Source organism: Pseudomonas sp. MT3, from assembly GCF_054720805.1.
In genome coordinates this window covers 173,015-230,685 of record NZ_JBTVPY010000005.1, presented here as the reverse complement: position 1 = coordinate 230,685, position 57,671 = coordinate 173,015, and the positions used below count along the sequence as shown (strand labels likewise).

The 57,671-nt window shown below is 66.1% G+C and carries 43 protein-coding genes and 1 pseudogene (2 of these 44 running past the window's edge); 14 read left to right on the top strand and 30 right to left on the bottom strand.

All coding sequences use genetic code 11. The features are described from left to right. Both ACYCAX_RS07530 and ACYCAX_RS07525 read right to left on the bottom strand, forming a co-directional pair. Positions 1 to 277: the 5' portion of a sigma-54 dependent transcriptional regulator gene (locus ACYCAX_RS07530; protein WP_460247728.1), read on the bottom strand. The gene continues 1,058 nt to the left of window position 1, outside the view; only the first 277 of its 1,335 coding nucleotides appear in the window; it begins with the start codon at positions 275 to 277; its stop codon lies beyond the left edge, outside the window. 131 nt (positions 278 to 408) lie between these two features. Further along, entirely contained in the window at positions 409 to 1,899 is a 1,491-nt protein-coding gene (locus ACYCAX_RS07525) for a RimK family alpha-L-glutamate ligase (RefSeq protein WP_015477083.1), read from the bottom strand. Positions 1,900 to 2,050: 151 nt separating this feature from the next. Here ACYCAX_RS07525 and ACYCAX_RS07520 point away from each other — a divergent pair, with 151 nt between their 5' ends. Continuing rightward, complete coding sequence (locus ACYCAX_RS07520) at positions 2,051 to 3,145, top strand: GNAT family N-acetyltransferase/peptidase C39 family protein (RefSeq protein WP_015477082.1); 1,095 nt, start codon at positions 2,051 to 2,053, stop codon at positions 3,143 to 3,145. A 237-nt stretch (positions 3,146 to 3,382) separates the two neighbouring features. On the opposite strand, the gene ACYCAX_RS07515 is transcribed toward ACYCAX_RS07520, so the two are convergent. Together ACYCAX_RS07515 and ACYCAX_RS07510 are read right to left on the bottom strand one after the other, a co-directional pair. Next, positions 3,383 to 3,817, bottom strand: coding sequence for a carboxymuconolactone decarboxylase family protein (locus ACYCAX_RS07515; protein WP_015477081.1), 435 nt, complete (start codon positions 3,815 to 3,817; stop codon positions 3,383 to 3,385). Between the two features lie 128 nt (positions 3,818 to 3,945). Beyond that, the gene (locus tag ACYCAX_RS07510; RefSeq protein WP_041712568.1) at positions 3,946 to 4,374 is read right to left on the bottom strand and encodes an Lrp/AsnC family transcriptional regulator; all 429 of its coding nucleotides are present in this window, start codon (positions 4,372 to 4,374) and stop codon (positions 3,946 to 3,948) included. 225 nt (positions 4,375 to 4,599) lie between these two features. On the opposite strand from ACYCAX_RS07510, the gene ACYCAX_RS07505 reads away from it, so the two are divergent. Then, positions 4,600 to 6,282 carry a flavin monoamine oxidase family protein gene (locus ACYCAX_RS07505; RefSeq protein WP_460247727.1) on the top strand — a complete coding sequence of 561 codons (1,683 nt, stop codon included), beginning with the start codon at positions 4,600 to 4,602 and terminating at the stop codon, positions 6,280 to 6,282. A gap of 92 nt (positions 6,283 to 6,374) precedes the next feature. After that, positions 6,375 to 7,160: a carbon-nitrogen hydrolase family protein gene (locus ACYCAX_RS07500; protein ID WP_460247726.1), complete on the top strand. Its 786-nt coding sequence runs from the start codon at positions 6,375 to 6,377 to the stop codon at positions 7,158 to 7,160. A gap of 595 nt (positions 7,161 to 7,755) precedes the next feature. Here the strand turns inward: ACYCAX_RS07500 and fusA are convergent. Continuing rightward, positions 7,756 to 9,864, bottom strand: a complete 2,109-nt coding sequence (gene fusA, locus ACYCAX_RS07495) for an elongation factor G (protein WP_460247725.1) — start codon at positions 9,862 to 9,864, stop codon at positions 7,756 to 7,758. Between the two features lie 563 nt (positions 9,865 to 10,427). Between fusA and ACYCAX_RS07490 the strand changes: the two genes are divergently transcribed. Beyond that, entirely contained in the window at positions 10,428 to 11,087 is a 660-nt protein-coding gene (locus ACYCAX_RS07490; protein ID WP_015477076.1) for a DsbA family oxidoreductase, read from the top strand. Between the two features lie 103 nt (positions 11,088 to 11,190). On the opposite strand, the gene ACYCAX_RS07485 is transcribed toward ACYCAX_RS07490, so the two are convergent. Next, positions 11,191 to 11,526 carry a ribonuclease E inhibitor RraB gene (locus ACYCAX_RS07485; protein ID WP_015477075.1) on the bottom strand — a complete coding sequence of 112 codons (336 nt, stop codon included), beginning with the start codon at positions 11,524 to 11,526 and terminating at the stop codon, positions 11,191 to 11,193. 160 nt (positions 11,527 to 11,686) lie between these two features. Between ACYCAX_RS07485 and ptrC the strand changes: the two genes are divergently transcribed. Next, on the top strand, positions 11,687 to 11,923 hold the full coding sequence (gene ptrC, locus ACYCAX_RS07480; RefSeq protein WP_236620516.1) for a type III secretion system co-regulatory protein PtrC: 237 nt from the start codon (positions 11,687 to 11,689) through the stop codon (positions 11,921 to 11,923). Between the two features lie 33 nt (positions 11,924 to 11,956). On the opposite strand, the gene ACYCAX_RS07475 is transcribed toward ptrC, so the two are convergent. The 6 genes and pseudogenes from ACYCAX_RS07475 to ACYCAX_RS07450 form a co-directional block, all read right to left on the bottom strand. Then, positions 11,957 to 14,203: a xanthine dehydrogenase family protein molybdopterin-binding subunit gene (locus ACYCAX_RS07475; protein WP_460247724.1), complete on the bottom strand. Its 2,247-nt coding sequence runs from the start codon at positions 14,201 to 14,203 to the stop codon at positions 11,957 to 11,959. Positions 14,204 to 14,214: 11 nt separating this feature from the next. Next, positions 14,215 to 14,673: a (2Fe-2S)-binding protein gene (locus ACYCAX_RS07470; protein ID WP_015477072.1), complete on the bottom strand. Its 459-nt coding sequence runs from the start codon at positions 14,671 to 14,673 to the stop codon at positions 14,215 to 14,217. Positions 14,674 to 14,928: 255 nt separating this feature from the next. Beyond that, positions 14,929 to 17,640: pseudogene (mgtA, locus tag ACYCAX_RS07465) on the bottom strand (magnesium-translocating P-type ATPase); the annotation flags it as partial. 288 nt (positions 17,641 to 17,928) lie between these two features. After that, positions 17,929 to 21,594, bottom strand: a complete 3,666-nt coding sequence (locus tag ACYCAX_RS07460) for a translocation/assembly module TamB domain-containing protein (protein WP_460247723.1) — start codon at positions 21,592 to 21,594, stop codon at positions 17,929 to 17,931. A gap of 14 nt (positions 21,595 to 21,608) precedes the next feature. Continuing rightward, entirely contained in the window at positions 21,609 to 23,339 is a 1,731-nt protein-coding gene (locus ACYCAX_RS07455; RefSeq protein ID WP_294977573.1) for an autotransporter assembly complex protein TamA, read from the bottom strand. Between the two features lie 80 nt (positions 23,340 to 23,419). Beyond that, a complete protein-coding gene (locus ACYCAX_RS07450) occupies positions 23,420 to 24,067 on the bottom strand; it encodes a GNAT family N-acetyltransferase (protein WP_015477068.1) in 648 nt (215 codons plus the stop codon). Positions 24,068 to 24,196: 129 nt separating this feature from the next. Between ACYCAX_RS07450 and xthA the strand changes: the two genes are divergently transcribed. Next, positions 24,197 to 25,009, top strand: a complete 813-nt coding sequence (xthA, locus tag ACYCAX_RS07445) for an exodeoxyribonuclease III (RefSeq protein WP_015477067.1) — start codon at positions 24,197 to 24,199, stop codon at positions 25,007 to 25,009. A 274-nt stretch (positions 25,010 to 25,283) separates the two neighbouring features. Here the strand turns inward: xthA and ACYCAX_RS07440 are convergent, their stop codons facing one another. Next, positions 25,284 to 25,901, bottom strand: coding sequence for a response regulator (locus ACYCAX_RS07440; protein WP_294977569.1), 618 nt, complete (start codon positions 25,899 to 25,901; stop codon positions 25,284 to 25,286). A 190-nt stretch (positions 25,902 to 26,091) separates the two neighbouring features. Then, positions 26,092 to 26,286 (bottom strand): hypothetical protein, encoded by a 195-nt coding sequence (locus ACYCAX_RS07435; RefSeq protein ID WP_294977567.1) that lies wholly within the window; start codon positions 26,284 to 26,286, stop codon positions 26,092 to 26,094. A gap of 196 nt (positions 26,287 to 26,482) precedes the next feature. On the opposite strand from ACYCAX_RS07435, the gene ACYCAX_RS07430 reads away from it, so the two are divergent. From ACYCAX_RS07430 to ACYCAX_RS07420, 3 genes are all read left to right on the top strand, one after another. Continuing rightward, positions 26,483 to 27,865 (top strand): substrate-binding domain-containing protein, encoded by a 1,383-nt coding sequence (locus ACYCAX_RS07430; RefSeq protein ID WP_294977565.1) that lies wholly within the window; start codon positions 26,483 to 26,485, stop codon positions 27,863 to 27,865. A 289-nt stretch (positions 27,866 to 28,154) separates the two neighbouring features. Beyond that, positions 28,155 to 29,198, top strand: a complete 1,044-nt coding sequence (locus ACYCAX_RS07425) for a TerC family protein (protein ID WP_015477063.1) — start codon at positions 28,155 to 28,157, stop codon at positions 29,196 to 29,198. Then, entirely contained in the window at positions 29,164 to 29,361 is a 198-nt protein-coding gene (locus tag ACYCAX_RS07420) for a hypothetical protein (RefSeq protein ID WP_460247722.1), read from the top strand. The genes ACYCAX_RS07425 and ACYCAX_RS07420 overlap by 35 nt, the downstream gene beginning before the upstream one ends. 156 nt (positions 29,362 to 29,517) lie before the next feature. Here the strand turns inward: ACYCAX_RS07420 and ACYCAX_RS07415 are convergent, their stop codons facing one another. Next, the gene (locus ACYCAX_RS07415; protein WP_015477061.1) at positions 29,518 to 30,747 is read right to left on the bottom strand and encodes an acyl-CoA dehydrogenase; all 1,230 of its coding nucleotides are present in this window, start codon (positions 30,745 to 30,747) and stop codon (positions 29,518 to 29,520) included. Between the two features lie 169 nt (positions 30,748 to 30,916). Here ACYCAX_RS07415 and ACYCAX_RS07410 point away from each other — a divergent pair, with 169 nt between their 5' ends. Then, on the top strand, positions 30,917 to 31,849 hold the full coding sequence (locus tag ACYCAX_RS07410) for a LysR family transcriptional regulator (protein WP_015477060.1): 933 nt from the start codon (positions 30,917 to 30,919) through the stop codon (positions 31,847 to 31,849). 236 nt (positions 31,850 to 32,085) lie between these two features. Here the strand turns inward: ACYCAX_RS07410 and ACYCAX_RS07405 are convergent, their stop codons facing one another. The 6 genes from ACYCAX_RS07405 to ACYCAX_RS07380 all read right to left on the bottom strand — a co-directional run bounded on the left by ACYCAX_RS07405 (position 32,086) and on the right by ACYCAX_RS07380 (position 39,920). Beyond that, positions 32,086 to 33,213 carry an acyl-CoA dehydrogenase family protein gene (locus ACYCAX_RS07405; protein WP_015477059.1) on the bottom strand — a complete coding sequence of 376 codons (1,128 nt, stop codon included), beginning with the start codon at positions 33,211 to 33,213 and terminating at the stop codon, positions 32,086 to 32,088. A 10-nt stretch (positions 33,214 to 33,223) separates the two neighbouring features. Continuing rightward, complete coding sequence (locus tag ACYCAX_RS07400; protein ID WP_460247721.1) at positions 33,224 to 34,408, bottom strand: acetyl-CoA C-acyltransferase; 1,185 nt, start codon at positions 34,406 to 34,408, stop codon at positions 33,224 to 33,226. Between the two features lie 16 nt (positions 34,409 to 34,424). Further along, the gene (locus ACYCAX_RS07395) at positions 34,425 to 35,195 is read right to left on the bottom strand and encodes a 3-hydroxyacyl-CoA dehydrogenase (RefSeq protein ID WP_015477057.1); all 771 of its coding nucleotides are present in this window, start codon (positions 35,193 to 35,195) and stop codon (positions 34,425 to 34,427) included. 18 nt (positions 35,196 to 35,213) lie between these two features. Further along, entirely contained in the window at positions 35,214 to 36,878 is a 1,665-nt protein-coding gene (locus ACYCAX_RS07390; RefSeq protein ID WP_460247720.1) for an acyl-CoA synthetase, read from the bottom strand. A gap of 303 nt (positions 36,879 to 37,181) precedes the next feature. Beyond that, complete coding sequence (locus ACYCAX_RS07385) at positions 37,182 to 38,201, bottom strand: AraC family transcriptional regulator (RefSeq protein WP_460247719.1); 1,020 nt, start codon at positions 38,199 to 38,201, stop codon at positions 37,182 to 37,184. Between the two features lie 39 nt (positions 38,202 to 38,240). Continuing rightward, on the bottom strand, positions 38,241 to 39,920 hold the full coding sequence (locus ACYCAX_RS07380; RefSeq protein WP_460247718.1) for an AMP-binding protein: 1,680 nt from the start codon (positions 39,918 to 39,920) through the stop codon (positions 38,241 to 38,243). Between the two features lie 519 nt (positions 39,921 to 40,439). Here ACYCAX_RS07380 and pbpG point away from each other — a divergent pair. Continuing rightward, positions 40,440 to 41,372: a D-alanyl-D-alanine endopeptidase gene (gene pbpG / locus ACYCAX_RS07375; RefSeq protein ID WP_015477053.1), complete on the top strand. Its 933-nt coding sequence runs from the start codon at positions 40,440 to 40,442 to the stop codon at positions 41,370 to 41,372. A gap of 268 nt (positions 41,373 to 41,640) precedes the next feature. Here the strand turns inward: pbpG and ACYCAX_RS07370 are convergent, their stop codons facing one another. From ACYCAX_RS07370 to ACYCAX_RS07355, 4 genes are read right to left on the bottom strand one after another with little or no spacing between them, the layout of a single operon-like run. Next, positions 41,641 to 42,684, bottom strand: coding sequence for an efflux RND transporter periplasmic adaptor subunit (locus tag ACYCAX_RS07370; protein WP_460247717.1), 1,044 nt, complete (start codon positions 42,682 to 42,684; stop codon positions 41,641 to 41,643). A gap of 7 nt (positions 42,685 to 42,691) precedes the next feature. Next, entirely contained in the window at positions 42,692 to 44,770 is a 2,079-nt protein-coding gene (locus ACYCAX_RS07365) for a TolC family protein (protein WP_460247716.1), read from the bottom strand. Between the two features lie 4 nt (positions 44,771 to 44,774). Beyond that, the gene (locus tag ACYCAX_RS07360; protein ID WP_460247715.1) at positions 44,775 to 46,103 is read right to left on the bottom strand and encodes a glycosyltransferase family 2 protein; all 1,329 of its coding nucleotides are present in this window, start codon (positions 46,101 to 46,103) and stop codon (positions 44,775 to 44,777) included. A 3-nt stretch (positions 46,104 to 46,106) separates the two neighbouring features. Next, the gene (locus tag ACYCAX_RS07355; RefSeq protein WP_460247714.1) at positions 46,107 to 47,501 is read right to left on the bottom strand and encodes a TackOD1 domain-containing metal-binding protein; all 1,395 of its coding nucleotides are present in this window, start codon (positions 47,499 to 47,501) and stop codon (positions 46,107 to 46,109) included. Positions 47,502 to 47,868: 367 nt separating this feature from the next. On the opposite strand from ACYCAX_RS07355, the gene ACYCAX_RS07350 reads away from it, so the two are divergent. Next, positions 47,869 to 48,021 carry a PSPA7_2676 family Cys-rich small protein gene (locus ACYCAX_RS07350; protein WP_330217874.1) on the top strand — a complete coding sequence of 51 codons (153 nt, stop codon included), beginning with the start codon at positions 47,869 to 47,871 and terminating at the stop codon, positions 48,019 to 48,021. Between the two features lie 65 nt (positions 48,022 to 48,086). On the opposite strand, the gene peaD is transcribed toward ACYCAX_RS07350, so the two are convergent. The 5 genes from peaD to ccsA form a co-directional block, all read right to left on the bottom strand. After that, positions 48,087 to 49,208, bottom strand: coding sequence for a quinohemoprotein amine dehydrogenase subunit beta (gene peaD / locus ACYCAX_RS07345; protein ID WP_015477048.1), 1,122 nt, complete (start codon positions 49,206 to 49,208; stop codon positions 48,087 to 48,089). A 44-nt stretch (positions 49,209 to 49,252) separates the two neighbouring features. Then, entirely contained in the window at positions 49,253 to 49,576 is a 324-nt protein-coding gene (qhpC, locus tag ACYCAX_RS07340) for a quinohemoprotein amine dehydrogenase subunit gamma (RefSeq protein WP_015477047.1), read from the bottom strand. 1 nt (position 49,577) lies between these two features. Then, positions 49,578 to 51,008 (bottom strand): quinohemoprotein amine dehydrogenase maturation protein, encoded by a 1,431-nt coding sequence (peaB, locus tag ACYCAX_RS07335; protein ID WP_460247713.1) that lies wholly within the window; start codon positions 51,006 to 51,008, stop codon positions 49,578 to 49,580. A gap of 76 nt (positions 51,009 to 51,084) precedes the next feature. Beyond that, a complete protein-coding gene (gene peaA / locus ACYCAX_RS07330) occupies positions 51,085 to 52,653 on the bottom strand; it encodes a quinohemoprotein amine dehydrogenase subunit alpha (protein WP_460247712.1) in 1,569 nt (522 codons plus the stop codon). Positions 52,654 to 52,859: 206 nt separating this feature from the next. After that, positions 52,860 to 55,034, bottom strand: coding sequence for a cytochrome c biogenesis protein CcsA (ccsA, locus tag ACYCAX_RS07325; protein ID WP_460247711.1), 2,175 nt, complete (start codon positions 55,032 to 55,034; stop codon positions 52,860 to 52,862). Between the two features lie 491 nt (positions 55,035 to 55,525). Between ccsA and ACYCAX_RS07320 the strand changes: the two genes are divergently transcribed. Together ACYCAX_RS07320 and ACYCAX_RS07315 are read left to right on the top strand one after the other, a co-directional pair. Continuing rightward, positions 55,526 to 57,202, top strand: a complete 1,677-nt coding sequence (locus tag ACYCAX_RS07320; protein WP_015477043.1) for an MFS transporter — start codon at positions 55,526 to 55,528, stop codon at positions 57,200 to 57,202. Between the two features lie 444 nt (positions 57,203 to 57,646). Beyond that, positions 57,647 to 57,671, top strand: the 5' end (the start) of a protein-coding gene (locus ACYCAX_RS07315; protein WP_294978615.1) for an aldehyde dehydrogenase family protein. 1,469 nt of this gene lie beyond the right edge of the window; the window shows 25 of its 1,494 coding nt (coding positions 1-25); its start codon is at positions 57,647 to 57,649; the stop codon falls past the right edge of the window.

Here is a 57,671-nt window from a genome sequence, read left to right as displayed (position 1 = left end):
AGTCGCCGACCTCGTGGATCGGCAGGATGTCGGGGCTGAGCACCGCGATCCATTCGGTGCCGCTGCGACTGATGAGCTCCTTGACCGTTTCCGTACGAGCCAGGTGCTCGGGCTGCAGGCGCAGCAAGCCGACGTCGCAGCTGCGCTCGCTGGCCATATCCAGCTCGCAACTGTCCACGTCCCATCCTGCCGCCCGGAGCCCGGGCAATAGCCGCCGGCAGTCGTCGCAAGGATCGACCACCAGCAGGCGTCGAAGATTCGAGGCTGCCTCGAGCATGCTCCCTTCCTTGGCGCCATTTTTTTGAAAAACTTTTAAAAACAGTTGCTTGGCGCTCCAATTTGTAAAGCTAGCAATATCTTGACGCCAGCTATCGACCGTTTTCCTATAAGGTCAATGCCGAATCGTTCTCACCACCCACGCCCGCGCCGCTTGAGTTCCAGCCGCCGCACGAACTCCTCGAGCACCAGCTTGTAGAGGTCGTCGCCCAGGTACACGTCCTCCACGCCGCAGTCGATATTCGGGTTGTCGTTCACTTCGATCACCACCACGCGATCGCCGGACTGCTTGAGGTCCACCCCGTACAACCCGTCGCCGATCAGGTTGGCGGTCTTCACCGCCAGTTCCACCACCTTGCGCGGCGCCTCGTGGACCGCCATCGTGCGGAAATCGCCGCTCACTTCCTGGGCGTCCGGGCTGTGGTCATAGATCTGCCAGTGGCCCTTGGACATGAAGTACTGGCAGGCGAAGATCGGTTTCTGGTTCAGTACACCGATGCGCCAGTCGTATTCGGTATAGAAGAACTCCTGGGCCAGCAGCAAAACCGAGCGCTCGAACAGTTCGGCGCTGGCCTTGAGCAGCTCCTGCTGGTCGCTCACTTTGATCACCCCACGGGAGAAGCTGCCATCGGGAATCTTCAGCACCAGCGGGAAGCCCAGGCGTAAACCGACTTTCTCCAGTTCCTGCGGGTTGTCCTTGTAGAGGATCTCGGTGGCCGGCATGCCCAGCTTGTGGCTGCGCAGCAGGTCGGCCAGGTAGACCTTGTTGGTGCAGCGCAGGATCGACACCGGGTCGTCCATCACCACCATGCCCTCGCTCTCGGCCTTCTTGGCGAAGCGGTAGGTGTGGTCGCTGACGCTGGTGGTTTCGCGGATCAGCAGCGCGTCGTACTCGGCCAGGCGCGCGTAGTCCTTCTTTTCCATGAGCTCGACGTCGATGCCGAGGCTGCGGCCGACGCGGATGAAGTTCTTCAGCGCCTTGCGGTCCGACGGCGGGAAGGCTTCTTCCGGGTCGTGGAGGATCGCCAGGTCGTAGCGGTACTGCCTGCGCGAGCGCGGTTTGCGCCAGATCTGCCGGCTGAAGCTGTCCAGCGCGTTGGCGAACAGGTCTTCCTGATCCTCGCGCAGCTTGTGGATGTTGCCCGGCTTCACCCCTTCGATGTGCCAGCCGCGGGTCTTGCGGAACTCCACCAGCAGCAGCGGACAGGGCAAGGCCTCGAACAGTTGGCGCGCCAGGTCCTGCAGCGGCTCCAGGTCGGTACGGCCGAAGTACAGGGTCAGGGTGAAGCCATCGGTATTGCCGTAGGGGTGGTCGGCCAGTGCCTTGTCGAGGGTTTTCTCCAGGTCTTCCAGGGCCAGGCTGTAGAGGGATTTCTTCGCCAGTTCGCTGATGCTGCGCACCGACGGGATGACCTTGTGCCCGCGCGCCTCGGCCAGCAGCGAGCAGTAGTAGCCGTGGCCCAGGTACTTGTAGTTGCGGCACAGGTTGATCACCTGCACGCGCTTGCCGTTGTCGTCATCGATGGGCATCTCCAGGTACTCCTGGGCGCTGACCACATCTTCACTGGGGTAGTAGGACGCCCAGTCTTCCTTGCGTTCGACGATGATGAACAGCTTGCTCACGACACCTCCAGGACGCTCGGGATAGCGCTTGCCGCGCTTCGAGCCAGGGACAATACTCCGCTGAATGCTGCTTCGACCGCGTGGCTGGATGCCCGTTCGCGCCCGTCACGCAACCAACGTGCCCCTTTCAGGTTAACGAATCCTTACCGGTATGAACCTGCACCTTCGCGCCGCCACCAGCGACGACCTGAACGCCCTGGTCGAGCTGGAGAACCGCTGCTTCGACTACGACCGGCTGTCGCGGCGCAACTTCCAGTGGATGATCACCCGCGCCCATGCCTCACTGATCGTCGCCGAGGCCGACCGCATCCTGCTGGGCTACGTCCTGGTGCTGTTCCACCAGGGCACCTCCCTGGCACGCCTGTACTCCATCGCCCTGGAAGAGCGCGCCCGTGGCATCGGCCTGGGACAGAAACTGCTGGACCGCGCCGAGGCGGAGGCGATCGACAACGACTGTGCCTACATGCGCCTGGAGGTTCGCCCGGACAATCGCGGCGCCATCATCCTCTACCAGCGCAACGGCTACCGTCCCTTCGCCACGCTGCGCGACTACTACGAAGACCATAGCGAAGCGCTGCGCTTCGAGAAGCGCATCCGCCAGATCGGCGACCGCGCGCCACGGCACGTCCCCTTCTACCGCCAGACCACCGAATTTACCTGCGGCCCGTCCTGCCTGCTGATGGCAATGGGGGCGCTGGAGCCCGAACGAGCCCTGGAGCGCCGTGAAGAGCTGCGCCTGTGGCGCGAAGCCACCACCATCTACATGACCGCCGGCCACGGCGGCTGCAGCCCGCAGGGGCTGGCCCTGGCCGGCTGGCGCCGGGGCTTTCGCGTACAGCTGCAACTGTCGGAGGACGGCCCGCTGTTCCTCGACGGCGTACGCAGCGAAGAAAAGCGCGAGGTGATGCGTCTGGTGCACGACGACTTCGCCCGCGAACTGGCGCATAGCGACGTGGAGCAGTTGCTGGTCAACCAACTGGACATCGACAGCGCGCTGGAAGCCGGCGGGCAACCCCTGGTGCTGATCAGCAGCTACCGCCTGACCCGCTCCAAGGCGCCGCACTGGGTGGTGGTCACCGACTGCGACGAAGACTTCGTCTACCTGCACGATCCCGACGTCGACCACAGCCAGCACCGCGAGCCGCTGGACTGCCAGCACATCCCGGTGAACCACGGGGAATTCGAGCAGATGAGCCGCTTTGGCCGCAGCAAGCTGCGGGCGGCGGTGGTGCTCTACAGGCGCTGAGACGCTCGCGCTCTGCGGGAGCGGACTCCGCCCGCGATCAGCCCCGCAGCAAGGTTCGTTCGCGAGCAAGCTCGCTCCTACGAAGAGCGCGCCGCAGTCTCCCTTGTAGGAGCGAGCTTGCTCGCGAACCGCACTGCACTGCACTGCACTGCACTGCACAGAGTTTGATCACGGACAGAGCCCACTCCTACGACAGAAAAAAGGCGCCCGCAGGCGCCCTCTTCCATCAGCCCCGGCTCAGGGAACCAACGCCATCCCCACGCCAAAGCGGTTCCACGCATTGATGGTGGCAATCGCCAGGGTCAGACTGACGATCTCGACATCGCTGAAATGCTCGCGCAGAGCGTCGAACTGGTCCTGCGGGGCATGCTTCTCGGCCAGCAGGGTCAGGCTTTCCACCCAGGCCAGCGCGGCACGCTCGCGGTCGGTGAAGAAACGGGTTTCGCGCCAGGCGCCCAGGGTCTGCAGGCGGGCTTCGGTTTCGCCGGCCTTGCGCGCATCGTTGGCGTGCATGTTCATGCAATAGGCGCAGCCGTTGATCTGCGAAGCGCGCAGGCGTACCAGTTCCAGCAGCGAGTGTTCCAGGCCCGATTTCTCCAGCGCCTGCTCCAGGCCAAGCATGGCTTTGTAAGCGTCGGGGGACTGCTTGGCCCATTCGATACGTGCATTCATGGTCTTCTCCAGTGGGGCCGCGGGATTGCGGAAATGGCGATACGTTAGCGCCATCACCCGCAGGTTCGAATAGCCAATTTCCGGCAATAGCGGCAGACCAATGGAGCCAATCCTGCGAAATGCAGTCCTCAGCGATCGATACGCGTCGACAGGATGATCGACGACATCGTCCGCTCCACCCCATCCAGTGCGCCGATGCGGTCCAGCACCGCGTCCAGGTCTCGGATCGACAGCGCCTCGACGATCACGATCATGTCGAAGTTGCCGCTCACCGAATGCAGCGTCTTCACCTCGGCGATCTTCTCCAGCGCCTGCACCACCTGGTGCGACAGCTTGGGCAGTGCCGTCACCAGCACGTGGGCGCGCACCAGCGACTGCGCGTAGCTGTCCGACACCTTGATCGAGTAGCCGGTGATGACGCCCTGCTGTTCCAGCCTTTCGATACGGCTCTGCACCGTGGAACGCGACACCCCGAGCTTGCGCGCCAGCTCGGAGATCGACTCGCGGGCGTTGGCGCGCAGCAGGTTCAGCAAGGCCGCGTCGGCGTTTTTCGTCATATTGCTCATCGTATTGGTCAATCTGCCTGAAAGCTCTCGCCAATCTTGCAGATTGTCAGGTTCATTTCAACGACGGCCTTTGCAATAGTGGACGCCACGGCGAGCCCTCACAGCTCGCCATTTCTTTGCCCGCGCGCCATCCATCGACTGGCCCCGGCGGGTCGCAGAAAGCCTTGCCAAGCTGGTGCTACAAGCCGGCACGTCGAACAAGAAGGAAATACCCCAATGCACAAGAACCGCCACCCCCACACCCCCGGCAAGAAACCGGTGACCATCTTCGGCCCCGACTTCCCCTTCGCCTTCGACGACTGGATCGAGCACCCCGCCGGCCTGGGCAGCATCCCCGCCGAGAAGCACGGCCAGGAAGTGGCCATCGTCGGCGCCGGCATCTCTGGCCTGGTGGCGGCCTACGAGCTGATGAAGATGGGCTTGAAGCCGGTGGTCTACGAGGCCTCGAAAATGGGCGGCCGACTGCGTTCGGAGACCTTCGAAGGCGCCGACGGCATCATCGCCGAGTTGGGCGGCATGCGCTTCCCGGTCTCCAGCACCGCCTTCTACCACTACGTCGACAAGCTCGGCCTGGAAACCCGGCCCTTCCCCAACCCGCTGACCCCGGCCTCGGGCAGCACCGTGGTCGACCTGGAAGGCACCAGCCATTACGCCGAGAAGATGGCCGACCTGCCGGAAATCTTCCGCGAAGTCGCCCAGGCCTGGGCCGAAGCGCTGGAAGACGGCGCACGCTTCTCCGAGATTCAGGACGCCATCCGCGAGCGCGACACGGTCAAGCTCAAGGCCCTGTGGGACGAGCTGGTGCCCAAGTGGGACGACCGCACCTTCTATGACTTCGTCGCCACCTCCAAGGCCTTCTCCCGCCTGTCCTACCGTCACCGCGAAATCTTCGGCCAGGTCGGCTTCGGCACCGGCGGCTGGGACTCCGACTTCCCCAACTCCATGCTGGAAATCTTCCGCGTGGTGATGACCAACTGCGACGACCATCAGCACCTCGTCGTCGGCGGCGTCGAGCAAGTACCGCGCGGCATCTGGAGCCACGTGCCGGAAAACTGCGCGCACTGGCCGGCCGGCACATCCCTGGCCACCCTGCACAACGGCGCGCCGCGCCCGGGCGTGAAGAAGATCGCCCGCGCCACCGACGGCACCTTCGCCGTCACCGATTACTGGGGCGATACCCGCCACTACGCCGCCGTCCTGGCGACCTGCCAGACCTGGCTGCTGACCACCCAGATCGAGTGCGAGGAAGCGCTGTTCTCGCAGAAGATGTGGATGGCCCTGGACCGCACCCGCTACATGCAGTCCTCGAAGACCTTCGTGATGGTCGACCGGCCGTTCTGGAAGGACAAGGACCCGCAGACCGGCCGCGACGTGATGAGCATGACCCTCACCGACCGCCTCACCCGCGGCACCTACCTGTTCGACAACGGCGACGACAAGCCGGGCGTGATCTGCCTGTCCTATTCCTGGATGAGCGACGCCATGAAGATGCTGCCGCACCCGGTGGAGAAACGCGTACAGCTGGCCCTGGACGCGCTGAAGAAGGTCTACCCGAAGGTGGATATCGCCGGGCACATCATCGGCAACCCGATCACCGTGTCCTGGGAGGCCGACCCGCACTTCCTCGGCGCCTTCAAGGGTGCGCTGCCGGGCCACTACCGCTACAACCAGCGCATGTACGCGCACTTCATGCAGGACGGCATGCCCGCCGAGCAGCGCGGCATCTTCATCGCCGGCGACGACGTGTCCTGGACCCCGGCCTGGGTGGAGGGCGCGGTGCAGACCTCGCTGAACGCCGTGTGGGGCATCATGAAGCACTTCGGCGGCGCCACCCATCCGGAGAACCCCGGCCCGGGCGACTGCTTCGCCGAACTGGGCCCGATGGTCCTGCCGGACTGATACGCTCCACTCGTTGAACAGCGGCTCGCGCGGGGCCGGGATCGGGTGCACACTGCCTGATCCCGACCTTGCGCGTTTCGAAGGAGAACCCCATGTACCTCGCCCTCTACCAGTGCCCACCCGGCCCCGACGACGTCGCCGGCAACCTGCGTCGCCTGGAGCAGGCCGCGCAGCAGGCGGTGCAGAACGGTGCGGATCTGCTGGTGCTGCCGGAGATGTACCTGTCCGGCTACAACATCGGCGCGAAGCGTGTCGCGGAACTTGCGGAAAGCTGCGACGGCCCGTCCGCCCTGCGCATCGCCGAGATCGCCCGCGAGCACAAGCTCGGCATCCTCTACGGCTATCCCGAACGTGACGGCGACGCCATCTTCAACAGCGTGCAGCTGATCGACCGGCAAGGCGAACGCCGCGCCAACTACCGCAAGACCCACCTCTACGGCGACCTCGACCGCACCCAGTTCAGCGCCTCCGACACGCCGCCGGCGATATTCGAGCTGGACGGCTGGAAGATCGGCCTGCTGATCTGCTTCGACGTGGAATTCCCCGAGGCCGTGCGCACCCTGGCCCTGGCCGGCGCCGACCTGGTGCTGGTGCCCACCGCCAACATGCGTCCCTACGAGTTCGTCGCCCAGGTGCTGGTACCCACCCGCGCCTACGAGAACCAGGTATTCCTCGCCTACGCCAACTACGCGGGACACGAAGGCGAGCTGGAATACTGCGGCCTGAGCTGCATCGTCGCGCCGGACGGCCAGGTGATGGCCCAGGCCAGGCACGACGATGAACTGCTGATGGCCGAACTGGACCCGCAACGCATCGCCCTGGCGCGCGAGGGGTACAGCTACGTGCACCTGCGGCGGCCGGTGCTGTATCGCAGTTGAAGAAAAGCCCGGCGCAATGCCGGGCTTTTTTGTGCGTAATCCGCGCGGACTATGCGTGCTCGCGTAGGAGAGACGGGGAATGCCGTGCCGTGCGGTTCGCGAGCAAGCTCGCTCCTACGAAGAGCCTATATCTACGGCTTTGGCTTTTGCTCTGAAGACTTCCAGAGAAATCTCCGCGCGCACCGGAGCGCCCCTTCAGGAGGCCGAGTGGAATCGGAGTTTCAGGGGTTGAGCGGCATGGATGCCGCGAGAGCGTCGTCGGGCCAGGGATGGCCCGTCGACGCGTGCCCCTGAAAGTCCGATGGAGCGAGGGAACCCCGGCGAAGCCGGGGCCGGATGATGGGGCAGAGACTTTTGCCTACTTTGCGTGGGGCGGCCATCCGTCGTTTGGCAAAGTAGGTCGCCCGAGGGGGCGAAACAAAATCTCTCAGCACACGCCGAAGCGGCGCAGAAACACCCAACCCAAAAGCCCAAAAGCCCAAAAGCCCAAAAGCCCAAAAGCCCAAAGCATCGCGGACAAAGTCCGCTCCTACGACAGCCGCCCCCTACAATGATCAACGGCGCCCGCAGGCGCCGTTGTCAGTTCAGGGAAACATCACCCATTAGCCTTCTTGATGATCGCCTCGGCGATATTCGCCGGCGCCTCGGCATACTTGGTGAACTCCATCGAGTAACTCGCCCGCCCCTGGGACATGGAGCGCACGTCCGTGGCATAGCCGAACATCTCGCCCAGCGGCACCTCGGCCCGGATCACCTTGCCCGCCGGCGTGTCCTCCATGCCCTGGATCAGGCCACGCCGGCGGTTGAGGTCGCCCATCACGTCGCCCATGTAGTCCTCCGGCGTCACCACCTCGACCTTCATCACCGGCTCCAGAAGCACCGCGCCGCCCTTCTGCGAGAGCTGCTTGGTGGCCATCGACGCGGCGATCTTGAACGCCATCTCGCTGGAGTCGACGTCGTGGTAGGAGCCGTCGAACACCGAGGCCTTCAGGCCGATCAGCGGGTAGCCGGCGAGCACGCCGTTCTGCATCTGCTCCTCGATGCCCTTCTGGATCGCCGGGATGAACTCGCGGGGAATCACGCCGCCCACCACTTCGTTGACGAACTCCAGACCGTCCTTGCCTTCCTCGCCCGGCTCGAAGCGAATCCAGCAATGGCCGAACTGGCCGCGACCGCCGGACTGGCGGACGAACTTGCCCTCGATCTCGCACTTCTTGCGGATTGCCTCGCGGTAGGCCACCTGCGGCTTGCCGATGTTGGCCTCGACGTTGAACTCCCGGCGCATGCGGTCGACGATGATGTCCAGGTGCAGCTCGCCCATCCCGGAAATGATCGTCTGCCCGGTTTCCTCGTCGGTCTTGACGCGGAACGAGGGGTCCTCCTGGGCCAGCTTGGACAGGGCGATGCCCATTTTCTCCTGGTCGGCCTTGGTCTTGGGTTCCACGGCCACGGAGATCACCGGATCGGGGAAGTCCATGCGCTCGAGGATGATCGGCTTGTCGATGGCGCACAGGGTGTCGCCGGTGGTGACGTCCTTCATGCCGATCAGCGCGGCGATGTCGCCGGCGCGCACTTCCTTGATCTCCTCGCGCTGGTTGGCGTGCATCTGCACCATCCGCCCGACGCGTTCCTTCCTGGTCTTCACCGAGTTGAGCACGGCGTCGCCGCTGCTCAGTACGCCGGAATAGACGCGGGCGAAGGTCAGGGTGCCGACGAAGGGGTCGGTGGCGATCTTGAACGCCAGCGCGGAGAACGGCTCGCTGTCGTCGGCATGGCGCTCCAGGTGCTTCTCTTCGTCGTCCGGGTCGGTGCCGTTGATCGCGGGGATTTCCGTGGGCGCCGGCAGGTAATCGATCACCGCGTCGAGCACCAGCGGCACGCCCTTGTTCTTGAACGAGGAACCCAGCACCGCCGGGACGATCTCGTTGGCCAGTGTCCGCTGGCGCAGGCCGGCCTTGATCTCCTCGATGGAGAGCTCCTCGCCTTCGAGGTATTTGTTCATCAGATCTTCATTGGCTTCGGCGGCGGCCTCGATCATGTGCGCGCGCCACTCGTCCGCCAGCGCCTGCAGCTCGGCGGGAATCGGCTCCTCGGTGTAGCTGGTGCCCTGGTCCGCCTCATTCCAGACGATGGCCTTCATCTTCACCAGGTCGATCTGCCCGGCGAAGTTTTCCTCCGCGCCGATGGCCAGCTGGATCGGCACCGGATTGTGCCCCAGGCGCTGCTTGATCTGCTTGACCACGCGGAGGAAGTCGGCGCCCTGGCGGTCCATCTTGTTGACGTAGGCCAGGCGCGGCACGTGGTACTTGTTGGCCTGGCGCCAGACCGTCTCGGACTGCGGCTCGACGCCGTCGGCGCCGCTGAATACCACCACCGCGCCATCGAGCACGCGCAGCGAGCGCTCCACCTCGATGGTGAAGTCCACGTGGCCGGGGGTGTCGATGATGTTGAAGCGGTACTTGTGGTCGTACTGCTTGGTGGAGCCCTGCCAGAACGCCGTGGTGGCCGCCGAGGTGATGGTGATGCCGCGCTCCTGCTCCTGCACCATCCAGTCCATGGTCGCCGCGCCATCGTGTACCTCGCCCATCTTGTGGTTCACCCCGGTGTAGAAAAGGATGCGCTCGGTGGTGGTGGTCTTGCCGGCGTCGACGTGGGCAACGATGCCGATGTTGCGGTAAAGCTCGATGGGCGTGGTGCGAGCCATGACGTGCTCCGTATCTGCTGGTTGACTGCCGGGCCTGCTGCTGCGAGTCCGTGTGCCTGCGCGGGGACGGCGGGAAGCGCTGTGCCTCGAAAACGTTGCGCACAACAGGCTCAAGGTAGCGCGTCTTCGTGGCAATTCCAGTAGCGCGACGCTGCGCTCCTGACCGTCCGACAGGCTGCGTCGGCGCCACACACTACGACCGATGGCGTCTGCGGCTGCCGGCATGTCACCACATCGAAATCCATAATATAAAAATCTTATTATTCATATAGATATATGACCTATATGATAAATTACATTATGTAATGGCTATCTTCTTCGGCCGTCCCTGCGGCGCTGGAAGGCCCGAATTTGGAGGGCTCCTCCTACAGCCGAGGGCTGCCCGACGACCACTCGCGTTAAAGTCATTTCTCAAGAGAATAAAAGTATTTATATTCATATAGTTACAAGACAATTAGAGAAATAACATAAGAAAATGCCACTCCCCGGTGACGCCGCCACTGGATTGAAACACGCTTCCGGGTCCATCCTTGAGCCATGCCCATTTGCCGGAGATCGCCAGCATGAGCGATAGCATCACCATCGATTTCGTCTCCGACGTGGTCTGCCCCTGGTGCGCCATCGGCCTGAACGGTCTGCTGGAAGCCATGCGCCGCGTAGACGACGAACTGACCGTGGAGCTGCGCATCAAACCCTTCGAGCTCAATGCGGACATGCCCGCCGAGGGCGAGGACCTGGTGGAGCATCTGCAGCGCAAGTACGGCAGCAGCGCCGAGGAGATCGCCCGCAACCAGGAGCACCTGCGCACCCTGGGCGAGGAGGTCGGCGTACACTTCGATCTGAAGAAGCGCGACCGCATCTACAACACCTTCGACGCCCACCGCCTGCTGCACTGGGCGGCGGAGTCGCACCGCGACATCGCCCTCAAGCAGTCCCTGTTGCACGCCTACTTCGGCGAAGGGCGCGACCCGAGCGATGCGGAAGTGTTGCTCGACGTGGCCGTCAGCGTCGGCCTGGACGCGGTGCGGGCGCGGGAAATCCTCGATGGCGACGCCTACGCCGACGCAGTGGTGGCCGACGAGAATTTCTACACCAACCGCGGTATCCACGCCGTTCCGGCGGTGATCCTCAATGGCCGCCAGCTGATTTCCGGCGCGCAGAGCGTGGATTACTACGAGCAGGCCTTGCGCCAGGTGGCGCGCAACGCGCCGCTGCCGGAGTGATAGAGGTTTACGCCCAGTCCTGTCCTTGCTCGCGAACCGCCCAGGCCGTCCCCGGAACAAAAACGGCGCCCGAAGGCGCCGTTTTTCATGAAGCAGCAGCCGCTCAGAGCGCCGACCAGCCGTCCATCTGGCCGCCCAGGTCGGCGGAGTGCTCGGACAGCAGCGCGGCATAGCCGCTGATGTGCTCGTGACTGAGCTCCATCACCGGATAGGCCAGGACCTGCCACGGCAGTTGGTCGTTGCCGTCGTACTCCGAGTAGGCCACCTTCTGCCCGTTCTGCAGCAGCATGATGGCGAAGTCCAGGGCGGACTGTTCGTCCGGGAAGATCACCGCGAACTCTACCTCGTGCTCAATGGAGAGGTCTTCACCGTCCTCCTGCAGGGCCCACAGGGCGTCGCCGATTTCGTCGTCCGGGAAAAGCTGCTTGTCGCGGCTCATGTCACTGCTCCAGTTGTAAGTCAGCGTGGCCGTCTGGACACGCCCGTGCAGGATACCCGTCCTGCGTGGCCGGTGCCGGAAAATCTCGCCGGCACCATCGTCGGCCGTGATGTCCGCCATCACGGCGATTCACTTCCACCCTAGCCCACCCGGCGCGAACATGCCGTCATCGGGCCTGCGCCCCTCCCACATCGAGTTGCCGACCATGAGCCGCGTCGACGAGGCCTACCGCATCACCTACATCACCCTCGACGAGCTGCAATTGCAGTTCGAGACCGAAATCGCCGTTACCGACGAAGAGGGCAGCCTGGTCCTGCACCGCGCGGCGACTCTCCCAGCCGAACGCCGTGCGCTGCGCGAGCTGATCCGCCAGGAGCCGCCGGCTTCCGCCGCCTGAGCCCCCCTCGCCAACGGGAGGGGCAGTCCCGCCTCACGCCTGCAACTGATTGCCGATCGGCAAGGTGCGGATGCGTTTGCCGCTGGCGGCGAACAGGGCGTTGGCCAGTGCCGGCGCCAACGGCGGCACGCCGGGTTCGCCGACCCCGCTCGGCGGTACCGCGGAGGGCACGATATGCACGTCCACCACGGGCATTTCGTTGATGCGCAGCACCTGGTAATCGTGGAAGTTGGACTGGTCCACCTTCCCGTCCGTCAGGGTGATGGTGCTGTGCAGGGCCGCCGACAGGGCGAAGCCGATGCCGCCCTCCATCTGCGCCTTGATCACGTCCGGGTTGATTGCCAGTCCGCAATCCACGGCGCAGACCACCCGATCCACCTTGAAGCTGTGGTCCGCCTTGACCGTCACCTCCACCACCTGGGCCACGACGCTGCCGAACGACTCGTGCACCGCGATCCCCCGGCCGCGCTGCTCGCCCGGGGCGCCCTTCGCCAGCGGCGCCTGCCAGTTGGCCCGCTGCGCCGCCAGTTCCAGCACGCCGAGATGCCGGGGATGGTCCTTGAGCAGGGCGCGGCGGAACGCGTACGGATCCTTGCCGGCGGCAATGGCCGCCTCATCGACCAGCGTCTCGGTGGAAAACGCCGTATGGGTGTGGCCCACCGAGCGCCACCACTGGGTCGGCACGGTGACGTTCTCGGCCAGGGCCTGCTCGATGCGCAGGTTGGGCACCGCATAGGGCAGATCGTCCGCACCCTCCACGGCAATCTTGTCGATGCCGTCCTTGACCATGATCTTCTCGAAGGGCGTGCCGAGGATGAAGGACTGGCCGACCAGCCGCTGCTCCCAGGCCACCAGGTTGCCCGAGGCGTCCAGCGCCAGCCGCGCGCGGTGCAGGAACGCCGGGCGGTAGTAGCCCGCGCGGGTGTCGTCCTCGCGGGTCCAGACCATTTTCACCGGCGTCTTGACGCCCTGCTCGCGGGCGGCCTTGGCGATTGCCGTGGCCTCCAGCACATAGTCCGAGTGCGGGTTGGCGCGGCGGCCGAAGCTGCCGCCGGCGTAGAGCTGGGTGATCGACACCTGCTCCGGCGTGATGCCCAGCAGCTGCGCCACCGCCATCTGGTCGCCGGTCTGCCACTGCTCGCCGTTCCAGATCTGGCAGCCGCCATCGTCCTTGAGCTGGACCACGCAGTTCAACGGCTCCATCGCCGCATGGGCGAGGAACGGGAACTCATACTCCGCCTCGATGAGCTTGGCCGGCTGCTTCAGCGCCGTGTCGACATCGCCCACGTTGCGCGCCACCAGGCCAGGCTTGCCGGCCATCTCGCGGTACTGGGCGAAGATTTCCTTGCTGCCCATTTTGAAGGCCTTGCTCTCGTCCCATTCGACCTGCAAGGCGTCACGGCCCTGGCGCGCGGCCCAGGTGTTCTTCGCCAGCACGGCGACCCCGGCGAAGCGTCGCTCGCTGCCGGGGAACTGCACCACGGCGACCACCCCCGGCACCGCCTTGGCCCTGCTCGCGTCGACCTTGGCCGGCACCCCGCCGAACCGCGGCGGGTGGGCAACGACGGCCACCAGCATGTCCGGCAGGTGGATGTCCTGGGTGAAGATCGCCGAACCATCGGTCTTGCCGCTACTGTCGATGCGCGGCAGCTTCGCCTGGCCGATCAGTTTGAAGTCCTTCGGGTCCTTCAGTTTCACCTCGGCGGGCAGCGGTTGTTTCGCCGCGGCTTCCGCCAGTTCGCCGAAGCCGGCCTTGCGCCCGGAGGCGGCGTGGCTCACCACGCCGTCATGCACGTCGATCTGTGCGGCAGGCACCTTCCACTGCTCGGCGGCGGCGCCCACCAGCATGGCGCGGGCGCTGGCGCCGGCCTTGCGCATCTGTTCGAAGGAGTTGGAGGTGGCGGTGCTGCCACCGGTACCCTGCAGGTTGCCGAAGGCCAGGTTGACGTAGCGCCTGGCGTCCGCCGGGGCGCCCTCCACGCGCACGTGGGCCCAGTCGGCATCCAGTTCCTCGGCCACCAGCGTGGCGAGGCCGGTGTAGCTGCCCTGCCCCATTTCCACGTGCTTGGCGATCACCGTCAGCGTGCCGTCCGGGGCGATGCGCACGAAGGCGTTGGGTTCGAAATCGCCGGCCGCCTGCGCCTCCCCCATGCGCCCGAGCAACGGCGCGAAGTAGATGCCCAGGGCCAGGCCACCGGCGCCCCGGAGGAAATGCCGGCGGCTCAAATTGCAGATGCCGCGCGCCGGCGCCGCTTCCTGGTCGATGCGGGTATCGAGCATGTCAGTCCTCCTCACGCCAGGGTCTTGGCGGCGTCGTGGATGGCCGCGCGGATCCGCGCGTAGGTGGCGCAGCGGCAGATGTTGCCGCTCATGGCGGTATCGATGTCGGCATCGCTGGGCGCCTTGTTGCCGGCCAGCAGCGCAGCGGCGGACATGATCTGCCCGGACTGGCAGTAACCGCACTGCACCACGTCCAGCCGCCGCCAGGCTTCCTGGACGGCCTTGCCGGCGGGCTGCTCGCTCACCGCCTCGATGGTGGTGACCTTCTTGCCCGCCACCGCCGAAAGCGGCGTGACGCAGGAGCGCGTCGGCTGGCCGTCGAGGTGCACCGTGCAGGCGCCGCACAGCGCCATGCCGCAGCCGTACTTGGTGCCGGTCAGCCCGGCGACGTCGCGCAGGGCCCAGAGCAATGGCATCTCGCCGGGAGCATCGAATTCATGGTCCTTGCCGTTCAGGTTCACGGTAATCATCTGCGGGGCCACCTCTTGCGCGGGTGATGGAGTGGCCGGAACCCGCAGGTTCCGGCACGAATGGATTCAGCCTAGGCGCTATGCCGGGCACGCGCCGCGACGATACGCGAAGAAGGCGCCGAGCGGTTTGCCTGGTCCTGCGCAGACTTGCCTGAAACTGCCCGGCGATGCGCCGCGCGCGCATCAGCCCGCGTGGGAATCCGCGTGCCCGCCCACGGCCAGCGGCGCCCGCGGACTCGGATGCTCGCTGCGGTCCCAGCCGTAGCGCCGCGCGAACCAGCCCTTCACCGCCTGGGTCAGCACCATGTAGCCCAGCAGGATGCCGGCCAGCCACGGCCAGTACGCCAACGGCAGGGCCTGCATGCGGAACGAATGAGCCAGCGTCCCCATCGGCAGGAAGATCGCCACGGCGACGATCGCCAGGGTCATGCCCAGCAGCGGCCAGGCCGCGCGGCTCTGCAGGAAGGGGATGCGCCGGGTGCGGATCATGTGCACCACCAGCAGTTGCGAGATCAGCCCTTCGACGAACCAGCCGGACTGGAACAGCGCCTGGTGCTCCGGCGCATTGGCGCCCAGGACGAACCACAGGACCAGGAAGGTGGCGATGTCGAACAGCGAACTGACCGGCCCGAAGAACACCATGAAACGCCCCAGCCCGTCCGGGTTCCACTGCTGCGGCCGGCGCAGTTGCTCGTCGTCGACGTGGTCGAAGGGAATGGCGATCTGCGAAAGGTCGTACAGCAGGTTCTGCACCAGCAGTTGCAGCGGCAGCATCGGCAGGAAGGGAATGAAGGCGCTGGCCACCAGCACGCTGAACACGTTGCCGAAGTTGGAACTGGCCGTCATGCGGATGTACTTGAGCATGTTGGCGAAGGTCCGGCGCCCCTCGATCACCCCCTCCTCCAGCACCATCAGGCTCTTTTCCAGCAGGATCAGGTCGGCGGCTTCCTTGGCGATGTCCACGGCCGAATCCACCGAGATGCCGATGTCCGCGCTGCGCAGCGCCGGAGCGTCGTTGATGCCGTCGCCAAGGAAGCCCACCACGTGCCCGCGCTCGCGCAGCACGCGCACCAGGCGCTCCTTGTGGCCGGGGGTGAGCTTGGCGAACAGCGTGGTGTGCTCGGCCAGTTCGCCCAGCGCCGCGTCGTCGAGGCCGTCCAGCTGCGGGCCGAGGAGTACGCCCCGGACCGGCAGGCCGACGTCCCGGCAGACCTTCAAGGTGACCCGCTCGTTGTCGCCGGTGAGCACCTTCACCGCCACGCCGTTGTCCGCCAGCGCACGCAGCGCCGGGGCGGTGGTTTCCTTCGGCGGATCGAGGAAGGCGATGTAGCCGGCCAGGCACAGCCCCGCCTCGTCGGCCACGCCATAGCCCTCGCGCTCCGGCGGCAGCTCGCGGGTCGCCACCGCGACCACCCGCAGGCCCTCCTGGTTGAGCGCCTCGGCCACCGCGCGGATGCTCGCCAGGCGCTCGTCGTCCAGCGGCGCCACGGCGTCGCCGGCCTCCACCGAGACGCAGACATCCAGCACCTCTTCCAGCGCGCCCTTGCAGATCAGCAGGTGATAGTCGTCGGACTCGCTGACCACCACCGACATGCGCCGACGGGCGAAGTCGAAGGGAATCTCGTCGACCTTGCGGTAGCGGCTGTCCACCCGCAGCGCGTGGCGCAGCTCGACATGTTCGAGCACGGCCACGTCCAGCAGGTTCTTCAGCCCGGTCTGGTGGTGGCTGTTGAGGAAGGCCAGTTGCAGCACGCGGTCCTGGGCCTGGCCGAACGCGTCGGTGTGACGCTCCAGCACGATGCGGTCCTGGGTCAGGGTGCCGGTCTTGTCGGTGCAGAGGATGTCCATCGCGCCGAAGTTCTGGATGGCGTCCAGGCGCTTGACGATGACCTTGCGCCGGCTCAGCGCCACCGCGCCCTTGGCCAGGGTCGAGGTGACGATCATCGGGAGCATTTCCGGGGTCAGGCCGACCGCGATGGACAGCGCGAACAGCGCCGCCTCCAGCCAGTCGCCCTTGGTGAAGCCGTTGAGCAGCAGCACCAGCGGCGCCATCACCAGCATGAAGCGGATCAGCAGCCAGCTGATCTTGTTCACCCCGGCCTGGAAGGCGGTGGGCGCCGGGTCCGCCGCGATCACCCGCTCGGCCAGCGAGCCAAAGTAGGTCCGCGCCCCGGTGCCGACCACCACGGCCTGCGCCGAACCGCTGATGACGTTGGTCCCCATGAAGCAGAGGTTGTCGCGCTCCAGCGGGTTGCACTGGCGGGCGTCGTGCAGTTGGGCGAACTTTTCCACCGGCAGCGATTCACCGGTCAGCGCCGCCTGGCCGACGAACAGGTCCTTGGCGCTGAGCAGGCGGACATCCGCCGGCACCATGTCGCCAGCGGACAGCCACAGCACGTCGCCGGGCACCAGTTGGTGGATCGGCACTTCCAGCCGGCGCGGCGGACCTTCGTCATCCGGGCAGCGGAACACCGTGGCGGTGTTGCTGACCATCGCCTTGAGTCGTTCGGCGGCGCGGTTGGAGCGTTTCTCCTGGACGAAGCGCAGCAGCGTGGAAATCGCCACCATGCTGCCGATCACCACGGCGGCCTGAGCGTCCTCGGTCAGCCAGGAGATCGCCGCCAGCACGCTCAGCAGCAGGTTGAAGGGATTGCAGTAGCAGTACCAGAGGTGCAGCCAGGCGCCGATGGGATGTTCCTGCTCCACTTCGTTCGGGCCCTCGCGCAGGCGCCGTTCTTCGGCTTCCGCCTCGCTGAGCCCTTCACGGCGGCTGTCCAGACGCTCCAGCGCGGCCTGCGGCTCCAGCACCGACCACTCCAGCAAGGCCTCGGCCAGGGGGGGAGGCGCACGCCGTCCCGCCGCGGCCCCACGCAACAGGTCGCGCGCAGCCAGACGGCGCAGCTGGCGAGCCGGGAAGCCCTTGTTGATGAATTCGAGCAGGTGGGTCCTGATGAGGTCCAGGCGCATGGCGATTCTCCTTTCCGCCACATTTCCAGGCGGCAGGAGCAGTTTGTGTGCGCATTCTTAAGACGCCATGAAGACCAGGCGATGACCATGTCCCGTGGGGTATCCCCACCCTCGGAAACTGCCGCCGACCGACGACGGCAGTACGCGCCTCAGGCATCCGGCCTCTTCAGCAGCCGGTCCGGATACCGGGGTATCAGCTCCTGCGACGCGTTCTGATCGACGGAAGCGTTGATACGGATTTTTCCGCGCGACCGTTATGGAAACCCTGTAAACACTCCATTCGCCTCATCAGAAATCACGCTTGTAGAAGATATCCAGCGAGCTGGCCAAGCCACTGGCCGCCTCCAGATAGACCTTCTTGCTCAGCAGGTAACGCAGGGCGATGGTGTTCGCCGGCTCGAACACGCCCACGCCGTAGCGCAGGCTGAGCCGGTCGGAAAGCTGGCCGCTGGCGACCACACTGGTGCTGTTGCCGGTGCCTTCGGTATCCAGCTGGAAGTCCTGGATACCCAGCTTCTGCGCGACCTCGCCGGTGAGCGGGGCACTGCCGGCCAGGCCCAGGGCCAGCGCCGCCTCGCCCATCATGTTGCTGTCCTCGCCAGTGCTCATCGGCCGGCCCAGCACCAGGTAGGACAGCGCCTGCTGCTGGCTCATCGCCGGTTCGGAGAACACCTCGCTGCGCGGCTGATCGGCGCTGCCGCTCAGGCGCAGGCCGGCGGTCACGTCGTCGACCTTGCGGATCGCCTCGATGTCCAGGTACGGCTGGTCGATGGGACCGGCGAACAGCAGGCGGGCGCGGCGGATGGTCAGCTTCTGCCCGTAGGCCCGGTAGCGGCCCTTGTTCAGGCGCAGCTCGCCGCGGGTGTCGAGGTTGTCGCCCACGTGCACCTGGCCGGCCAGCTCTGCATTCAGGCCAAAACCGGCGAAGGTCAGCTTGTCCTCGCCGACGATCACATCGACGTCCATGTGCAGCGTGGTAGCGGCCTTCTGCTCCTGTTTCTGGCCGACGATCACGGTGTCGTCCGATACCTTGACCGTCGACGGCGGCAGCTGGCGGATGGTGATGGCGCCGCGGGGCACCTGCACCTTGCCGGAAACGGCCACGCCCTCGCCCGCCATGCGGATCGCCAGGTCCGGCTCGACCTCCAGCTCGGCGTACGGGTCGATCGTCACCGGCAGGCGGTTACCGCGCACGTTCAGGTCGACATTCAGCGCCTCGTTCCAGGCGATCCGCCCGGACAGGTTGCCGTTGCCATGCTCCCCGGCCGTCCAGTGGCCGCTCAGGTCCACCTGTTCGCCGGCGATGCGCGCCTCCACCTGCAACTGCTCCAGGCGGGTCGGCAGATCGCCGCCGGACACCTCGCCATCGACCAGCCGCAGGTTGCCGTCCACCCGGGGAGCCAACAGAGCGCCGGATATCCGCCCATTGCCGTGCAGCCGTCCCTTGAGGGTTTCCACGGCCGGTACGAAGGGCCGCGCGATGGAGAGGTCCAGGCCGTCGAGGCTGAAGCTGCCATTCAGCGGCTTGGACTTCGGCCGGGGATCGAGCTGTACCCGGGCGTCCAATGTGCCCAGCTTTTCGCCGTGGAACTGCAGGCGGGTGTCGATGCGCCGGGGTGTCAGGCGGCTCTCCAGTTGCAGGCTCTGGTAGGGGAAGTCGACCCAGTCGTCCTGCTCCTTCAGGCGTAGCGTGCCGCTGCCAGCATTGAGCAGGATCGAGCCGTTCGGGCCGCTGGCCGGCAGGTCCAGCTGCACGTCGCCGTCCAGTTGGCCGCGCCAGGCGAAGTCCTCGGGCAGCCAGCGCGCCAGGCTGTCCAGCGGGAACTGGCGCAAATGCAGGCGCAGGCGCGGGTCGGGCATCAGGCGCTGGTCCTCCGCGCACAGGCTGGCCGGCCCCGAGGCCCAGCAATGCGCGCCCAGGGTCAGGCGGCCGTCGGCCAGGCGCTCCAGCTTCGCCGGCTGCTGCAGGCGCCAGTCCTGCCCGCCGCTCTGGATGTCGCCTTGCGCCAGGCGGCCACGCCAGTCGCGGCCATTCCAGGTGCCGTCCAGGCCCAGCGCAAGGATCACCGGTTTGCCTTGCAGGTTCAGCGAGAGCTGCTGGCGCTGCTTGTCGCCGCTGCCCTCCAGCTTGAGCGTGCCCAGGCGCGTGTCGCCGCTGCGCAGGCCCTGCACCTGCAGGTCCAGGCGGCCACGCTGGGCCGCATCCAGCTTCGCCTCCAGCGCCAGGGTGCGCAGGCTCTGGCCGGCGTAGGCAACGCGCTGGCCCTTGAGCGCCAACTGGCCTTGCGGCGCTTGCAGGGTGCCGGCCAGGTCGAGCCGACCGCCCAGCTGGCCGGACAGTTGCGGCCACAGCTGGCCCAGTTGATTCAAGGCGAGGTCCAGCCGCCCGGAGAGGTGCTGCTCCAGCGCCGCCTGGCCGCTGATGCGGTTGTCGCCCAGCTGCAGGATCAGCTCGTCGGCTTTCCAGGCCTGTCCGGCACCCTCTGCGCGGGCCTTGAACAGTGCCGGCTGGCCACGCAGGCGCCCTTGCAGGTCGAGGCTCGCCGACAGGTTCAGGCTGCCCTGCTTGAGCGAACCCTGGCTGCGCAACGGCCCGCCCAGGCGGCCCGGCATCTGCTCCAGCCAGTAGGCGGGATCGAGGTCGCGCAGGTCGAGGGCGGCGTCCCAGCTGACAGTATCGGCAAATCCAACCTTCACATGCCCTTCGGCCTTGCCCTGCCCCGCCACCAGTTGCAGCGACGGCAGGAAGACTTCCGCGAGGTTGCCGGAGACCGGGCTGGCGAGGCTGAACGCACCGGCCGGGCCGTTCAGCGCGGCGTCGAAGTTGCCCAGGTAGGCGCCGTCGCGGTACTGCACCTCGGCCTTGAGGCTGTGCACGCTCACCGGCGGCTCGTCGAGAGCCGGGTACAGGCGCCGCCAGGGGAAGTCCAGCCAGTCCAGCGTGGCGTCGGCGGCAAAGCCGTCCTGCCAGTCGAGCCGACCCTGTACGCCCAACCGTTGCGCCCGGGCGGCGCTCAGGTCGAGGGCGGCGATGTCCGCACCCTGGGCGTCGACGCGGCCGCGCAGGGTCAGCACCACAGGGCTGTCTTCGGCCGGCAGCATGGCCGCGCCGGCGATCTGGTAGCCGTTCTTCAGGTCGCCCTTGGCATTCAGGCGGACCCGGTTCAGCGACAGCGTGTCGGGCAGCGAGGCGTCCGCCTTGAAGCCGTCGGCCAGCACCAGGGCCTGGGCCGGCAGGTTTTCCGCCAGCGGCTGCAGGTCGCCTTCCAGCGTGCCATCAAGGTAGCCCGTACTCTGCGCCTGCAATTTCAGATGACCTTGCAGCTCGCCATCGACCTGCAACTTCAGCGACCAGGGCTTCCCGCCCACCGCTGGCAGGTCGAGGCTGCCCTGTGCCTGCAGCGGCCAGCCGCCGGTGGGCTTGAGCAGGCCGGACAGCGACAGGCGCAGGTCGTCGCGGGCCAGAGTCGCCGACTCTATGTGCAGCCCTTCGCGGTCCCAGTGCGCCACCAGGTTGGCGTCACGCAGTTGCTCCTGGTCATCGAGCAGGAAACGGCCAATGCGCACGTCACCCAGTTCCAGGGACAGCGGCAGGTCGAGGCTCGGCAGTTGCACGGGGCCGGACGACTCGCTCGCCTCGCTCGGCGGCAGGGTCAGGCGCACGTCCTTGGCCGCCACGCGGTTCAGGCACAGCGCCATGCGCAGCAGGCAGCCCGGCGACCAGTCGATATCCGGCTCGTCCAGCACCAGGCGGGCTGCACCGTCGCTCCACGCCAGGCGCTTCGTGGTGAAGGCGCCGGCCAGCCGGCCATTGAAGCTGTCCACTGTCAGCCCCGGCACCCACTGCAGCGCCATCCGGCTGCCCGCTTCGGTGCCCAGCAGGGCCGCCAGGCCCGCCACCAATAGCAGGATCAGGCCGAGCAGTCCGCCCAGCAGCCAGCGCAGCACACGCATCCAGCCCGCACGGCTCACAGTTCAGGCCCCATCGAGAAGTGAATACGGATGCCGCCGTCCTCGTCCAGGCCGTCGGCGAGGTCCAGGCGCAGCGGCCCGACCGGGGAAATCCAGCGAACGCCAAAGCCCACGCCGGTCTTGATCGACGGGAAATCCAGCGAATTGAAGGCGTTGCCCTGGTCGACGAAAGCCGCCAGTCGCCAGCGTTCGGCAATCGGGTACTGGTACTCGACGCTGCCGGCGACCATGTAGCGCCCGCCAATGCGGTCGCCGTCGGAGTTCTTCGGCGACAGCGTCTGGTAGTCGTAGCCGCGCACGCTCTGGTCGCCACCGGCGAAGAAGCGCAGCGACGGCGGGATCGAGGAATAGTCGTTGGTGGCGATGCCGCCGACCTGGATGCGGCCGAGCAAACGCTGGCCACCCCAGAAGCTGGTCAGGCCCTTGGCCATTGCATTGATATGCGCGACGTCGGCGTCGGCCAGCAGTCCTTCCTTGGCCCCTTTCACATCGAACTGCAGGCGATAACCGCGGCTGGGGTCGATCTTGTTGTCCGCCTCGAGAATCGAGTAGCCGATGCCCGGCATGAGGAAACTGCTCAGGCCCGAGTCGTCGCCCAGCTTGTACTCTTCGCGCTGCCAGTTCAGCGACACCACCCGCTGCCAGCCGCTGTCGAGCTTGTGGTGCCACTCGCCGCCGAGGGTGAGCAGCTTGCTCCGGGTGTCCACCAGGTCTTCATTCTGATAGCCGCTGGTGAGGCGCAGCTTGTCGGTCAGCGGCGGATCGAGCGGAACTTCGTACCAGGCGCCGACGTTCTGCCGAGGCTCCGAGACTTCCGCCTCCCAGCCCAGGCTATGGCCCTGGGGGTTGACCCAGTGGCGCGTCCAGTTGGCCTTGGCGCGCGGCCCGACGTCGGTGGAGAAACCCAGGCCCAGGCCCATCGTCCGTGGCTTGCGCACCTGCAGGTGGACGTTGACCGGGATCACCTCGGACGCGGACTTGGCCGGCGGCGCCGCATCCACGCGCACACCGTCGAAGTAGCCGGAGGACTGCAGCGCCTGGTTGAGCTCGGCGATCAGTTCGGAGTCGTAGGGCGTGCCATCCTTGAACGGCACCATGCGCTGCAGCAGTTCATCGTCGAACGGATAGTCGCCGCTGAACTCGACGTTGCCGAGGGTGGAGCGCGGGCCGCTGATATAAACCAGCTCGACGTCCGCGACGCCGGCCACCGGGTCGACCTGCAACCGCTGCCGGCTGAACTGCCCGCGGAAGAAGCCAAAGCGCGACGCCTGGTTCTGGATCAGCCGCTTGGCGTCCTCGTAGGCGCCGTGATTGAGTTGCGCGCCGGGCTTGAGGGCGTCGCCGCCGGGCACGCGGAAGCTCTTGAGGTCGGCCGCCGGTCCCTCCACCCGAATCATGACGTTGCGCAGATGCACCGGCTCGCCCGGCGCGACGTTCAGGCGCAGGGTCGGCGGCTGAACGTCGCGCACCCGACTGCGAATGCGTGCCTGGTAGTAGCCCAGCGCCTGCGCGGCTTTCCGCGCCTGCTCTTCGGTGGTGCGCCGCATGCGCCGCAATGCCGCCTGGTCACGCTCGCCGAGGCTGCCCACATAGGCCTCGATATTGGCCTTGAGCGCAGGGGTGGCGGGAGTGATGCGAACGTCGAGATGGGCTTCGGCCGCCAGCGCCCTGTGCATGCAAAGCGCCATCAACAGCAGCAGCCCAAGCAATCCTTGGACAAATCTCATGGCGCGGAATGCTAGCACGGGACTTTTGCGTTATGCCCTTTTCCAACGCGAACGCGCGGCCTGGCGGCTCGAATCAGACGCTACCCCGAATGCACCAACTGGCTTTCCGGCCTCGGATTGGGATGGAACAGCACATGCTCCCGGATCGGCCCCAGGGCCACCTCCCCCAGCTCCTCGTAGCCGTGGCGCCGGTAGAACTCCAGGTACCGCGCGTTCCCCGTGTCGAGCACCAACCCCTGGGAACCACCCGCCTCCGCACACCAGGCGTGCAGCGCATCGAGCAGTTGCTCGCCCAGGTGCTTGCCCTGGAACTCCGGGTGGATGCCGATCAGCGGCAGGATATGGTACGGCCCCGGCGGCAGGCAGCCGAGCACGGCGGCGTGGTAGTCCAGGTAGCGCCGCGTGCAGCGAAAACCGGTGGTGAGCAACATGCGCATGCGCCAGGCCCAGCTCTCGGTGATATCCAGCCGTTGCTGGGGTGGCGCGATCAATGCCACGCCCACCAGGCGGTCCTCGCGCAGCAAGCCGATGGCCGGCAGCTCCTCGAGGAAATGCTGGTTGACCAGTTCGCGCACCGTGGCGCGTACGCGCTGGTCGAAACCGGGGCGGTCGGCCTCGAACAGATAGGCGAAGGTGGGTTCGTGGCGGTAAGCGTGGTAAAGCAGCGAACGGACTTCGCGGCTGTAGCCGCTGTCGAGCAGATGCACTTCGGCAATCGAATCGGGCATGCGGACGCCTCTTCTGGTGGTGTCTTCTTATGGGTAGCGCTGCAGCCACGAAACACTAGCAGCGGCGCGCCAGGGTCGCCAGAATCGGCCACCTTGGGCTAGCATCCTTCTTTTGCCAGGACGTCCAGGATGAAAATCGTCTCCTTCAATATCAACGGCTTGCGCGCACGTCCCCATCAACTGCAAGCCATCATCGAGCGCCATCAGCCGGACGTGATCGGCCTGCAGGAAACCAAGGTCGCGGACGACCAGTTCCCCCGCGCGGAGGTCGAAGCCCTCGGCTATCACGTGCACTACCACGGGCAGAAAGGCCACTACGGCGTCGCCCTGCTCTCCCGCCAGGAGCCGCTGGAGCTGCAACGCGGCTTCCCCAACGATGGCGAAGACGCGCAGCGTCGCTTCATCTGGGGCACCTTCAAGGACGCCCAGGGCCAGCCGGTTACCGTAATGAACGGCTACTTCCCGCAGGGCGAGAACCGCGAGCATCCGGTGAAATTCCCCGCCAAGCAGCGCTTCTACGCCGACCTGCAGGACCTGCTGGAAACCCGTTTCCAGCCCAGCCAGCCGCTGGTGGTGATGGGCGACATCAATATCTCGCCGGAAGACTGCGACATCGGCATCGGCGAGGAGAACCGCAAGCGCTGGCTGAAGACCGGCAAATGCAGCTTCCTGCCGGAAGAACGCGAGTGGCTGGCACGCCTGAAGAACTGGGGCCTGGTGGACAGCTTCCGCCTGCAGAACCCGGAAGTGAGCGACCGCTTCAGTTGGTTCGACTACCGCAGCCGTGGTTTCGAGGACGAGCCCAAGCGTGGCCTGCGCATCGACGTCATCCTCGCCTCCGAGGCCCTGCGCGGGCGCATCGCCAGCACCGGCGTGGACTACGACATCCGCGGCATGGAAAAGCCCTCGGATCACGCACCGATCTGGCTACAACTGTCCTGATCCCCTGTAGGAGTGAGCTTGCTCGCGAACAGCCTCGCAGCGGGGCCAGGTTCGCGAGCAAGCTCGCTCCTACAAAAAACAGGTCAGGCGCATCGCTGAACCCTGAGCATCCCGCGACGCAAAGAAAGCCCGGCCAATACCTGGCTTTCTTACATACCCACTTGGCGTCCAGAGCAAAGCAGCCCGCCAGGCATCAGCCCCTGAATGGCGATGGAGGCGATACCGAGGCACTCATTCAATCCGGGTCGCTACGGAACGGATGCGGATCTCACGCCTAGATCAAACCAATTTCCTGGCTGATGCCGATCAGGTCGTCCAGCGCGGCCGCTTTCAGCTTCCGCATCATCTGCCTTTTGCAATAGCTGACGCTCGCGGTGGGGATATTCAGGAAGTCCGCCAGGGATGCGGAAGAACGCCCATGCCGCAGACCGTGCAATATCGCGACCTGCTGGGTGGAGAAACGCAGCGCGTGGTGCAAGCGGGCATCTTCATCCACCGGCAACCGGGCGTGCTCGGGAAAGATCGAGCCGCCCTGAAGAACGGCATCGATGATGTGCTCCAGCAAGGCCGGGCAGTCATTCAGGAACAGGAGGCCGGATGCACCAAAATGCATGGCGCGCCGGATGTTCATTGCCGAATGGAGGTTGGAGCAGGCAAGTACCGGGATGGAAGGCGGCAGTTGGCCGTTACGCCTGAGCATCTCCAGGAGTTCCAGCCCATGAATGTCGGACAGCTCCAGCATCACCACCAGAAGATCGAACTGATCAGCCCGCAACTCAGCCAGCGCTTGCCGCGCCAGGGTGGGCTGCGCAACCAACTGATGACCGTTCAGACGCTTCAGGGACGCACCGAGCTTACTTCGAACAGAACCAACGAGTGCAATACGGGCCATGAAATACCCCAATACATACGGCCCACCAAGGCATCGCCGGATCCCCTGGCGATGCTTCAGCGGCCAAGCCTTTTGTTCTTCTAATCCTTGTCGCAATCACTCGTGACAAGGCGTGCATCCAGCACATGCCTTGCGCCAGCGAAGCCAGAGGGCACGACCATCCGCTCCGCCAACAGCCATTCGGAGCCTCTCAGCGACGCCGCAGCAACTGCGCGACATCCAGCAACGTCGTCAACACGAACAATGGAACGAGCAGCATGAGCATCGATGGTGCGAGGGACAGCATCCTGTCCGGCGCCACTATCAACGAGCAGGTGATCAGCACCACGGACGAGATGATGACCAGCTTGGCAAGCACCGATGCGAAACCGACAATTTCGCCCACGACAACCCCCGGATGACTTTACGAAAGCCGCTTATGTAGCAACCCGTGCAAATAATCGGCATCGGAATCCTCCGGTAGTCCATCGTCCTTTTCTGATCCGCCCTGCACCGCTCTACACCGTCGCCAAGCGTCATATCGATGCAATGATTCCGTCTTAATCTTCCGCGCCATCCATGCCTTACAGGGAATCTGCTTCATGCTGCACAAAGCGCGCACTGGCGACTCGGACGCCTGGCCTACGACGGTCGCCTGGCTGGTCATCGGTTTCATCTGCTACGCCTTCCCGTGGCAGGCCTTCGCCGCCCTGCCCTCATCCCAGGCGGGCGAGCCCGTACTGCGCGTCCAGGGTTCGAACACCATCGGTGCCCACCTGCTGCCGGCGCTGGTCAAGGGCCTGTTGGCGAGCGAGGGCTACCAGAACGTCAGCAGCCAGCCAGGCAAGACGGAGAACGAACAGCGCATCATCGGGCGCTCGAGTGATGGCCGTGAGGCCATCATCGACCTGGCCGCTCACGGTTCCAGCACCGGCTTCGTGGCGCTGAAAGAGGGCATCGCCGAGCTGGCGGCGGCGTCCCGCCCGATCAAGGATGCCGAAGCCTCGGCGCTGTCCGCGTCGGGCAATCTGCGTAGCGCCAAGGCCGAGCAGGTGATAGGCATCGACGGCCTGGCGATCATCGTCAACTCCGCCAATCCGCTGAGCGAGCTGGACACGGACACCCTGGCACGCATCTTTTCCGGCGACGTGAAGAGCTGGGAGGAGATCGGCGGCCGCGGCGGCGCAATCCACCTCTATGCACGCGATGACAACTCGGGGACCTTCGATACCTTCAGGGAGCTGGTACTGGCCAGCCACGGAAAAGCGCTGGGTAACGGCGCGCAACGCTTCGAGTCCAGCGATCAGTTGTCCGCGCAGGTCAGCGGCGACCCGCAGGGCATTGGCTTCGTCGGCCTGTCGTCGATCAAGAAGGCCAAGGCGCTGCTGATTGCCGATGGCGACTCCCAAGCCATGCCACCGTCGACCACGCTGGTCGCCACCGAGGACTATCCGCTGTCGCGCCGCCTGTTCCTGTACATGAAGCCGGAAGAAAGCAATCGCTGGGCACGCGCATTGCTGCAATTCGCCCAGGGGGACCAGGGCCAGGTGCTGGTCAGCTCCAGCGGCTTCGTGGGGCAGCGGGTGCAGGCCACGAAGATGTCGCCTCGGACCAGCATGCCCGAGTCGTATCAAGCCCTGGCACGCGATGCCCAACGGCTGTCGGTGAACTTCCGCTTCCGCGAAGGCAGCGCCACGCTGGACAACAAGGCACAGCGCGATATCGAACGCCTGCTCGCCTATCTGCAACAGAACGGCAAGATGAATAAACAGACTGTACTGGTCGGCTTTGGCGATCCGAAGCAGGACCCGGCTCGCGCGGAGCTGCTGTCCAAGTTGCGCGCAATGGCGGTTCGCCGCGAACTGGCCAAGGAGGGGGTGATGTTCCGAGCGATCAGCGGCCTGGGCGATGCCTTGCCGGTCGCGGCCAACAGCGATGACGACGGACGGGTGAAGAACCGTCGCGTCGAGGTGTGGGTCTATTGAGCCCAGCAGCGCGGCGGTGGCTTGGCCGCACGCTTGTCGCCCCCTGAGAGAGGCGCAGGAAAACTCGCAACACACCTTCGTCCAGCGAGCAATGTCTGAATGGTCATCAACTAAACTTCTGCTGGACAGACATGCACCTTTCGCCATGAATGTAGGAACTTGTTACGTTACCCCGTTTGCCTGGATGGCCTGCTCTGCTATGTTCCCGCCTGTGACGCCGGGCCCCTCTGACGGTTGCCAACCGCCATGTCGGAGTCACTTTCGACAACGACACTAAGGGAGGGGCCACATGACAGCTCTGCACGCCTTCTTGACCGAACCATTCCTCGGAACCGCCATCTGGTTCTGGCTGGCCTTCCTGGCCATCGTGATTCTCCTGCTGGTACTCGACCTGGGCGTTCTGCAACGCGATCACCATGAGATCGGCGTGCGCGAGAGCCTGATGCTGTCCGCCGGCTACTTCGCCTGCGGCCTGGCCTTCGGCGGCTGGGTCTGGTACGAGTTCGGCGCCACCAGCGCGGTGGAGTACTACACCGGTTTCCTCGTCGAACAGTCGCTGTCCATGGACAACGTGTTCGTCATGGCAATGATTTTCGGCTTCTTCGGCATCCCCCGCCGCTACCAGCACCAGGTGCTGTTCTGGGGCATCCTCGGCGCCATCGTCATGCGCGCGCTGATGATCGGCCTGGGCGCCGCGCTGGTGAAGGAGTTCGAGTGGATCATGTACGTGTTCGGCGCCTTCCTGCTGTTCAGCGGCGTGAAGATGCTGTTCAGCAAGCATGACGACGAGCCGGACCTGGCGAACAACCCGGTGCTCAAGTTCCTGCGCAAGCGCATCCGCATGACCGACACCATCCACGAGCACCACTTCTTCGTGAAGATGCCGGATGCCTCGGGCAAGCTGGTGCGCTACGCCACCCCGCTGTTCCTGGCGCTGGTCCTGATCGAGCTGGCCGACCTGGTGTTCGCCGTGGACAGCGTGCCGGCGATCTTCGCCATCACCCAGGACCCGTTCATCGTCTACACCTCGAACATCTTCGCCATCCTCGGCCTGCGCGCCCTGTACTTCTCGCTGGCGGCGATGATCCACCGCTTCGTCTACCTGAAGTACGCCCTGGCGCTGGTGCTGGTGTTCATCGGCACGAAGATTTTCCTGCACGGCTTCATCGGCAAGGTTCCCGCCGCCCTGTCGCTTGGCGTAACCTTCGGCCTGCTCGCCGGTGGCATCCTGCTGTCGTTGATCAAGACCCGCCGCACCCGCGAGGAGCCGCTGGAAATCGTGAGTCAGGAGACCGTGCATGCAAGCACTGGAGGTGAGGATCGAAACCGTTGAGTTTCGCGGCCGGGCCTATTGGCAGGTCCGCCTCGGCCGCCGCGCGCTACGCTTTCCTCACGAGGCTGCGGCGCGCGCCTTTGTTGCGCAACTGCACACACGGCGGGCATGGTGGTTGGCGCAGATGGAGGTGGATGGGCCCGAGCGTACTCCAGAGCAGTGAATGTACTTGTAGGAGCGAGCTTGCTCGCGAACCCGCCCAACCTCGACCTCATCGGTGAGCATTGTTCGCGAGCAAGCTCGCTCCTACGAAAAGCGCTATGGGACACAGGCATGAGAAAGGCCCGCATGGCGGGCCTTTTTCGTTTCGGCGTGGGGATCAGCGGCTGCTGCGCAGCATGTCCTTGGGCACGTACTTGCCGATCTCGTACTTGCCGATGGCCGCGCGGTGCACTTCGTCCGGGCCGTCGGCCAGGCGCAGGGTGCGCTGCATGGCGTAGAAGTACGCCAGCGGGGTGTCGTTGGAGACACCGGCGCCGCCGTGCATCTGGATGGCGCGGTCGATCACCTGCAGGGCGACATTGGGCGCCACGACCTTGATCTGGGCGATCTCGCTCTGGGCGATCTTGTTGCCGGCGGTGTCCATCATGTACGCGGCATTGAGGGTCAGCAGGCGCGCCTGGTTGATCTCGATGCGTGAGTTGGCGATGAGGTCGATGTTGCCGCCCAGGCGCGCCAGCGGCTTGCCGAAGGCGGTGCGGCTGACGGAGCGCTTGCACATCAGTTCCAGCGCGCGCTCGGCCATGCCGATGGAGCGCATGCAGTGGTGGATACGGCCTGGGCCGAGGCGGCCCTGGGCGATCTCGAAGCCGCGGCCTTCGCCGAGCAGCACGTTCTCGTAGGGCACGCGGACGTTCTCGAAGAGCACTTCGGCGTGGCCGTGCGGGGCGTCGTCGTAGCCGAACACCGGCAGCGGACGGAGGATCTTCACGCCGGGGGCGTCGGTGGGTACCAGGATCATCGAGTGCTGCTGGTGACGCGGCGCGTCGGGGTTGGTCAGGCCCATGAAGATCATGATCTTGCAGCGCGGGTCGCAGGCGCCGGAGGTCCACCACTTGCGGCCGTTGATGACCCACTCGTCACCGTCGCGCACCGCATTGGCTTCCATGTTGGTGGCGTCGGACGAGGCCACGCCCGGCTCGGTCATGGCGAAGGCAGAGCGGATCTCGCCACGCAGCAGCGGCTCCAGCCAGGTGCGCTTGTGCTCTTCGCTACCGTAGCGCACCAGTACTTCCATGTTGCCGGTGTCCGGCGCGGAGCAGTTGAACGGCTCGGAGCCGATCAGCGAACGGCCCATGATCTCGGCCAGCGGTGCGTACTCCATGTTGGTCAGGCCGGCGCCCAGTTCGGATTCGGGCAGGAACAGGTTCCACAGGCCCTCGGCCTTGGCCCGGGCCTTGAGCTCTTCCATGATCGCAGTGGGTTGCCAGCGATCGCCCTGGGCCACTTGCTCGTCGAACACCTTCTCGGCGGGATAGACATAGGCTTCCATGAACGCGGTGACGCGCTCACGCAGGTCCTGAACCTTGGCGGAATAAGCGAAATCCATAGGTGGCTACCTTCTGGCGGCGGGTTGTTTGTCGTGGTGATGATGCTAGAACAGCGAGGAGGATTTACCCAGCCTATTATCCTAATCAATGAACATTCATAACCCATATGGACCTGTGCGTCGGTTCGGGTATGATCGAGCGCAGAACAACTACAAGCGGAGCCCTGGAATGAACCTCAGCAAGGTCGATCTGAACCTGTTCATCGTCTTCGATGCGATCTATACCGAAGCCAACCTGACGCGTGCCGGACAGATCGTCGGCATCACCCAGCCCGCCGTCTCCAATGCCCTGGCCCGTCTGCGTGAAACCTTCAACGACCCGCTGTTCGTGCGCACCGCCCAGGGCATGGTGCCCACGCCGATGGCGCAGAACATCATCGGGCCGGTACGCAATGCGCTACAGCTGCTGCGTGTCTCGGTGCAGGAGAGCCGCACCTTCACGCCCACCCAGGCGAACAAGACCTACCGCATCAGCATGACCGACCTCACCGAGGCCATCGTCCTGCCGCCGCTGTTCCAGCGCCTGCGCCGCCAGGCGCCGAACGTGCACATCGAGAGTTTCCTCTCCAAGCGTCGCGAAACCACCAAGGAACTGGCCGCCGGCCGCCTGGACTTCGCCGTGGACGCGCCGCTGAACACCGACCCGCAGGTACGCCACGTCAAGCTGATGGAGGACCGCTATGTCTGTGCCATGCGCCAGGGCCACCCGCTGGCCAAGGACAAGGTGACGCTGGAGGAATACCTGTCGGTGGCGCATATCCAGATTTCCAGCCGCCGCAGCGGCCTGGGCTATGTGGACCTGTCGCTGGGCAAGATGGGCCTGCAGCGCAAGATCGCCCTGCGCTCGCAGCACTACCTGATGGCTTCGACCGTGGTGCAGCAGACCGACATGGTGGTCACCGTGCCCGAGCGCTTCGCCCGCCACCACGGTCTGCATTTCGTCGACCTGCCGGTGAACGACGTGCCCAGGCTGGAAACCCACCTGTACTGGCACGAAAGCACCGACCAGGACCCGGCCAACCGCTGGATGCGCGAGCAGATCATCGAGTTGTGCCAGCAGGTGACGGCGCGGGAAGCGCGTGAGGCGGCGGAGCGCGCCTGACAATGGGAGCGGTGCCTGTTGATTGATGGGTATCGCTTCGCTCCACGCCATCCTACGTTGGTGTGCCGGAGCCAACCTTGTAGGAGCGAGCTTGCTCGCGAACCGCGCAACCAGGAAATCCCCAGCGAGCATTGTTCGCGAGCAAGCTCGCTCCTACAGAAAAACAAGCCACCCGCAGACCCCGCCCTGCCGAAGTGCCTGTCCAACGAACAGGCCGGGGTCTGCCGGCGAACCCTTCAAAGACTCCGCGCGATCACCAGTCGCTGCACGTCGCTGGTGCCCTCGTAGATCTGGCACACGCGCACGTCGCGGTAGATGCGCTCCACCGGGTAGTCCTGCAGATAGCCATAACCGCCGAGGGTCTGGATCGCCGCGGAGCACACGCGCTCGGCCATTTCCGAGGCGAACAGCTTGGCCATCGAGGCTTCGGTCAGGCACGGCAGGCCGGCTTCGCGCAGGCTGGCGGCGTGGTGGACCATCTGCCGGGCCACGGCGATCTCGGTGGCCATGTCGCTGAGGCGGAAGGCCACGGCCTGGTGCTGGATGATCGGTTTGCCGAAGGTCTCGCGCTCATGGGCATAGTCGCGTGCGTACTCGAACGCCGCGCGGGCCATGCCGACGGCCTGGGAGGCGATGCCGATGCGCCCGCCCTCCAGATTCGCCAGGGCGATGGCGTAACCCTGCCCCTCCTCGCCCAGTCGGTAACTGACGGGGATGCGCACGTCGTCGAAGGCGATCTGGCAGGTATCGGACGCATGCTGGCCAAGCTTGTCCTCGACGCGCACCACGCGGTAGCCGGGCGTGTCGGTGGGCACGATGAAGGCGCTGATGCCCTTCTTGCCCGCCGCCGCATCGGTCACCGCGAAGACGATCACCACGCCGGCGTGGCTGCCCGAGGTGATGAACTGCTTGCTGCCGTTCAGCACGTAGTGATCGCCGTCGCGACGCGCGCGGGTCTTGAGGAAGCTGGCGTCGGAGCCGGCCTGAGGCTCGGTCAGGGCGAAGGCGCCGATCATCTCGCCGCGTGCCAGGGGCATCAGGAACCGGCGCCTCTGCTCATCGTTGCCGAACTTGGCGATGGGCATGCAGCCCACCGAGTTGTGCACGCTCATGATGGTGGAGCAGGCGCCGTCGCCGGCGGCGATCTCTTCCAGGGCCATCGCGTAGGCCAGGTGGCCGGTCTGCGCGCCGCCCCACTCTTCCGCCACCAGCATGCCGAGAAAGCCGAGGTCGGCCATTTCCTTCAGTGCTTGCGCGGGGAAGCGGTGCTCGCGGTCCCACTCGGCGGCGAAGGGCTTCAGCCGCTCCTGGGCGAACTGGCGGGCAACGTCGCGGATCTGGATGTCTTCTTCAGTGGGAATCATGTCTCGCTCCTTACGCCAGGCGTTCGACCGCGATGGCCGTGGCTTCGCCGCCGCCGATGCACACCGAGGCTATGCCGCGCTTGAGGTCGTACTGCTTGAGCACCGACAGCAGGGTCACGATGATCCGCGCACCGGAGGCGCCAATCGGGTGGCCGAGGGCGCAGGCGCCGCCGTGGACGTTGATCTTGTCGTGAGGGATGTCCAGCTCGCGCATGGCGGCCATGGCGACCACGGCGAAGGCTTCGTTGACCTCGAACAGATCGACCTCGCCCAGTGCCCAGCCCGTGCGTTGCAGCAGGCGGTTCACCGCGCCCACCGGGGCAGTCGGGAACAGGTTCGGTGCATCGGCGAAGGAGGCGTGGCCACGGATGGCGGCCAGTGGCGTCAACCCTCGCTTCTCGGCCTCGGACAGGCGCATCAGCACCAGCGCGGCGGCGCCGTCGGAGATGGAGCTGGCATTGGCCGCCGTCACCGTGCCGCCTTCGCGGAACGCCGGCTTCAGGGTGGGGATCTTGTCCGGCCTGGCTTTCGGCGGCTGCTCGTCCTGGCTGACTTCGCGGGTTTCCTTGCCAGCCTTGACCGACAGGGCAACGATCTCGTCGGCGAAGCGGCCTTCGTTCATGGCCTTCTGCGCGCGGGTCAGCGAGGCGATCGCGTAGTCGTCCTGCTGCTGGCGGGTGAAGCCGTAGTTCTCCGCGCAATCCTCGGCGAAGGTGCCCATCAGGCGACCCTTGTCGTAGGCATCCTCGAGGCCGTCGAGGAACATGTGGTCGAACACCTTGCCGTGGCCCATGCGGTAGCCGCTGCGGGCGCGCTCCAGCAGGTACGGCGCGTTGGACATGCTCTCCATCCCGCCGGCCAGGGCCACGCGGGCGCTGCCGGCGAGCAGAGCGTCGTGGACCATCATCGCGGCCTTCATGCCCGAGCCGCACATCTTGTTCACCGTGGAGCACGGCGTGCCGCGCGCCAGCCCCGCACCCAGTACTGCCTGGCGCGCCGGAGCCTGGCCCTGGCCGGCGGAGAGCACGCAGCCGAGCACGGCTTCGTCCACCTCTTCCGTGCCCAGGCGGGCGCGTTCGACGGCGGCGCGGATGGCGGCCGCGCCGAGGGTGGCGGCATTGACGTCTTTGAAGTCGCCGAGGAAGCCGCCCATCGGGGTGCGGACGGCGCTGACGATGACGATGGGATCGTTCATAACCCGGTTCTCCTGTTTATTTCGCGGCCATGCGGATGGCGCCGTCGAGGCGGATCACCTCGCCGTTGAGCATGCTGTTCTCGACGATGTGGCGGACCAGCGAGGCGTATTCGTCCGGGCGGCCCAGGCGCGGCGGGAACGGCACGCTGGCGCCGAGGGAGTCGCGGACTTCCTGGGGCATGCCGGCCATCATCGGCGTCTCGAAGATGCCGGGGGCGATGGTCATCACGCGGATGCCCGAGCGCGCCAGTTCGCGGGCGATGGGCAGGGTCATGCCGACCACGCCGCTCTTGGAGGCGGAGTACGCGGCCTGGCCGATCTGCCCGTCGAAGGCGGCCACCGAAGCGGTGTTGATGATGATGCCGCGCTCGCCGCCGGCGTCCGGCTCGTTCCGCGCCATCGCTTCGGCAGCCAAGCGCAGCATGTTGAAGGTGCCGATCAGGTTGATGCCGATGGCGCGGGTGAAGCTCTCCAGGCCATGCACGCCATTGCGGCCGATGACCTTCTCCGCCGGCGCCACGCCCGCGCAATTGGCCAGGCCGTGCAGCGCGCCGAAGGCGTCCAGCGCGAGTTGCACGGCGGCCTTGCCGTCGGCCTCGCTGCACACGTCGGTACGGATGAAGCGCGCATTCGCCCCGCCCAGCTCGGCGGCCTGGGCCGCGCCGGCTTCGGCATTGACGTCGGCCAGCACCACCTTGGCGCCAGCGCTCACCAGCAGCTTCGCGGTGGCCGCGCCGAGGCCGGAACCGCCGCCGGTGATGAGGAATACCTTGTTCTGGATCTGCATGAAGTCTCTCCGCTGTACTTAGTGAGCCGCCGCTTTCTCGGCCGCTTCGCGTTGCTTGGCGATCTCCTGGTTGCGCAGGAGGAAGCGCTGGATCTTGCCGCTGGGGGTCTTGGGCAGCTCGTCGACGAACTCCACCTCCCGCGGGTAGCTGTGCGCCGACAGTCGCTTGCGCACGTACTGTTGTAGTTCCTCGGCCAGCTCCGTGCTGGGCCGGAAGGACGAACAGAGCACCACGAAGGCCTTGACCAGCTCGGTGCGCTCCGGGTCCGGCTTGCCGATCACCGCCGCCTCGATCACCGCCGGGTGCTCGATCAGCGCGCTTTCCACGTCGAACGGACCGACGCGGTAGCCGGAGGTGGTGATCAGGTCATCGGCGCGGCCGACGAAGCTGATGCTGCCGTCCGGATTCAGTTCCACGGTGTCGCCGCTCAGGTAGTAGTCACCGACGAAGGCCTTGGTTTCCATGCCCTGGTAGCCGGCGAACCACATCAGCGGCGACTGGCGGCGGTCCATCGCCAGCACGCCGGGTTGGCCGGCGGGCAGCTCGTTGCCCTGCTCGTCCAGTACCACCACGCGGTGGCCGGGAATGGAGAAACCGGCGGCGCCCACATGCACCGGGTGTTCCAGCGCATGGTGATTCGCCAGGACCATGCCCAGTTCGGTCTGGCCGTAGTGGTCGTGGATGGTCACGCCCAGCTCGCCGGCGAACCAGCGGATCACTTCCGGAGTCAGCGGCTCACCGGCGCTGCTCACCGCACGCAGACAGCCCTTGAGCGGTCTGGACACCGCATCGCCAGCGGCGATCAGCAACCGGTAGGCGGTCGGCGAGCCGGCCAGGTTGGTGATGCCGTACTTGCGCACGATGCGACAGGTGCTCTCCACCGTGAACGCGCCTTCGTAGAAAGTGATCGGGTGTCCCATCGCCAGCGGCCCGGTAACACCGTAGTAGAGACCATAGGCCCAGCCCGGGTCGGCGAGGTTCCAGAACGAGTCCTCCTCGCGCAGCCCCACCGCATCGCGCATGTAGCCGACGAAGGCGACGATGGCCTTCAACGGCACGGCGAGCGGCTTGGCCAGCCCGGTGGTGCCGGAGGTGAACATCAGCAGGAAGGGATCTTCGCCGCTGCGCAGCACCGGTTCGAAGTCCGGCGAGTGGCGCTCCAGTTCGGCCCAGAAGCTGTAGTCGCCGTGACGGATGCCCTGCCCCTTCGGTCCGCCGACCGTTACTTGCGTGGGAGCGTCCGGCACTTCATCGAGCTTGCCGCGATTGGCGCCGTCGGTCACCACCACCTTGCTGCCGGCCAGCTTGACCCGGTGCTCGATGGCTTTCGGCCCGAAGGCGGTGAACAGCGGCTGGTAGACCGCGCCCAGGCGCCAGGCGCCGAGCACGGTGATCAGCAGTTCCGGGGTGCGCGGCAGCATACCGGAGATGCAATCGCCAGGGCGCACGCCGAGGCTGTGCAGGAAGCTGGCGAAACGGCCGGAAAGCTCCTTGAGCTGGGTGAAGGTATAGGAGGCGCTGTCGCCGTCCTTGCCCTCCCAGAACAGCGCGACACGACCGGGGATGGCATGGCGGTCGCAGCATTCGACGCAGGCGTTGAGGGCGTCGAGGTTGCCGGCCAGGGTGGCATCGGCGGTGGCGCGGTGGTCGAACTCGAGCGTGGCGGCGGTATGGGAACGCATCGCAGGACTCCTAGGTTGTTCTTGTGTGGAGTCCCTTGATGTTCCCGCCGCAGAGCAGCACGGGCAATGTCGAAAGGCATCAATCTGGATGAGCGGATTGGACAGCTCTCGTTGCCTGGCGGATGGCCTTTCGCAGGAGCGGGCTTCGCCCGCGATGAGCCTCGCAGCCGGAGGATCGTGGACGGAGTCCGCTCCTATGGATACATCCGGCGCCTGGACGCCGAACCGATCCATCACCCCCTGCTGATGATTGACCAACGGGTTCAACGATTGGCTCACCTGCGCCGACTCCGGCGCGTGGCCTCACTCCGGCTCCGAACGCATCAGCGCGCGGTACTGCCCCGGCGTCGAGCCGGTCCACTTGCGGAAGGCCTTGTAGAAGGCGCTGGTATCGGCGAAGCCCAGTTCCTCGGCGAGGTCGGCGAAGTTGCCATCGCCGCTGTCCAGCCGGGCGATGGCGAGGTCGCGGCGCAACTGGTCCTTGAGCGCCTGGTAGGACTGCCCCTCGGCGGCGAGCTTGCGGCGCAGGGTCGAAGGCGCCATGTAGAAGTGCCCGGCCAGCGCGTCGAGGTCCGGCCAGCGTTCGAACTTCAGGCTGCGCAGGTAGGCCTTGGTGCGCGCGGCGAGGCTCTGCGGGTCGCGGTAGCGCACCAGGATATTGGCCGGCGCGCCACTGAGGAAACGCCGCAGCTCGCGCTCGTCGCGGCGCACCGGCAGGTCCAGGACCTCGGCATTGAACAGCAGGCGCGACTGGCGGCGGGCGAAGTTGAGGTTTTCGCTGAACATCACCCGGTAGTCGGCGATGAAATCCGGCGGCGGACAGCGCAACTCGATGGCGAGGATCGGGATGCGCCGGCCCACCAGCCAGCAGGCCAGGCCGTGCAGCATCAGCCACAGGGTGAAGTAGCAGAACGCGCGCGGCGCCGGGCCGACGGGCTCATCGAGGCTGATCGCGGCCAGGCCGTCCTGGCGGGTCAGGCGCGGGCTGAAGTCGTCGAAGACCAGCCCGATGAAGCGCAGCGCGGCGTTCAGCGCCGCCTCCAGGGTCGGCTCGCGGATCGCCGCGGCGGCCATGAAGTTGAAGCTGCCCGACTTCATGCGCCGGGCGTTCATGCCGAAGAACTCGTCGTCCATCTCCCGCGCCAGGCGCCGCCAGAGCCGCGCGTAGAGCTGGCTGGAAACCCGCGCATAGGGCTTGCCGAACAGTTCGGCGGAAACGCCGGCGGCGGCCAGCAGGGGAGCCTCGTCGCCGCCGCGACGACGAAACTCGGCCAGCGCCTCGCTGACCAGGCGAATGGAGATGGTGCCCTTCTCTACGCCCATGCCGCCTCGCGGTCATGGGCGCAAGAGCCGACGGAACGCTCAGCCACGCTTGCCGCACACCTCTTCGATGCTGATCTCGCGCATGCGGAACTTCTGGATCTTGCCGGTCACCGTCATCGGGAACTCGTCGCAGAAGCGGAAATGGCGCGGCACCTTGAAGTGAGCGATGGCGTTCTTGCAGAAGGCGCGCAGTTCCTCCTCCTCGACGCTATGGCCGGGGTGGAACTTGACCCAGGCCACCAGTTCCTCGCCGTACTTGTCGTCGGGGATGCCGATCACCTGGGCATCGGCCACCGCGTGGTGGGTGTAGAGGAATTCCTCGATCTCGCGCGGATAGATGTTCTCGCCGCCGCGAATGATCATGTCCTTGCTGCGCCCGACGATGCGCACGTTGCCCGCCTCGTCCATTTCCGCCAGGTCGCCGGTGAGCATCCAGCGCGCCGGGCTGATCGCTTCGGCGGTCGCCTGCGGGTTGTTCCAGTAGCCGAGCATCACGCTGTAGCCGCGGGTGCACAGCTCGCCGATGGTGCCGCGCGGGACGACGCGGCCGTCGGCGTCGATGATCTTGCTTTCCAGGTGCGGCTGGGTGCGGCCGACGGTGGTGACGCGGGTTTCCAGGTCGTCTTCCGGGCCGGTCTGCAGCGACACCGGGCTGGTCTCGGTCATGCCGTAGGCGATCTGCACCTCGGCCATGTTCATCTCGTCGATGACCCGGCGCATCACTTCGATCGGGCAGGTGGCGCCGGCCATGATGCCGGTGCGCAGGCTCGACAGGTCGAAGTCGCGGCGGTTGGGGTGGTCCAGCTCGGCGATGAACATGGTGGGCACGCCGTACAGCGCGGTGGCCTTCTCTTCCGCCACCGCCGCCAGGGTCGCCTCGGGTTCGAAGCTGGGCGCGGGGTAGATCATGGTGGAGCCGTGGGTCAGGCAGCCGAGGTTGCCCATCACCATGCCGAAGCAGTGGTACAGCGGTACCGGGATCACCAGGCGGTCGTGCTCGGTGAGGCCGAGGCTGTCGCCGACCATCAGGCCGTTGTTGAGGATGTTGTAGTGGCTGAGCGTGGCGCCCTTGGGGAAGCCGGTGGTGCCGGAGGTGTACTGGATGTTGATCGGCTCGTCGAACTGCAGCAGCGCCTGGCGCTCGGCGAGCTCGGTAGCGGAGATCGCGGCGCCCAGCGGCGCCAGTTGGCTCCAGCGCAGGAAACCGGCGGGAGCCTGCTCGGACAGGCTGATCACCCCGCGCAGCTCCGGCAGGCGCTCGCTGGAGAGTTCGCCCGGACGGCCCTGCCCCAGCTCGGGCAGCAGGTCGGCGAGCATGCCGTGGTAATCGGAGGTCTTGAACGCATCGGCGCACACCAGCCAACGGCAGCCGGACTGCTTGAGCGCGTATTCCAGTTCGTTCACCCGGTAGGCCGGGTTGATGTTGACCAGCACGGCGCCGACCTTGGCGCTGGCGAACTGGGTGACGCACCACTGCGCGCAGTTGGGCGCCCAGATGCCCAGGCGGTCGCCGGGGCGCAGGCCCAGGGCGAGGAAGGCACGGGCGATGCCATCGACCACCTCGGCCAGCTCGGCCCAGGTGTAGCGCAGGTTCTGGTGACGCACGACCAGGGCCTCGCGCTGCGGGAAGCGTTCGACCGTGGCATCGAAGGCGTCGCCCACGGTCATGGCCAGCAGGGGTTTGTCCTGGCGGCCGCGGGTGTAACTCAGGTGGTTCATGGCTTTCCCTTGTTGTGCTTGTTCTGGGATCAACGCCGAACGTTCGACTACGGCAGCGACGTCAGGCGCCCGTGGCCGGGCCGACTGACAGGCACCGACCGCTCTGACTGGCCGGTCGTGGGCTGCGCACCATGTTTACGTTAACGTAAAGGTAAACGCAACCCCAAGGCGTCGCCTCGATGCCAGGCAGGCGATCCATAGATGGGAGAATAGCCAGTCACAAAGCATGCCATCAGATGAAAAACCCATAGCTGGCAAGGGTTTGACACGTTTTTCAACTACCGGGGCGTATTCTGCGCCGGTTGCATTTCGCAACAGCGGGAGCACCGCCCGCCCCTGCGCGGACACGGCCCACCCGTGGACCTGCCCGACTGTCGAGAGCGCTGTCTCAAGGCGTCGCAAAGTGATACAGCCCATGCGCGCACCGCCGCGTGCGCTGGATCGGGGCATGAATTAGAATCCTGCGAAATTACCTACACGGACGTAGAACTTTTCCACTCACGCCTGCGAATCACATTCATGACTAGTCGTCGTTCGATACTGAGCCTGCTGTTTGCCTGCGCCGCTGTTGTCTGTACATCGAACTCCCTCGCCGCCACGCCCGCCAAGGCGACGCAGCCCAATCAACTGGTCCTGGCTTCCGGCAGCGCGCTGGTGGTCGACCTGCAGACCAACAAGGTCATCTACTCCAGCAACCCCGGCCTGGTCGTGCCCATCGCGTCGGTGACCAAGCTGATGACCGCGATGGTGACGCTGGACGCCAAGCTGCCGATGAACGAGATGATCACCGTCGACATCTCCGAAACCGCCGAAATGAAGGGCGTGTTCTCCCGCGTGCACCTGGGCAGCCAGATCAGCCGCGAGAAGATGCTGCTGCTGGCGCTGATGTCCTCCGAGAACCGCGCCGCCGCCAGCCTCGCCCACCACTATCCGGGCGGCTCCAAGGCTTTCGTCGCGGCGATGAACGCCAAGGCCAGGTCCCTGGGCATGAACCACACCCACTACGTGGAACCCACCGGCCTGTCGATCCACAACACCTCCAACGCCCAGGACCTGATCCGCCTGGCCAAGGCCGCCTACACCTACCCGCAGATCCGCCGGATGAGCACCACGGCGACCAGCGACGCGCGCTTCAGCAAGCCCGGCTACTCGCTGAGCTTCTTCAACACCAACCCGCTGGTGCGCAATGGCAAGTGGGATATCCGCCTGACCAAGACCGGCTTCACCAACGACGCCGGCCACTGCCTGGTGATGGTCACCATGATGAACGGCCGCCCGGTCGCCCTGGCCCTGCTGGACGCCTTTGGCAAACGCACCCACGTGGCCGACGCCAGCCGCATCCGCCGCTGGGTGGAAACCGGCAAGGCCTCGCCGGTGCCCGCCGTCGCCCTGCAATACAAGGCCCAGCGCAGCCAGGCCCGCGCGGCCAACGTCGCCGCCACGACCGAGTAGCGCCCTTCGGCTGGCGGAGCCTGCTCCGCCAGCCGCCGTTCGCTAACCACCAGCAAACCCCTGGGGATTCCGGCGCCCGCCTGACCTGTAGGAGCGAGCTTGCTCGCGAACCTGCAAGGCACGAAGTCAAGCGGTTCGCGAGCAAGCCCGCGCCTTACGAAGAGCCACGCAGCGCGCATAAAAAGCCCCGGCGCAAGGCCAGGGCAAGCTTTTCGCCACTCACGCATCCGGTTATTCCACCGGCAGCGCGGGCGGCGTCCGGCAGGCATTACTCCTGAACGGCCCAGCGGTCGAGCCAGCTCCAGCGATGCGGGAAGCGCGCCTTCAGGCCCAGGCGGTCGACGCGCCAGAACGCCGGCCACTCCTCGCCCTTGACCCGTGCCAGCAGGCGCAGGTTGCGATTCGGCGCGCTGAAGGCCTCGCGCAGTTCCACCGGCACCGGGGCCGCGTCCTCCACCATGCGCACCACCTCCGCCTGCAACCATTTGCCGTCCGGCAGGCGCACGCGGAATGGCTGGCCGGGCGATGCATATTCGGCAAAGCGCGGATCGAGGTAAATCCAGATTTCGGCATCGCCCAGGCGCTGCAGGCGCATCAGCAGGGTGCCGGGACCGACGTTCTCGCCCTCGCCCACCATCACTTCGCTGATGACCCCGGAGTCGCTGGCCTTGAGCTCCAGCCCTTGCAGGCGCGACTGCAGCCAGTCGCTTTCCAGCCGGCGCTGGCGGTCCAGGGTGTCGTCCCCCGGCTGCGACTCGCGCCGGTCGAACTCCACCAGGTCGCGCTGGCGACGGTCACGCTCGTCCCGGGCCTGTTGCACTTCGCCGCGGGTCGCCGCGCCGGCGGCGAGCAAGCCGCGCAGTTGCTGCAGGCGGCTGTCCGCACTGTTGAGCAGGCGCACCAGCGGCTCGCGCTCACGTTCGCTGAGGGTCCGCCGACCCTGCGCCGCTGGCGTTGCCTTCGAGGGATCGGCCAGCAGGGCCAGGCGGGCACGCCATTCGGGGTTGTCCATCTGCATCAGCAACTGGCCGGCCGAAACCTTGTCGCCGGGTCGAACCAGTATCTTCGCCACCTGCCCGGCCTCCCGTGCGCGCAGCTCGCTGGACGGCAGATGCAACTGCGCGGGGGCTTCGATCAGCCAGAGGCCGAGCATTTCGCGCCCCACCAGGAACAGCAGCGGGCTGGTCACCACGAAAAGGATCAGATACCAGCGCAGCTTGAACGCCATGCGCTTGCCCGGCGCGTAAAGCACCTTGAGGCCCTGGTCCTGGGTGGGCTGTTGTTCCTTGGGGCTGGAAAATCGAATCTTCATGGGATGCTCAATGCGGGTAATGGGACCAGTCCTGCCAGTCGATGCCGGACACGCCGGCCGACTGCAGAGGCTTACGCCAGCGCTCCACCTGCTGCCGCAGCTGGGTGCTCGACGCTCCGGCCCAGGATTCCTCGGCCGGCAATTGCGGCTCGACGCTCTGCGCCAGTCGGAAACGCAGCGCCGGCCAACGACGGGCAATGGATTGCGCAAGTTCCGCGCTGCGTTCGGGGTTGCGGGTGTAGATCATCAGGCTGACCTGCCGCACGCCGCGCTGCGGCAAGGCGCAGGGCACGCAGGTGCCACTGGCGGGCTCGGCGAACCAGCGCGGATGGCTGGACAGCTCCAGCGGCCAGTAATCGAGCCGGGCGACCGCGCCGAGGGTATCCAGCCAGTCCCGCAGGCGGCTGTCGGGCACCGGCCAGCCGAGCTGCTCGACCTCAAGGTCCAGGTGCACGGCGTCGAAGCGCACCTCGCGAAGCTGACCGAGCAGCGCCAGCAGGCCCTTGCGCCCATCGGCCGACAGCCACGCCGGGTCGCCCAGCAGCAGCACGACCTGCATGCCCTGGGCGCGGGCATCGGCCAGGGTACCCTGGAGCTGCTTGCGCAGGGTCGGGATATCCGCCACCTGGTTGGCATCGAGCCCCACATACAGGCGCTGCATGCCGGCGCTGCGCAGGGCCTTCAGTTCGGCGCGGCGGGTCCCGGGCTGCAACAGGGCCCGGCTCTTCCACAGGTAGACGCCCTGGTTCCACGCCGACTCGCGGGCCGGGGCGTTGCCCTGGGCGCCTGCCGGCGACTGCCAGCTCAGGTTCTGTACGCCGAGCAACGGGCTCAGCGCCTGGTCATCGTCGACGAACATGCGCAAGGACGCTTCGCGCAACCAGGCGGCATGCCACGCGGCGATCAGGCGCATACCGTTGTCGTAGCGCTCCAGCTCCACCGCCTGCTCCTCGCCCAGCGAACCCTCGACCGAACGCGCAGAGCGCAGGCGCTGCTCGCGCTGGGCCACCGACGACACGGCGAGTTGCTCGCGCTCGCGCTCCAGGTCCTCCACGGCCTGCCGCTGGCCCTGCAGGGTCTTGCCCAGGTCCTGCAGCAACTGCTGGCGCTCGGCATTCAGCCTGGCCAGGGCCGCCTCGTGGCGCGCCTCCCCTTCCCGCCCGCGGGCCTGGCCGTAGGACATCAGATCGAACGGCGTGGAGAAGTTGAGGCTGGCAACCAGGCCATTGCCGGTACTGGTCGCTCCGCTGCGATCCTCGAAGCTTTGTCCAACGCTGAAGCTGGAATCGATGCTGTCGTACCAGGGCGACTTGCGGTTCTGCTCGGCCTGGCGCAGTTCATCCCGGCGCTCCTGCAGGCGCGGATGGCCTTCCAGCGCCTGGCGCCAGCGGGCCAGGGGCTGCACCTGCGCCGCCAGCGCTTCCGCCCGAGCCTGCTGAGCGGGGGTGATTTCCAGGCCGGAGAGTGACGCCAGGCTTTCACGGGTGTCGTCCATCAACCGCGCACTCGACTCACAACGCCGCTGCAAGGTCTGCCAGCGGCCGTCCAGCAAGCGCGCCTGGGACGGCAGCAGCCAACCCTGGCGCTCGCGCAGGGCCAGGCGCTCGCGGGCGCTGGCCGCATCGGGCAACAGTGTCCGGCACCAGCGATTTTCCTCTTCCGCACGCCACCAGTCGGCGTAGGCGCTGCGCAGCGCCAGTCGCTGCTCGGCCTTCTGCAGCAGGCGGCGGGACTGCTGCCTCTGCTGCTCCAGTTCGACGGCGGAAACCGCCTGCACCTGGCGCCGCAGGCTGCCCAGCAAGGGGTGGCGCAAGCCCAGCGCGAGGCTGCGCCCGTAGTAGGTGTCGATCAGGTCTTCGGTCACCAGCTCGCGGTAGTGCCCGGCACTGCCCGAGCCGAACCACTGCCAGCCCGCCTCGGCCTCGCGCTGCTCCTTGAGCGCGTCCAGGGCCCGCAGGTCGGCGGCATTGGCTTGCAGCACGGCGCTGTCGTCGGCGCTGTCGAGCACCCGCGACAATGGCAGCACATCGGCCTGGGACAGGCCGGCAGCCAGCAGCAGGGAGCCCAGAAGCAGGGAACGCATCATCGAATCAGAACCTCTTTGCCTTACGCAGCACCCACCAGGGCGCCATGCTGGTTTCTTCATGGCCGCGGCGCAGGGCCTCGTTGAGCATGGCCACCGCGCTCCACAGGCGCATGACCAGCATGAACAGGGGGAAGACGAAGACCACCGGGAACAGCTTCAGGTCCTGGCGTGGACGTTCGGAAACCAGCACCAGCATGGTCAGGTACAAGAGCAGGGTCATGCCCAGGTAGACCAGGTAGATGAGCAGCACCAGGGCGAGGACGCGCGGCAGCGGCACGACCAGTGGGCCGATCACGCAGTAGCCGAAGATGATGAACGGCAGCACCAGTTGGAAGAAGAAGCCGGTGACCAGCGTCATCAGGAAATTGGGCCAGCCCAGCAGGCGCGGGTTGAAGCTGTGGCGATGCTTGCGGATGTACAGGAAGTACAAGTCGCCATCCCAGCGCAGCCGCTGCTGGAGGAACTGCAGGAACTTCACCGGCGCATCGGTGTGGCCGATGGCGCCGGGTTCGAAAGGGATGCGCAGGGGCTGGCGGCCGAAGTAGTTCTTGATCCGCAGGGTGATGTCCAGATCTTCGGCCGTATGGGTGTCCCAGCCACCGATCTTGTCGAGGAAGCTGCGGCGGAACGCACCGAAGGCCCCGGACACGTTGTTCACCAGGTTCCATTCGCTGAGGCCGATCTTGGCCATGTGGATCGACAGCTGGTACTCCAGCGCCTGCATCGCCGTGGTCAGCGAAGCCCAGACATTGCGCACGCGCAGGCTACCCGCCACCGCCGGCACGTCCGGGTCGGCGAAATGACGAACCATGCGGCTGACCATGTCGTTGTCGAAGGAGGTGTCGCCGTCCAGCGCCATGATCACCTCGCCGGTGCAATGCGCGAGACCGGCGTTGAGCGACGACACCCGGCCGCCGCGCTGCCATTTGGCGATGGGCCGCAGCAGACGACGGGGGTGCAGCACCGGGTCGACGCGGAAATCCCGCACCGCCTGCATGGTGGGCTGGTTGACCGCCGCGCCATCGACCACCGGGATCATCTCGATGTAGCCCGGATAGGTCTGCTCGCACAGGCTCAGCAGGGTCTTCTGCACATCCAGGCCTTCGCTGTAGCAGGTGATGATGCACGACACCCGCGGGCGGTAGCCGTTGTCCCTGGGCAGCTCAAACGGCTTGCGCATGAACCAGCGCAACACGCCGACCAGCACCATCAGGTTGAGCGGCACTTCCAGCAGCAGGAAGGCCGGCAGCAGCATGAAGACGGCACGGAAGAACCCGTCAGTCCGGGCAAACTCTCCGATCAGCAGCAGCCATTGTTCGACGAATCCTTCCATGCTTCACCCAAGTTGTCCGCCCAGCCGGGCCAGCAGCAAGGCGGCATCTTCCTGCTCCAACTGGTCGTCCGGCGCGGTGAAGCCCGCCAGGCGGATCTCGATGCGCGTCGCCTTCTCCAGGGTCAAGTGCTCGGCGCCCGTGGCCAGGCGCTGGCGTACCACTTCCAGGCCGGCGGCATCGGTGTGAGGCATGAGCACCCAGAGCACTTCCTCGCTCATGCGCGAGCAGCGGTCCGTCTCGCGCACGGCTTCCTGCAGGCGCTCCACCAGGCCGTCCACCAGGGCATGGCCACGCATCTCGCCCAGCTCGGCGAGGGTTTCCAGCAGGTTGACGAAGCGCAGCCCGAGCAGGGAGAACGGCGGATTGCGGTGGCGCGTGGTCAGTTGCAACTGCCAGGTGAGCAGGTCGAGGAAGGCCTGGCGCGGCAACAGGCTGAGGCTGCCGAAGCGCTCCATGTTCGCCGAGGTAGCGGCGAAGCCCTCGCGGCAGCGCAGGCGCCCGGCCTCGGCAATGCGGAAGTGGCGTACCTCGCGCACCCGCAACTTGTCGGGCTCATGGTTCTGCCCGCAGTCCAGGCAACGCGCCTGCACGGCGGCGTCGACGAAGAATGCCTGGCAACTGCGGCAGCGGTAGTTCTCCAGCGGACGGTCGTAGTCGCTGCCGATGTGGCGCAGTCGGGTCAGGCAGTTCGGGCAAATCAGCAAGCCGTCCTTGAGGAAGTGCTCCTGGGGCCCGACGTGGCCGCAGGTGAAGCAGTGCAACGACGGCTGGCGGCCGATGTCCAGGGCCTGGCATTCCGGGCAGACATCCACGTAGTTCAGGCGCCCCGAGCCGCAGCCGGTACACAGGCGCAGGCGATCCAGCAGCTCGCCCTCCTCCAGCCAGCCGTGCTGCCCCATCAGTTGCAGCCAGGAAAACGGATTGATCTCCTCGCTGTCGCTCAGGGCCTCGAGAATCGGGTAGCGGTAATGCTGGGGCACGGCGGTATCGCGCACGGCATGCACGTCGCCGCGCGAGCGCAGCCAGAGCCAAGCCAGCACGCGCTCTTCGAAGCGTGCCGGCGCCTGCCCCTGGTTGAACAGGCTGAAGCGTTCACGCCACAGGCGCCAGAGCGGCGTGATGATGCCCAGATCGGCCGGCGGTGGACCATCGCCCAACGCCACGCACCAGGAGTCAAGATCCTGACAGCAATAGATCAGGGAGAAACGATAGCGCGGGTCCTGGCGCAGGTGACGGAGCATCTGCCCGGCCTGGATGCCGGGTAGATCGAGGAGCAGCACATCGTAGGTCGCTGCCGACTGCAGACCGGCCAGATCAGCGAAATGCTCCAGTTCAGTGCTGCGGTAGCGGGAGGAAGCGGTGCCGACAACGGCGGCCAGGGGTGACGCGGTATTCATAAAGATCTCTGCGAGTGGCCCTTAACCTGAGAGTCAATCATAGCAACAGCGCATCAGAAACCCGTCGTTAATTTGTCACCTCAATTGCATTTCGATGACCTATGTCATTTTATTGACTTCCATTGGTCGGTTACACCCAGCGCTCCCTGCACGCTGCCGACCAATACGGCAGGCCTTTCGAGGCATCACGCTGGCGCTGTCCGGCACCGGCGATGTGCCGCAAACGGTGGCGGACAGGAGCCATCCAGCACTTTAGATTGTCCATTCTAGACGACCGGCGCGAGGCTGCTGCCTGTCTCCGCACAAGAACAAGCCAGGAGCGTCACCTGCACTTTCTGTCTGCCTGGAGCGATCCGGAGGAGGACACATGCGATTGCGCTGCTTTTTCCTGGGATGTGTTTGGGATGAAGGGATTCTGACCGAAGTCGGCCGCGTGCCGATGCTCTGCCAGCGCTGCGCGCGCTGCGGCGCACAGCGGTACCTGGCAATCAAGAACGAGAGTCCAGAGCCGGAAATCTGAGGCGGAAACGAAACTGCCCCGGAGCACGCCAATGCTCCGGGGCAGTCCGGTCAATCAAACAGCTTTCAGTTGGCCACGAACGCCTGGCTGGTGGTGATCGCCATGTCGCCGCCGGGCAGCTTCAGATCGCCGATGCGCTCGAGGCTGTCGGCGTCGAAGATCGCCACGTCGTTCAGGGTGCCGGTCAGGTACAGCTTGTTGCCGGCCTTGTTGGTCGACAGGCAGTAGTAGGAGTGGTCCAGGTTCGCCGCCTTGACCAGCTTCTGCTCCTTGATGTCGTACTTGGCCAGGCGGTTCAGCACGCCGTAGACGATGTTGCGGTCCTTGGCCGAGCGGATGCCGCTGAAGTACACCTCGGTGACCGGGCCGAAGTCGACGGTCTCGGTCTTGCCGGTGGCCAGGTCGATGTTGAAGAAACCATACAGGTAGTCGGCAGTGGCCGGGTCCTGCTTGGCATCCTTGAACTTCGCCGTGGTGTAGAGCAGCGAGAAGTCGCGCGGATAGGTCTGCTGGTTCCACACGTAGAGCACGTCCGGCGGCGCGTAGTTGGGGCGCTGCCAGTGACGGCTGGGGATCACCACGTCGAACTTGCCGGTCTTCACGTCCACCTTGTAGATGTCCGGGCCAGCCACGTAGAGGGTGCCGTCGTCGCCGCTCTGCATGATGGTCAGCTGGCGCGGCGCCGGGAAGGTGCGCACCGGCTTGGCATTCATGCCGTCGGCCACCGAGTAGACCTGCAGGCGCGGCTGCTGCACCTCGTAGTGCTCGGCGAGGATCAGCGTCGGGTTGGCGACGGCGTAGATCTCCTTGCCGTCATGGCTGACGGTCATGGAGAACATCGAGCGCGCGTTCTCGCCCGGCTTCTGCGCGATGGTGGCGTGGAACACCGGTTTGCAGTCATCGAGCTGGATGCCGTAGATGTCCGCGTAGTGGTTGCTGAGGATGTAGGCGACCTTGCGGTCCGGCGACAGCTGGGTCATGCCCGGGCCGTACGCGCCGGGGATGGTGCAGGTCTTGAACAGCTTGTCGGTCTGCATGTCGATGACGTGCAGGTTGTTCGGGTAGTTGGTGCTGATCAGGTACTCGTGGCCACTTTCCAGCGCCTTGCTCTCGTCTGCGGCGACGGCTTGCAGCGCGCAGGCCAGCGAGAGGCCACCGAGCGCGGCGGCGAATGCTTTTCTGGACATGCAGGTTTTCCTCTTGTTCTTCTGTCCCATATGTTTCAGGGCGATCATTTGTCGTCCGGGAAGACGGTGCCGAGGTTGCGCCAGTTCTCGGCCGAGGCCTGCGCATCCTTGTTCCAGTCGGGGTAGGTGCTCATCATGTCCGGCACCTGGGCCGGCCACCAGCAAGGGTCGGAGCAGCCGTAGAGGTCCGCTTCCATCGGCTGGCAGAGCGAGGACACGCCGCCGAACACGTCGACTTCCCAGCCCGGGTCGGTGGTCGCCGCGCAGCCGGCCACGGAGTTCATCGCCACCACGTCCTCGATGCGATCCTCGGCGGCGGCCTGTTCGAGCTTCTGTGCTTTGGTGTTGATCGCTTTCAGATGTTTCATGTCAGTGCGCCTTCCGCGGAGTGATGTGGCGGTCGATGAAGCTGGGGTTGGAAGCCATGATCCGGCTGTAGACCTCGATGCCGAAGTCGACCCAGTCCCTCATCAGTTCGCAGTAGTGGTAGGTGGGGTGCGCCGGGTCGCCGTAGCGCGCGTAGCTCTCGTGGTAGCAGCCGCCGGAGCAGAGGTTGCGGATGTGGCAGCTGGCGCAGCCGGTGTCGGTGCGGTCCAGGCGCTGCGAGAGGAACTCGTTCAGCTCGGCCTGCTTCACCCCTTCATGCACGTTGCCGAAGGTCGGCAGCGAAGAACCGGTGAAGCGGTGGCACAGGTTCAGCTCGCCCTTGTGGTCCACCGCTAGCATCTTCAGGCCGGCGCCGCACGGCAGGGCCTTCTTCTGCCCTTCGTGGATGTCGGTGATCAGCTGGTGCAGGTTGGAGAAGCCGATGTTGCGCCCTTCCAGCGCCTCGTCCAGGTAACGGCGACCGAGGGTCTTCATGCCGGCGAAGACAGCCTTCAGCTCATCGGTGGTGAGGTTGTAGCTGCTGATGTCGCCCGAGGTGACCGGGGCGAAACCGACTTCGGCGAAGCCCATCTCGTTGAACAGGTGATTCCAGATGGTCTCGACGTCGGTGACGCCGGTGGTCAGGGTCACCCGCGCGCCGACCGGCCGCGCGGTGTAGCGCGACAGCAGCATGTCGGCCTTGCGCCGCACCACGTCATAGGTGCCCTGCCCGCCCACGGTGATGCGGTTGCGGTCGTGCACCGTCTTCGGCCCGTCGATGCTGATGGACAGCCCGAAGCGATGGGCGTTGAGCCAGTCGACGATTTCCTCGGTGAGCAGCGTGGCGTTGGTGGTCATGACGAAGTCCACGGTCTTGCCCAGCTCGCCGAAACGGCGCTCGCAGTACGCGACCATGTGCTCGATCAGCGGGCGGTTGGACAGCGGTTCGCCGCCGAAGAACACCACGGTGTAGCGCTGCTCGTCGGGGGATTCCTGGATCAGCATTTCCACCGAAGCCTCGGCGGTTTCCGCGCCCATCTTCTTGCCGGCGGAGGGCTTGTCCAGGTCTTCCTTGTAGCAGTAGGTGCAGCTGAGGTTGCAGCCGGTATTGACGTTCAGCACCACGGTATTGAGCGCGGTGCGATCGACTTTCTTGATGCCGATTTCAGGGGTCAGCGGCGAGCCGTCGCTGACCAGCTCCAGCGCGATCAGCTCGCGCAGGGTCTCGTCGATCTCCTCGGCGGCGAAGCGCCCGGCCAGGCGCTGGGTCAGTTCGTCCGGCGAGCAGGCCTGCCCGCGCAGCGCGTCGATGATCCCGCCGGTCAGCTCGTCGCTGGCGAACAGCGAGGAGCTGGGGATGTGGAACAACAGGCGGTCGGCGTCGACCTGCACTTCATGCAGGTTGCGTTCGACCAGATTCAAGATGGCGCCCATGGCGACCTCCCGGAACTTGCTTGGTACACCCGCCCGAAGGCGGGGGTTCATGCTCTGAGTTCATCCGATTCCCGCATCACGGGATCGGCGGGTTGTTCCAACGCTGCACGGTGACGATCATGTGCCCTTCGCCCTTGTGCGACTGGCCGGCGTCGTCCACCGCGGCGATCACCTTCAGGTTGCCGGCGTTGTTGGTCATCATCTTGCGGGCCGGGTTGGGGCCGGCGTCACCCGGGGTGAAGATACCGGTGGAAGCATCCATCTCTCCGGCGAACTTCACGTCCTGGTCTTCCTTGGCGCGGTCGTCGAAGGGTTCCACCGACCACTGCGCGGGGAACACGCCGATACGGAACGGCTTGCCATCGGCGCCCTTGCCCCAGGCCTCGGCATCGAAGCTGCCCTGGACCTTGGGCGTGGAGCCGCCATTGCCGCCGATGCGGGCGATGGAGAACTCCGGCACCACCTTCACTTCGGCAATGTCCTTGTACACCGCGAGGCTGCCGCCCTTGGCGGTGCCCACGGTAACGTCGCGCTCGCCGGCGGCGGCCGCATCGCTGGCCTTGACCTTGACGGTCACGCGCTCGGGCGTCTCGGACACCACCGACACCACCTCCACGCCGGCGCCGAACGATGGCTTGCCCTTCAGGCCGGTGCCGACCACGCTGACCTCGGTCTCCACACCCGCCTTGATGTAGGCCGGCTGCACGCCCAGCACGTGGCTGCTGCCGTCCTTCGCCGCAACGAAGTCCAGGCCGCGCTCATCGTGGGCCTTGTCGAACATGCGGCCCTGCATCTGGCCATCGAGGGCGGCGAACACCTGGCGCATGCTCAGGTCGCCCACGGTGACGTTGCCGCGCCACTCGTAGCCGTTGTACAGCACCGCGCTGCCCTCGCCGTTGAACGGCTCGCCGTCGGCGTATTGGCCCTTCACGCTGACCTTGAACGCATCGTCGCCGCTCTTGGCCACGCTCATGGTGCCGGCCAGGTCGCCCTTGCCCGGCATGTGCCCGGCGAAGCTCCACTCGCCCGCCAGCGACTCGGCCTGCGGACGATTCTTCTGCCAGTCGCTCCAGGCCTTGCTGTCCAATGGGTAACGCTTGGCCAGCTCCGGGACCATCTCTTTCTTCGCCAGGTCGAACCAGTCGCGGTCGCGGGACAGCGCCTGGTATTCCAGCGACGGCCAGCGGCCGAGGTGGAAGTTCACCAGCTTCTCCCACTCCGCCGCCGGGCGACGCTGCAGGGCGATGCGCGCGCCCGAGTGGCAGCGGGCGCACATCTGTTCGAAGTTGGTATCGAATTTCTCCACGGTGTTCAGCCGGCGCTCGAGGGCGTAGCGCACGCCTTCGGTTTCGCTGGGCGCCAGGCCCTGCTTGTCGGCGAGGAACTTGACCACCGAGCGGCGTTCGTCGTCGGTGATCTTCAGGCCGTACATCACCTGCATGCGCGCAATGCTCATCAGCCAACCCTCGGGGGTCTTGCGCTGGTGGCTGATGCGGCTCAGGGAATTGTTGCCTTCGGGCGTGTGGCACGCCTGGCACTTGGCGTTGATGATCGCCTGGCCATCGGCGGCGTTGGCCGGCTGGTGCAGCGCTAGGGCCAGAGCGGCCAGGGTTCCGGCACCCAGACAGTGCCGAAGTCGTGTCATCTTCAAGGTCAGGCCTCCTCGGTATTCTTGTTGGTTATTCCTGCCCACCGATGGGCTAAGCGCGATTGCGTCGAACGCTTGGTAGCGATTTAGCAGTTTGTGTGCCACTCCTTTGCAGGGCCCGCCGCACCAGGCTTGCGGCGGGTTTTCCCGGAGCTCTCGGCCGTCACGCCGAGGTTCGATGCGTCTAATTTCGCGATTGCTGTCTAACTCTGAGACACGGCCTGTGCGACGCCGTCCGAAGCAGTATGGCCGCGCCGGCGCAAAACACCGCCCGCCGGCAGCAACAAGGCGCCGAACAGCATGGTCAACAGGCCGACCCAGACCAGCGAGAGGAACGGGAAGCGGCGCACCACCACCACGCTTTCGATCTCGTCCCCCGGCTGTTTCAGCAGGCGTGCCGAGGCCGGCACCCAGACCTGCAGGTCGCCGCTCCAGCCGCGCACGATGAACGGATGCAGCACGTAGCCACGGTCCGAGGCGAAGCGCGCGTAGTGGTAGTCGAGAATCTCGCAGAGCTGGCGCACCGGGCCCTGGTAGGCCGGCGGATTGCCACGGCTGTCCTGGAACAGCGCATGGCCGGCGAGCGTCCGCTCGCCGTCGCGCAGTTCGACCTTGGCCACTGCGTGGTAGCCGGAGAAATCCGGGCGGCTGGAATCAGGCAGCACGCGCAGTTCCATACCGCCGATTACCGAGTGCCACTGTTCGAAGGAGGTGCCCGGCGGGATGCTGATCTGCTGGTAGCTGTTGAGTGCCGTGGCCGCCAGTCCGCCCACCAGCGCGATCACCGCGCCACCGTGCACCAGCGCCAGCCCGCCGCTGTAGCGCAGGTTGCCCAGGCGCCGGCTGCGCCACAGGCTCAGCGCGCCCCAGAACAGGCAGCAGCCCATCAGGAAGACGCCACCGAGCAGCGCCGCGTCCAGCCACGGCAGCACCCGCACGATGCTCTGCGAGAGCATCCCGTCGCCGTTGTAGCCGCCGCTCAGCCAGCCACCGCGCCAGCCGGTCCAGAGCATCACGGCGGCCATCGCCAGGGTCGCCAGCAACGCCAGGCGGGACCGGCCGCAGCGGCGCAGGAAGCTGTAGCCGCCGATCAGGCCGAGCACCGCCAGCAAAGGCACCACCCAGAGTGCCAGGCCGTAGCCGTCGACGTCCCACTGGTCGAAGGCGCGGCGCAGGCTGTCCATCTCCGCCGTGGTGGCCCAGGCGGTCAGGGTCTCGAAGAAGGGTTTCAGCTCGCTCGGCCGCTCCAGGCCCAGCCATTCGTAGAGATGCGCCTGGACCAGCGCGCCAAGGGCCAACAGCCCGGTGCCAGCGAACAGGTAGATGGCCACGTCCAGCGTCCAGTCCGACGCCCCGCGCCGACGCCCCGCCGCAACCTCGGCGCGACGCCCGGCGAGCAGGTAGAACGCCGCCAGCACCAGCAGGATCAGCGCCAGCACCAGGTGGCTGAGCCAGGAGGTGGTGCCAATGTAGCGGTGCGAGCTGGCCAGCACCGTGCTGCGGGTCACCGCCATCGCCACGCAGGCCATTGCCGCCGCCAGCAGGCTGAGCAGCGGCAGCAGGCGGCGATTGGCGCCATTGGTACGCCAGCGGCGGGCGCCGTGCAGTACCGCGCCGAGCAGCGCCCAGATGACGAAGGCCGAGGTTTGTACCGGGTCCCAGTGCCAGAGCTGGCCGAAGGTGAAATCCTCCATCGCCCAGGCCATCCCCGCGCCGATGCCGGCGGTAAGCACCAGCCAGGCACGCCGGCTGTAGCGCGGCATCACCCAGGCGTAGGCGCTGTCGCCCTGCCCCAGCGCGCCAAGCGCGGCGCCGGCGGGCGCCAGGGCCCAGGCATAGGCACCGAGAATCAGCGGCGCGTGGAAGGACATCCAGAAGGTCTGCAGGTGCGCATTCATGCCCTGGCTCGGCAGGCTCGCCAGCCAGTCCGCCGGCGTCGCGCTGAACGGCCCGAGCCAGGCGGCGGTGGCCGTGTACCAGGCGGCGATCAGCGCCATCCCGCGCCCGGCCCAGCCCTCCAGTTGGCGACCGCTCAGGGCGGCGGCCATGCAGAAGGTGGCCAGCAGCAGTACCGTGCCTTCGTCGCCGCCCCAGAGGTTGGAGAACTTCAGGTAGGCCGGCAGCGCCGCGCTGCTGTACAGCCAGACGTAACGCAGCTGGAAGTGATCGGCCAGCAGGTGCAGCGCCACCGCCAGACAGGCACCGCACAACACGCCCATTGCCACCGGCCAGGTCGGCGGACGCAGGTGCGGACGCAGCGCCCCCAGGGCGATCAGCGCGGCGACACCCCAGAGCACGCCATTGCCGATCGGCGGCAGCAGCCAGAGCAGCGCGCACGTAGCCAGCGCGGCGCACAGCCCTGCAATCCATGACGACATCCTCTTCAAGCGAGCCTCCCTGTTTGACGGCGCCTGAGGCGACAGGCGAACGGAGTCTTGCCTCTCACATTCCGTGCCAGCGGCAAAAACCCTTGGGAAACAAACCATTGGTCAACGCACAGGGGCGCGGCGCAGTGGCAATTCGCGACGGCTGTATCAGCCTGAGACATCCCGGACAGTTTTAGACGATGGTCGAACGACCCGGGCGCGAACGCCGCAATGCAGGCCGTGAAAGCCCCCTGGCAGCGGCCTTATCCGACTCCGTGCGTCGGAAATAACGCTCTCATCCGCGCCAGCCGTGGGTTTGCAGGTCATATGAGTGGATATCCGAGTCATGCCGGTTATCCTCTTTCATGACCTTGCCCCACGGCAGGGCCGCCTGTTTTCACGCTTCGCGCAATCCGTATGACGATGACATCAGCCCCTGGGCCTGAGTGCGGCAACGGTATGGAAGGACTCCGGCCTTCAACAAGAACAAGACGGAGAAGAACATGGCGCAGACATACAGCCCGGCCGCGGGCAACGCACCCCACAGCGGCATCACCAAGGAGGAGCGCAAGGTCATTTTCGCCTCCTCCCTCGGCACCGTATTCGAGTGGTACGACTTCTACCTCTACGGTTCACTGGCGGCGATCATCGCCAAACACTTCTTCGCCGGGGTCAACGAGACCACCGCCTTCATCTTCGCCCTGCTGGCCTTCGCCGCCGGCTTCGCGGTGCGCCCCTTCGGCGCCATCGTGTTCGGCCGCCTGGGCGACATGATCGGACGCAAGCACACCTTCCTCATCACCATCGTGATCATGGGCACGTCCACCGCCGTGGTCGGCCTGCTGCCGGCCCATTCCACCATCGGCGTGGCCGCGCCGATCATTCTGATCACCCTGCGGCTGCTCCAGGGCCTCGCCCTGGGCGGCGAATACGGCGGCGCGGCGACCTACGTGGCGGAGCACGCGCCACAGGGCAAGCGCGGTTTCTTCACCTCGTGGATCCAGACCACCGCCACCCTCGGCCTGTTCCTCTCGCTGCTGGTGATCATGGCCTGCCGCACCGTGCTAGGCACCGAGGCCTTCGAGGCCTGGGGCTGGCGCGTGCCCTTCCTGCTCTCGATCCTGCTGCTGATCGTCTCGGTGTACATCCGCCTGCAACTCTCCGAGTCGCCGGTATTCAAGCGCATCAAGGAAGAAGGCAAGGCGTCCAAGGCGCCGCTGACCGAATCCTTCGGCCGCTGGGACAACCTCAAGGTGGTGATCATGTCGCTGCTCGGCGGTACCGCCGGGCAGGCCGTGGTCTGGTACACGGGGCAGTTCTACGCGCTGTTCTTCCTCCTGCAGACCCTCAAGATCGACGCGCAGACCGCCAACTACCTGATCGCCGGCTCGCTGCTGCTGGGCACGCCGTTCTTCGTGTTCTTCGGCAGCCTCTCCGACCGCATCGGCCGCAAGCCGATCATCATGGCCGGCTGCATCCTCGCCGCGCTGACCTACTTCCCGATCTTCCACGGCCTGACCCAGTTCGGTAACCCGGACGTGTTCGCCGCCCAGGAGAAGAACCCGGTGACCGTGGTCGCCGATCCGGCCCAGTGTTCGTTCCAGTTCGACCCGGTGGGCAAGGCCAGATTCGTCAGCTCCTGCGACCTGGCCAAGAGCCTGCTGGCGAAGAAGGCCATCCCCTACGAGAACATCAAGGCCGAGACCGGCACCGTGGCCCAGGTGCACATCGGCGACAAGGCCATCGAAAGCTTCGAGGGCAAAGGCATGGCCGCCGCGGACTTCAAGACCCAGTCCGATGCCCTCACCGCGCAGCTGAGCACCGCCCTCAAGGACGCCGGCTACCCCGAGAAGGCGGATCCGGCGAAGATCAACCACCTGGCCATGCTGCTGCTCCTGACCGTGCTGGTGATCTACGTGACGATGGTCTACGGACCGATCGCCGCCTGGCTGGTGGAGCTGTTCCCGGCGCGCATCCGCTACACCTCGATGTCGCTGCCCTACCACATCGGCAACGGCTGGTTCGGCGGCTTCCTGCCGACCGTGGCCTTCGCGATGGTGGCGGCCACCGGGGACATCTACTACGGGCTCTGGTACCCCATCGTCATCGCGGTGATGACGGCGATCCTGGGGACCTTCTTCCTTCCGGAAACCAAGGACCGGGAGATCCACCACGGCTGAGCGGTACAGCCATGCGGCGTACGACCGTTCGCGGTTGTACGCCCGCAGGGAGGATCGGTTCTCGTGGGAGCGGAGCTTCTCCGCGCCACACCGGCAAGACCGGTGCCGGGTCGGTTCGCGAGCAAGCTCGCTCCTGCGAAGAGCCGGCCCATCGCACCCTGTAGGACCGAGGGGGACGCCCAGTCCTTGCTCGCGAACCACACCACACCGCACGAAACCAATCGCGGACAGAGTCCGCTACGACCAATCAGGGCGCCCGGCCGTCTCAGCCGCTGTCGCAATGTGCGACAACGGCCCTCTCCCCGCCAATCGAAAAAATCAATAAATCTTTTTAATTTCAAATACTTAGTCAACGATTTAAGCATTGGCACAGCCGTTGCGATGTCCGCTCCCAACCTGCTCCCGATCCGAGCAGAACGAACAGACCGACAAGAGGCAATCGCAATGCTCGCTTCCCTGCCCATCAAGC

What these genes read in the sequence shown, in the direction of transcription:
- peaA (WP_460247712.1), bottom strand. Translation starts at nt 52,653, where the DNA reads ATGACACGACTTCGGCACTGTCTGGGTGCCGGAACCCTGGCCGCTCTG.
- peaD (WP_015477048.1), bottom strand. Translation starts at nt 49,208, where the DNA reads ATGTCCAGAAAAGCATTCGCCGCCGCGCTCGGTGGCCTCTCGCTGGCC.
- fusA (WP_460247725.1), bottom strand. Translation starts at nt 9,864, where the DNA reads ATGGCTCGCACCACGCCCATCGAGCTTTACCGCAACATCGGCATCGTT.
- ACYCAX_RS07420 (WP_460247722.1), top strand. Translation starts at nt 29,164, where the DNA reads ATGCAAGCACTGGAGGTGAGGATCGAAACCGTTGAGTTTCGCGGCCGG.
- ACYCAX_RS07490 (WP_015477076.1), top strand. Translation starts at nt 10,428, where the DNA reads ATGAGCGATAGCATCACCATCGATTTCGTCTCCGACGTGGTCTGCCCC.
- ACYCAX_RS07415 (WP_015477061.1), bottom strand. Translation starts at nt 30,747, where the DNA reads ATGGATTTCGCTTATTCCGCCAAGGTTCAGGACCTGCGTGAGCGCGTC.
- ACYCAX_RS07400 (WP_460247721.1), bottom strand. Translation starts at nt 34,408, where the DNA reads ATGAACGATCCCATCGTCATCGTCAGCGCCGTCCGCACCCCGATGGGC.
- ACYCAX_RS07395 (WP_015477057.1), bottom strand. Translation starts at nt 35,195, where the DNA reads ATGCAGATCCAGAACAAGGTATTCCTCATCACCGGCGGCGGTTCCGGC.
- ACYCAX_RS07380 (WP_460247718.1), bottom strand. Translation starts at nt 39,920, where the DNA reads ATGAACCACCTGAGTTACACCCGCGGCCGCCAGGACAAACCCCTGCTG.
- ACYCAX_RS07410 (WP_015477060.1), top strand. Translation starts at nt 30,917, where the DNA reads ATGAACCTCAGCAAGGTCGATCTGAACCTGTTCATCGTCTTCGATGCG.
- ACYCAX_RS07520 (WP_015477082.1), top strand. Translation starts at nt 2,051, where the DNA reads ATGAACCTGCACCTTCGCGCCGCCACCAGCGACGACCTGAACGCCCTG.
- ACYCAX_RS07405 (WP_015477059.1), bottom strand. Translation starts at nt 33,213, where the DNA reads ATGATTCCCACTGAAGAAGACATCCAGATCCGCGACGTTGCCCGCCAG.
- ACYCAX_RS07460 (WP_460247723.1), bottom strand. Translation starts at nt 21,594, where the DNA reads ATGCGTGTGCTGCGCTGGCTGCTGGGCGGACTGCTCGGCCTGATCCTG.
- ACYCAX_RS07350 (WP_330217874.1), top strand. Translation starts at nt 47,869, where the DNA reads ATGCGATTGCGCTGCTTTTTCCTGGGATGTGTTTGGGATGAAGGGATT.
- peaB (WP_460247713.1), bottom strand. Translation starts at nt 51,008, where the DNA reads ATGGGCGCCATCTTGAATCTGGTCGAACGCAACCTGCATGAAGTGCAG.
- ACYCAX_RS07475 (WP_460247724.1), bottom strand. Translation starts at nt 14,203, where the DNA reads ATGCTCGATACCCGCATCGACCAGGAAGCGGCGCCGGCGCGCGGCATC.
- ptrC (WP_236620516.1), top strand. Translation starts at nt 11,687, where the DNA reads ATGCCGTCATCGGGCCTGCGCCCCTCCCACATCGAGTTGCCGACCATG.
- ACYCAX_RS07450 (WP_015477068.1), bottom strand. Translation starts at nt 24,067, where the DNA reads ATGCCCGATTCGATTGCCGAAGTGCATCTGCTCGACAGCGGCTACAGC.
- ccsA (WP_460247711.1), bottom strand. Translation starts at nt 55,034, where the DNA reads ATGTCGTCATGGATTGCAGGGCTGTGCGCCGCGCTGGCTACGTGCGCG.
- ACYCAX_RS07485 (WP_015477075.1), bottom strand. Translation starts at nt 11,526, where the DNA reads ATGAGCCGCGACAAGCAGCTTTTCCCGGACGACGAAATCGGCGACGCC.
- ACYCAX_RS07440 (WP_294977569.1), bottom strand. Translation starts at nt 25,901, where the DNA reads ATGGCCCGTATTGCACTCGTTGGTTCTGTTCGAAGTAAGCTCGGTGCG.
- ACYCAX_RS07455 (WP_294977573.1), bottom strand. Translation starts at nt 23,339, where the DNA reads ATGAGATTTGTCCAAGGATTGCTTGGGCTGCTGCTGTTGATGGCGCTT.
- qhpC (WP_015477047.1), bottom strand. Translation starts at nt 49,576, where the DNA reads ATGAAACATCTGAAAGCGATCAACACCAAAGCACAGAAGCTCGAACAG.
- ACYCAX_RS07365 (WP_460247716.1), bottom strand. Translation starts at nt 44,770, where the DNA reads ATGATGCGTTCCCTGCTTCTGGGCTCCCTGCTGCTGGCTGCCGGCCTG.
- ACYCAX_RS07390 (WP_460247720.1), bottom strand. Translation starts at nt 36,878, where the DNA reads ATGCGTTCCCATACCGCCGCCACGCTCGAGTTCGACCACCGCGCCACC.
- xthA (WP_015477067.1), top strand. Translation starts at nt 24,197, where the DNA reads ATGAAAATCGTCTCCTTCAATATCAACGGCTTGCGCGCACGTCCCCAT.
- ACYCAX_RS07515 (WP_015477081.1), bottom strand. Translation starts at nt 3,817, where the DNA reads ATGAATGCACGTATCGAATGGGCCAAGCAGTCCCCCGACGCTTACAAA.
- ACYCAX_RS07385 (WP_460247719.1), bottom strand. Translation starts at nt 38,201, where the DNA reads ATGGGCGTAGAGAAGGGCACCATCTCCATTCGCCTGGTCAGCGAGGCG.
- ACYCAX_RS07430 (WP_294977565.1), top strand. Translation starts at nt 26,483, where the DNA reads ATGCTGCACAAAGCGCGCACTGGCGACTCGGACGCCTGGCCTACGACG.
- ACYCAX_RS07355 (WP_460247714.1), bottom strand. Translation starts at nt 47,501, where the DNA reads ATGAATACCGCGTCACCCCTGGCCGCCGTTGTCGGCACCGCTTCCTCC.
- ACYCAX_RS07510 (WP_041712568.1), bottom strand. Translation starts at nt 4,374, where the DNA reads ATGACGAAAAACGCCGACGCGGCCTTGCTGAACCTGCTGCGCGCCAAC.
- ACYCAX_RS07500 (WP_460247726.1), top strand. Translation starts at nt 6,375, where the DNA reads ATGTACCTCGCCCTCTACCAGTGCCCACCCGGCCCCGACGACGTCGCC.
- ACYCAX_RS07425 (WP_015477063.1), top strand. Translation starts at nt 28,155, where the DNA reads ATGACAGCTCTGCACGCCTTCTTGACCGAACCATTCCTCGGAACCGCC.
- ACYCAX_RS07360 (WP_460247715.1), bottom strand. Translation starts at nt 46,103, where the DNA reads ATGGAAGGATTCGTCGAACAATGGCTGCTGCTGATCGGAGAGTTTGCC.
- ACYCAX_RS07320 (WP_015477043.1), top strand. Translation starts at nt 55,526, where the DNA reads ATGGCGCAGACATACAGCCCGGCCGCGGGCAACGCACCCCACAGCGGC.
- ACYCAX_RS07470 (WP_015477072.1), bottom strand. Translation starts at nt 14,673, where the DNA reads ATGATTACCGTGAACCTGAACGGCAAGGACCATGAATTCGATGCTCCC.
- ACYCAX_RS07505 (WP_460247727.1), top strand. Translation starts at nt 4,600, where the DNA reads ATGCACAAGAACCGCCACCCCCACACCCCCGGCAAGAAACCGGTGACC.
- ACYCAX_RS07370 (WP_460247717.1), bottom strand. Translation starts at nt 42,684, where the DNA reads ATGAAGATTCGATTTTCCAGCCCCAAGGAACAACAGCCCACCCAGGAC.
- pbpG (WP_015477053.1), top strand. Translation starts at nt 40,440, where the DNA reads ATGACTAGTCGTCGTTCGATACTGAGCCTGCTGTTTGCCTGCGCCGCT.